A 57671-nucleotide genomic window follows, 5' to 3' on the forward strand; every position below is an offset into this window, starting at 1 on the left:
CCGAGGCTCACGTTTGCGGCGCTTTCCGGCAGTTCCTCGTCAAAGCAACGCTGGTAGAATTCGGCCACGGTCTGGCGTTCCAGCTCGTCACATTTATTGAGGAAGGAGAGGCGGAAGGCATAGCCGATGTCGCGGAAGATCTCGGCGTTCTGGGCCCAGTTGATCACGGTCCGGGGCGACATCACGGTGGAGAGATCGCCGTTCATGAAGGCGGTGCGGGTGAGCTCGGCGACGGTCACCATGCGGGCGATATCCTTGCGCCCCTTTTCGGTGTTGTAATGCGGCGCCTTGGACAGGACGATAGCGGTTTCCGCGTCATGGCTGAGGTAGTTCAGCGTGGCCACCAGCGACCAGCGGTCCATCTGGGCCTGGTTGATCTGCTGGGTGCCGTGATAGAGCCCGGTGGTATCGCCGAGACCAACCGTGTTGGCGGTGGCAAAGAGGCGGAAGAACGGGTTCGGGGTGATGATTTCGTTCTGGTCCAGCAGCGTCAGCTTGCCGTCATGTTCCAGCACGCGCTGGATCACGAACATCACATCGGCGCGACCGGCATCATATTCGTCAAACACGATCGCAACCGGGTTGCGCAGCGCCCAGGGCAGGATGCCTTCGTGGAACTCGGTCACCTGTTTGCCGTCGCGCAGTTTGATCGCATCCTTGCCGATGAGGTCAATCCGGCTGATGTGGCTGTCGAGGTTCACCCGCACGGAGGGCCAGTTCAGCCGCGCGGCGACCTGTTCGATGTGGGTGGATTTACCGGTGCCGTGATAGCCCTGGATCATGACGCGGCGATTGTGGCCAAAGCCGGCGAGAATCGCCAAAGTGGTGTCGGGGTCGAACTTATAGGTCGGGTCCAGCGCCGGAACCCGGTCGGTGCCCTCGGCAAAGCCCTTCACAGTCATGTCTGTGTCGATGCCAAAAACGTCGCGGACCGAAATTGTCTCGGTCGGTTTTGCGTTCATATCCAGCAGGGCGTCGGTCATGGGTGTTGTCCTTGTCTTGTCAGTCTCGGGCGCGGGCGATGTGGCACCTGGCAGGTGGCCCGTCGGTCAATCTCGGGTCGCGTCAAGCGGTAATCGCGGGATTGGTGCCTGAACTTCCGGGGAAGGGCAAGGGAAAGTCGCGTGTTGATACGTTGTGCGGCGGCGATGCTGGCATTTTGCCGGAAAACGGGCAGCGGGCCGCCGGATCCCGCTGGGCGGGCGAGCGAGAGCGTGATCGGGCGCCGCAAAGCGCCCGATACGTTGGTTCTGTCTTGCCTGGGTAATGTCTTGCGTCCAGGTGCTTCAGAAGGAGGCGTAGAACCCGGCCAGCAAGGTCTGGTTCCAGCGGTTGCCGTTCAGGCCCTGATGGCGGGTGTAGCTCAGGACGAACTGATGGCCGGATTTGGTCATCATGGTCGCGCCGATCGAGCCGACCACATAGGTGGGCTCGTCCACAAATGCATTCAGGCTGTTGGTGTATTCATGCTCAAGGCCAAGCGAGGCATTCCAGGCCCATTGCCCGGGGGCGGCCTTTTGTTGCAGCCCGAGGCTGGCCCAGAGCATGCCGTACTCTTCGCTGTCGCCGTTCACGCCGGCGGAGGTGGCGCCAAAGCTGTCGACGGTGGCTTCGATGGAATTGTGCTGGAAATTGGCACCCAGCACCGGCTGCAAGAGCCAGCCTTCGGGCACCGCCGCGATCTGGCTGCTGTCATAGGTGCCGACCAGCTCCATCTGGGTATAGAAACGATCATCGCCCTGCACATGCTGATAGCCGATGGCGGGAAGCTTGAGGTCGCTCTCGCCCCAGGAATATTCGGCCCGCGCGGCGATGCCCCAGCTGGGGCTGAACTTATGCAGCACATCGGCCCGGATCCCGTAGCCATCGCGCAGCACCGTGCTGGAGCCGACGGTTTCCACATCGAAACGCTCGGCAAAGGCGCCGATGCTCAGCATCGTGTCCGGGTTGGGAAAGGTCATATATTGCACCATACCGCTGGGGTTGGTGGCATCTTGTTCGACCAGGTTGGGCTGTCCGTTGGGCATGGCCAGGTTGCCGCTGAAGCGGAGGTAGGATTTGCCGTCGGGCAGGCCTTTCAGCGCCGAGAGGATCGCAACGGTGTCGGTGCTGCCGTCTTTGAACCCGGTGGTGGGGCCAAAGGGGGCGGTGGCGGCGGCGATGGTGCTGCGGGACAGGCCGATGCGGCCCTGGGTGGTGCCCCATTGCTCGTTTCGATAGAACGAGGCCAGCAATCCGGCCTGACCGAGGTTGATCTGCGCCAGCACGCCCGGCGGCAGTTGCGGCGCGCCCGGGGGCGGGCCGTCCTGCGCCATAACCTGTCCGGCCGTCAGGCCGCAGGTCAGCGCGGCGAGCATCAGGGGTGTTGAGAGTTTCATCGTGTCCCTCCTCCATGTTGGGTCTGTGTTGGATCTCTGTTGGGTGTCCGCATGGACGGGCGGCATAGCACCGCCGGCCTACCGCCCGAGGCGGGCGGTAGTTTTTTGTTTTTATTTTGTTATTTTACTTTATTGGCCCGGGGTCAGTCGGGCAGGGTCGGGGACCGGAAACCGCCAAAGGCGGCATCACAAAGCTTGGTAAAGGCCAATGGGGTGCGGTCTTCTTGTAGGGGGCCGATGATCTGCACCCCGGCGGGAAGACCGTTCAGCAGCTCCGGCAGCGGGCGCACGGTGGCGGGCAGATGCGCCAGCGTCGCCAGCCCCGGCCAGTAGAGGTTTTCCATATAGGGGCGGCTCTGCCCGCCGACCTCCAGCACCCGGTTCATCTGGGGGGCGGGGCCGTGGCCATCCTCGATCTGATGCGCAAAGGCGGTGCCCATGGCCACCGGGCAGAGCAGCACGTCATAATCGCGGAACCAGTCTCCCCAAGCGGCGATCAGATGCGCCTGACGTTCGGCCAGACCGGCGAAATCGGCCATGCTGGCGCGCACTGCCGACGCGACCTGCCGCGCCAGGCTACCCTCGGGATGGGTGGCGGCGGCGGCGTCAAAGGCCTGAAGCTCCGGCTCCGGCATGCCGCCGCCGATCACCGCAAAGAGCATGTCGATATAAAGCGCGGCGCTGCCCTCCATATGGGCGGGCGGGGCCGAGAGCTGGGTCACCTGTGCGCCCTCACGGGCCAGCGCCTGACCAAAGGATTGAAGGGCGGCGGCATAGGCGGGATCGACCGGGAAGCCCTCGGTCAGAACGGCCACGCGGAACTGCGAAAGGCTCTTGTGGCGCGGCGCGGGCAGCTGGAGCTGCCAGGCGCCCTGCGGTGCGGCGGTGAGCAGATCCAGCGCCAGTTCCAGATCCGCGGCGGAGCGCGCCAGCGGGCCACAGACCGCCAGCGGCGCGGGCGCCAGCGCGCCGGGCATCGGCGGAATATGACCCTGGCCGGGCACGATGCCATAGCTGGGCTTGTGCCCCCAGACGCCGCAATAATGCGAGGGGATGCGGATCGAGCCGCCGATATCGCTGCCCAGTTCCAGCGCGGTGAACCCGGCCGCCAGCGCCGCCGCAGAGCCGCCGGAGGAGCCGCCCACGGTGCGCTGCGGGTTCCAGGGGTTGCGGGTCAGCCCATAGATCGGGTTGTAGCTTTGGTGGTCGGAGGCGGCGACGGGCACATTGGTCTTGCCATAGATCACCGCCCCGGCCTTGCGCAGCAGGGCGACCGCAGCGGCATCGCGCGGGGCGCGGTATTGCGCCAGTTCGGGAATGCCGGCGGTGGCGTGGAAACCTTCGACCTCATAGGTATCCTTGATCGTCATCGGCAGGCCATTGAGCGGGCAGCTGGCATCCGCGCCGGCGGCACGGCGCGCATCGGCGGCGCGGGCGGCCTCCAGCGCGGCCTCGGGGTTGACCTCGACCACCGCGTTGATCTCGCCGTCCAGACGGGCCTGGCGGGCCAGTTGATGTTCCAGCAGCTCCACCGCGCTGATATCGCCAGCGCGCAGTGCTGTCAGGGTCTCGGAAGCGGTCCAGGAATGGGGCTCAGATCTGTCCATGTTTATGCCTTGCTCTTTGTCGATGTGGTGAATGCGGCCCGGATGCGGGGGGCGAGCGCCGGCCAAAGGCCGCGTGGCGCCAGCAGCAATACGATCACCGCAGCCGCCCCCATGACGATCCAGTATTGGCCACCGGAATAGCCCGCCGCTGTCATCGCCTCGCGGGCGCCGATCAGGATGATCGTACCAAGCGCCGGACCGGTCAGCGTGCCGAGCCCGCCGATGACGGTGACGAACATCATGGTGATCATCCAGTTGATCTGGAAGGCGTCCTGCGGCGTGATGTACAGCGAGGTGATGTAATACAGCCCCCCCGCCGCCGAGGTGCCGGCTGCGGTCAGGCAAAACAGGATGAGATGCAGCCGTTTGACATCCACCCCGGCACTGGCGGCGGCGGCCTCGTTTTCGCGCAGGGCCAGCGTGGCCAGCCCCAGCCGGGTCCGCAGGAAGACACGCAGCGCCACCACCAGCGCCACTGCGCCAAAGGCGGCAATGGCAAAGGCGGGGCGTTCCGGCTCGCCGCTCAGCATGGTGCCGCCGGGGCGCAGGGTCATGCCGCTGGTGCCGCCCAGCCACTGGGCCTTGGCGGTGAGCTGCATCAGGATCTCGGCGACGACCCACATGCCGACGGCGAAATAGGCCTGTTTGAGGTGAAACATCACCAGCCCGAGTGGGATCGCCAGCAGCCCGATCAGACAGGGCACCAGCGCCAGCACCAGCCACAGCGGGATCGCGGTGTGATTGGCGATGTAAAACAGCGTATAGGCGCCGAGCCCGACAAAGGCCTGATGACCCAGTGACATCTGACCGGAGAAGCCGGCAAGCAGGTTCCACATCTGCGCCAGCAGAAAGATCACCAGCACTTCACAGAGCAAAAACAGCAGACCGGAGTCTATGAACAGGGCGCCGAGGATGGCAGCCATCAGCCCAGCTGCCAGCACAAGCAGTTCCGAGATACGGATCATGAGAGCCTCCCCGAGATGGCGCGCAGCACCAGGATGACGAAAAAGACGAGATGCACGTAAAGGAGCCCGGCATTGCCGTCGAAACGGGCGCTGACCACCTGGGTCATGCCCAGCAACAACCCGGCCCCGAGCGCGCCGCGGATAGATCCGATGCCACCCAGCACCACCACCTCGAAGGCGATCAACAGATGCGCCACGCCGGAAAAGGGAGAGACGCTGGCGCGCATCGCCAGGAGCACCCCGGCCAGCGCCGCAAGCCCCGCCGAGAGGGCAGCCACCTGCGCATGAACGCGGCGGATACGAATGCCCATCAGCTCGGCGATTTCGGGCCGGTCCGAAAGCGCGCGCACCTGGCGGCCAAAGCGGGTGCGAAAGATCAACAGCGCCAGCCCGCCAAAGGACAGCAGCGCAATCCCCAGCGTCAGCAGCGGCAGCAGGCCAAGAGAGAGCCCCCCAAAGGTGACCCGGGCCTGGCCCAGCCCACCGATATCGAGACCGCGCAGATTGGCGCCGACGCTCTCCACCAGCGCGTTGCGCAGGATCACCGCCAGACCGAAGGTCACCAGCATCGCCACCATCGGATCGCGAAAGGCCATGGCGCGTTCCACCGCCAGCGCCTGCATCGCGACGCCGAGAGCGGCACAGCCCAGAAAGGCGCCCGCCAAGACCAGCGCCAAGGGCAGCGCGGGAAACAGTGAAATCATCCCGACGGCCAGAAAGGCTCCGATGGTGATCAGCTCGCCCTGGGCCAGGTTGACCACCCGCAGGATGCCAAAGCTCAGCGCCAGCCCGACGCCGATCATGCCGTAGAGCCCACCCAGGGTGAGCCCCTGAAACAGAAGTTCGATCATCATCATTGTTCTGTTGCCACTCCGAAATAGGCGGCCTTGAGCGCGGCCGCGGTGACGCCCTGTGCGGCGCTTTGATGGGACACGCGCCCCTCCAGCAGGCAGACCACCTGATCGGCGGCGGCGCAGGCGCGGCTGACGTCCTGATCCACGATCACCAGCGACACGCCTTGCGCCCGCACCTGCGCCAGCGCGGCATAGACCTCGCCCACCACAAGCGGCGACAGGCCGAGCGAAATTTCGTCGCAGAGCAGAATGTCGGGGTTTGCGCTCAAAGCGCGACCGATGGCGAGCATCTGCTGTTGTCCGCCCGACAGGGTGGAGGGGCGTTGCAGGCGTCGCTCTGCCAGCACCGGAAACAGCGTATAGACGGTGGCAAGATCCCAGGGGCCCTTGCGCGCGCTCTGACCGACCAGCAGGTTTTCTTCGACGGTGAGGCTGTCAAACAGCAGCCGTCCCTCGGGCACCAGCGCCAGACCGGCGGAGGATGCGGCGCGCGGGTTGCCCCGGGCCAGCGGTTTGCCGTCGAGGGTGATCTCTCCCTGCCAATTGGGCACCAGGCCACAGAGCAGCCGTAAGAGGGTGGATTTCCCGGCCCCGTTGGCGCCGACAAGCGCCAGCGACTGCCCCGGCTCCAGCGCCAGCGACACATCGCGCAGCGCCTGGAACTGATCGTGCCAGGCGGAGAGGCTGTCAATGCGCAGAGATATCGTCATCGGGCACTCCCATATAGATTTCCTGAAGGCTGCGGTCGGCCCAGACCTCGGCAAATGGGCCGTCATGGGTCTTGGCGCCCTTGTCCATCACCACCAGTCGTTCGCAGGTGCCACGCAGGGCGGCGGGGATATGTTCCACCCAGACGATGGCGCGCCCCGCTTGCAGGCGGCGCACCAGCGCCATGATGGTTTCGACCTCCGGTTCGGTCAGCCCGGCGGCGATTTCATCCAGCAGCAGCAGGCGCGGACGGGCGGCGACCGCCTTGGCCAGCTCCAGCCGCTTGCGGTCCAGCAGCCCCAGCGCCCCGGCGGGCACGTCCGGGCGGGCGTCCAGCCCCACCATGGCGAGCACCTCGCGGCACCAGTCCTCGGCTTCGCGCTGGGGCAGGCGGGCCCCAAAGAGCGATGGCAGCAGCACGTTTTCGCGCAGGCTGAGGCGGCCAAAGGTCTGCGGGATCTGCGCGGCGCGCGCGATGCCTGCCACCACCCGCGCATGGGCCGGGACGCGAGAAATATCGCGCCCCTCAAAGCTCACCCGCCCGGCGCTGACCTGCTGATCCCCGGACAAGAGCGACAAGAATGTGCTCTTGCCCGCGCCATTGGGGCCGATCAATCCGACGCTCTCGCCGATGCGCAGCTCCAGATCGACCATGTCGACGGCCTGGATGGATCCGAATGTCTTGGTCGCGCCCTGAACCCGCAGCAAGACCGGTTCAGTCGCGCCCATCAGGCGGCACCCATCGGGATCATTTCGCCGTCCAGCGGTACAGCTGGCATGCCGGCGTTATGCACCACTTGCAGCTCCAGCGGGTAGGCGCCGCCGAGGGCGCGCCATTGGCCACCGACGATGCCCGTCGTCGCCACGCTCTTGATCGGGCTCTGGGCGAAGTTCACCGGGCCGATCACGGTTTCGGTGTTCAGGCTGGCGATGCCATCGCGCAGGGAGTCGGGGTCCAAGGGATCGGCGCAATTGGCGATCGCCGCCAGACCGACCTCCCACAGCGCATGGCCATAGCCCAGCGGCTGGGTCCATTGCCGGCCGGTTTCGCTCTCCCAGTCGGCGGCGAGCTGCGCGGCGGATTGACCGGTGATCGAAGAGCCAAAGGGAAAGCGCGGGGTCCACCAGACCTCGGTGCTCAGCCCGTTGGCGCTGGCCCCGAGCGCGGCAAGCGGGCCGGGGAACAGGAAGGCCGCCGCAATGGCGCCGGCCTTGGGGGACAGCCCCGCCTGCGCCACCTGGTTCCAGAACGGGATGAAGTGGTTGGGATACATGAACCCCGACAGGATATCGGTATCTGCATCGCGGAACTGGGCGATGGCGCTGGAGAAATCATTGGTCGCTTCCTGGAACTTACCGGCGGTAACTTCACGATAGCCGCCAGCCTTCAGCGCGCCCGGCAGACCCATCTCGGGATGCATCAAGCCTTGCCCGCCGGGGTTGTCCAGATAGAGCGTGCCGACCGTCTTATTGGTGTCGAGCATGTCAAACATCTGCACGAAATTCGCCAGAACCGTGTCGGTGCCGGAGAAGAAGTGGAACGTATAGGGGAAGCCTTCGACCGGATTGCCGCCGCGCGGGAACATCCAGCCCTGCCAGGGCACCATGGTGGAAATCGTCGGCACCCGGCGGGCATCGGCCAGCTCGCCCACTGCAAGCGCTCCGGCGCCGTCCTGCACCAGGATCAGATTGCAGCGTTCCCGCAGCACCAGTTCCTGCGCCACGGTGGCAGAGCGGTTTACGTCCGATTGGTTGTCACGGATCACCAGCTCGACCTGATAGGTCTTGCCATTGTGGCTGAGCCCATTGGCGAGATGCTGTTTGATGCGCGCAAGGGTCCAGTCCTCGGTCTCGCCAAAGGCGGCGCGGATGCCGGACAAGGATCCAATATAACCGATCTTGATGGTGGATCCGGCGGCGCGGACAAGGTTGGGGGCAAACATCGTGCTCGCGGCGGCCGCGGCACCATATTGAAGAGCCGTCCGACGGGACAGGCCCCGGCGGGTATCGTTATTGGTCATGATCTTTCTCCCTACATGCGGCAGCTGCACCGGGGTGCTGGTTCCTGTCGAACTCTAATGTTACCGCTGGTAACAGCTATCCACACTAACGTTTGAGCGGTCAACAATTTTTAGAGCACGGGGCGCAACTGCGTTGATCTGACTGGTTGCCTGAGGCTGCGACATTGCATAGATCTGGGGCAATCAGGCGGCTCATGACGGGGCGCGCCCAGACAGGAGGTGGCAGCTCCCGCCGCGAAAAAGAAAAATGAAAACCAATAGTTATCATCACAACGACCTGGCCAAGGCGTTGACCCGGGCGGCGTTGGATCTGATGGAGGAGCGCAACGGGCCACATTTTTCACTGCGCGAGCTGGCCCGTATCGTCGGGGTGACACATCCGTCGGTCTATCGGCATTTCAAGGATAAATCGGAGCTGCTCAATCGGTTGATGGACCAGGGAATCGACCGGATGCGCACCTATCAGCTGGCAGAACAGGCCGAGGCCCCGGATACGCCACTGGAGCAATTGCAGGCGCTCTGCACCGCCTATGTGCGGTTTGCGCGCGAGAATGCCGGGTTCTTCTCGTTGTTGTTTGACAGCTTTCACCATGCCGACTGTGATGTCGGGAGCCGGAAACGGTTCAATTCCGAAACGCTGGGCGCGCTGTTTTCGGCCATCGAACGCTGCCAGGAGGCGGGGATCCTCATTCCCGGGGATCCGGGGCGGATCGCTGGCTATCTTATCCTCGCGCCGCATGGGCTGGCGTCCTATACCGCGCGGGGGCTGGGGTTTGACCCTGCCGTGAACGACCGGCTGACCCTGATGGGGGTTAAAGAGCTGGCCTTTGTCGGGATCGCGCCGCTGCTTTGCAACCCGCCGGACCGCAGCGTGATCTCGGAGCTGGTCTTTGGTGCCGGTAGTGGCGGGCTGGCGGATCCGGACCCGGCCGAAGGGGCCGACCAATAGGCCGGCCCGAACAGGGATCCAGACGCGGGGGTTAAAGCGCGGAGCGCAGGCGTTCCAGGCTGCGTTCATCCACGAAACGCGGGGTGGAGCGCATATAGTCGGCAAAGGACTGCCCATAGCCCTTGAGCAGCCAGCGTTCCTCGTTCAGCACAAACAGGAAATAGAGCGCAAACAGCACCCCTGCGAGCGCCACGGTGATCCAGGACCCGGTGGTGATGCCCAGACCGACGGTGGCCAGCACGGAGGTCACATATTGCGGGTTGCGGGAATATTCATACATGCCACTGGTGACCAGCCCGTCGCTTTCGCAATAGGTATTGTCGAGCCCGAGGAACTTGTAGCCCCAGAGGGTGATCCCGAAGGCCACCACCATCACCGGCAGCCCCACCACATAGCGCAGCGGATGCCCCCAGCCGTTGACGCCGATCTCGGCGACGGCAAACACCACGGTGGCGCCGCAGAAGAGGCGAAACAGCCCAAAGGCCAGATGGTGACGCCAGCCCTCGGCGGCGGGCCAGAGACCAAGATCGGGGCGCTTGAGGCTGAGGCTGAGATGTCCGGCCAGTGCAAGGGCGGCAAGGGCTGCGACAATCAGGGCAATATCATGGAAGGTCAGGATGAGGTCGTACATGGCGGCGTCGGATCCCTATTTTGAAAGGCATGGCACAAATCTGCGCGGCCGGGCCGGACCCGGCGCGGTTTTCGCCTAGCAAGTCAATGTAACAGGAACACGGCTGTTGCGGTTGCACCGGTGCAGAGCGGCCCGCCTGCGGGGCCGTTCCGGCGGTTGCGTCAGACGATCAGAATTGATCGCCCGGTGCCCAGGACATGGAATGGATCGCGTTCCAGTCCTCTGCGCCGTTTGACTGGGCGAACCACACTGTCAGGTTTTCCTCGGAGGAGAGCGCCCAGGTGGCCTCGCGAATGTCCGGCGGATCGTCCTGCCTGCGGGCATCGTCAAACAGATTGGTCAGCTCGACCCGGAATTCCGGCACCACCGGGCCGAGGCTGAACTGGTCTTCGGCTGTCGGTGCGCCCAATTTCTGGCGCACGTCAGCAAAGGATTTGCCAAGCAACTCCGAACCCTGGCTGCTGCTTTCCATAGTGGTGTCTCCTTTTGAGTTCCCCGGGGCGCACCCTGTGGCCGCAGAGGCGAATGCAGCCGCCAGCACAGCGGCCAAGAGGGAGGGGGCGATCCGGCTCACTTCACGCTCTTTACTGAAAATGTCGTGTCCGGGATCATCTTGTTCAATTCGTCCACGAGGTGTTTTGCGTGGCGTTTCTTGACCTGATTGCCGAGGTTCATGATGGATTTCTTATGCGCGTGAAAGGCATTGGAGGCCTTGTATTCATCGGGCTGGCCGATGGCATGGCCGAATTCATGCGCCGCCACATCCATCTTGACCCCGCCACCGGCGCCCTTGTCCTCGGGTTGCAGGTCTTCGGTGTCCAGGGTGATTTCCTGCTTGCTCCAGTTCACCTTGGAGGTATTTGAGCCGCCCTTGGGGATCTTGAGGGCGAAAACCGTCCAGTGCTTGCCCTTCTTGCGGGGATCGACGTCAAAGAAAACGGTGAAGGTCTTATCCTTGAAATATTTGGCGAAGTCCGAGGTGCCGGAGACCGCCAGCACGAATTTTCCGCCCCAGGCCTTGCGAATGATCTTTTCGGTTTCCTTGTGGAAATCCTTCTGTTCCTTGGAAGTCCATTTCTTCACCGCGCCCTTGGTCTTGAAGATGTAATGCCAATATTGCCGCACCCAGATCTTCTGGTTGGCGCCGGTGAGCTCAAAATCCATGCGCTTGGTCTTGCGGGTGTAATCCATCTTGGCGGGTTTTGCGGGGCCGCTGAGGGCCGCCTTGAGCGCGGCGAGGGTGTTTGGCCCGGCCAGCCCGTCCACCTTGAGTGGCGGGTGGCGTTTCTGGAAGTCCCGCACGGCAGCTTCGGTCAGCGGGCCGAAAATACCATCGACGGCCAGTTTGGGTTTTGCATTTGCTTTGTTCAGATCGGCCTGAAGGCGCTCGACGTCTTTGCCCTTCGACCCCTGCTTCAGTACTGCCACTGGAGTGATCCCTAGACGATGAATAAAAACATGTGATGCGCGAAAGTCGTTGCGAAACAGACCCGGAAACCGGACGACGCGCGCAGAGAAAACAACGGCCGGGTGGAGTAATAATAATACCCGGTCATGATCAAGCATGGCAGATTGTGATGATTTTTTCAAGTCAGGCGCAGCACTCTTGCGCCAGGCCCGCAGGTCCGCGCGCGGCGGTTCCCTGGGGGCCGAGACGCGGCAGCGGGCTGGCGGGCAAGAAAAAGCCGCCCGAACCATAGGGTTGGGCGGCGAGATCTGGCGCGGGTGCGCTTACTTGAAGCTGCGGCTGTCCTTGACTTGATCCCAGGCCCACATGACCTCTTGCAGCTGTTCTTCCTGGCTGCGGTCGCCGCCATTCATATCCGGGTGCAGCACCTTGATGAGCTTTTTGTAGGCTTTGCGAATCTCGGCCTTGGTCCAGTCGTCGCGGGCCTCCAGGATCTCCAGCGCGCGGCGCTCGGTGGGCGGCAGGCGACGGCCGGACTGCTGGCCGCTCTTGCCCGGGTTGCGGGTGGCGTTCTGGCCCAGCACCTGATGCGGATCCTCGATGCCCAGACGCGCCCAGGCGCGGGCCTCGGGGTCGGTCATCGGTTTGGTCTGGCGTTCCCAGACCTTGTCCTTGGAGGCCTGCGCGTTCAGTTCGGCCTCGGTGGTGCCTTCAAAGAAGTTCCACTTTTGGTTGTATTCGCGCACATGCTCCTGGCAAAACCAGAAGAAATCATCCAGAACATCCGGTGCCTTGGGGGCGCGGAATTTACCGGGCTCGTTGCAACCCTCGTGATCGCAGACGCGCACGGAGGTCTCTGAGGCCCCGGAGACGCTGCGCCGCCCACGCGGATTTTTCTTCTTCGCGGAGCGGACGGACATATCGAAACCAAAGGGATCGGACTTGGTCATGGGGGAGCACCTTCTAGACGCATCTGTTCGACTCGGAGGCAGCAGTTTAGTCTAACGGTCGAGAGATAAAAGGGGGGCGGGCGCAGTTTTATGGACAACGAGCGGACAACAGGCGGAGCGACGTAGATATGAGCGTAAGAGACGAGATCGAGAGGGCCTTGCAGGCGGCCTTTGCGCCGAGAGACTTGCAGGTGGTGGACGACAGTGACAGCCATCGCGGCCATGCCGGGCACGATGGCCGGGGCGAGAGCCATTTCAACGTGAGGATCCGGGCCGACGCCTTTGACGGGCTGTCGCGGGTGGCGCAACATCGGGCGGTGCACAAGGCGCTGGGCGATATCGTGCCACGCATTCACGCGCTGGCGCTGGATATCGGCGCCTAGGCGCTTTCGCAGGGCCGCGCTGGCCCTGCGTTCGGCCTGATCTAGTCGTCGCTCTTGCCGCGGCTGGCGCGTGCCTTGAGCGCGGCGGTGACGCCGGAGACCGGGCTCAGCTCCTCGACCCCGTCGTCAGAGACCATGCGGCGGGCCCCGGCGCCGGGGACCTGTATGGCATCCGGCGGCGCTTCGGGGTCGCCTGCGGTGGCGGTCAGCGGTGCCGGTTCCGGCGCGTGCCGCGCTGCGATGCTGGGCGTTTCCGGTTTTGCCTGCACCGGGGCCGCGGCTTCGACGGTTGCGCTTGTGGCCGCGTCTGGCGCGGCCGCGGCGGCAGGGGTTGGCTCTGTGTGGCCAGCGTTGGCAAGGGGGCGGCGAAACACCAGAAGGTTGCGCCAGCTGGTCTTGGTGCCCGTGAGGCCGGAGCGTTCCTCGGAGGGCAGCATCTCGGCGCGCTGGAATTCCCAGCCCTGGGCGGCCATCTCGTTCAGCACCGCCTCGATGCCATTGGCAAAGCGCGCTTCGGGCGTTTTCACGCCGCGCGCCTTCTTGCCTCGGTTGGGGGCGGGCACAACTTTATATTCGTAGCTTTGCATCACTGCGTCCTGTGTGATCCTAGGCGGCCCTCATACAATGTTGTGCCGCGCTGAGAAAGAGCGGATCGCCCTCAGTCCTCGCTGGCGGTGGCGGGGATTTGCCCAGCCGCGCGGGCCGTCAGGTTCAGGCACATCTGCGTGGCAAGCGCCATGTCCTGCACCGAGATCCACTCCAACGGGCCGTGAATGCACTGCATGCCGGTGAAGAGATTCGGCGTCGGCGTGCCGAATTCGGTCAGCCGGGAGCCATCGGTGCCACCCCGGATCGGCACCGAGAGCGGCTCGATCCCGAGATCACGGCAGGCGTCATTGGCCAGCTCCACCGGGGTCATGTCCTTTTCCAGCCAATAGCGCATGTTGCGATACTGGTGGCTGATCTCGCAGGTGATCACGGCGCGCGGCTCCGTTGCGGCCACGGTGTCGCAGACGCTGCGCAGAAGCGCGCCCTTGGCTTCCAGCCCCTCCATCTCGAAATCGCGCAGGATGAAGCGGATCTCCATCTCGGAGGAGCCGCCGATCATATCGGTGGCGTGGATGAAGCCTTCGCGGTCGTCGGTGGTTTCCGGCGTCATGGTGGCCTGCGGCAGGGTCTGGATGATCTTGGCGGCCAGGTGAATGGCGTTGACCATCTTCTCCTTGGCAAGGCCCGGGTGGATCGACACGCCGGAGATCTTCACGATGCCACGATCAGCAGAGAAGCTCTCGTATTCGATTTCGCCCAGCTCGCCGCCATCCAGCGTATAGGCGAAATCGGCCTTGAGATCCTGTTGCAGCTGGGGCTGCACGCCGCGCCCGATTTCCTCGTCCGGGGTGAAGGCGAGCCGCAACGGCGGGCGGGGGGCATCGGGGTTTTGCAGGAGATGCTCGGCCATGGTCATCAGGATCGCAACGCCCGCCTTGTCATCGGCGCCCAGAAGGGTGGTGCCGGAGGCGGTGATCAGGTCATGGCCGATCTTGGTGGACAGATAGGGGTGATCTTTGGGCGAGAGCACCAGTTCGGGATCGTCGGGAAAGGTGATATCGCCGCCGTTGTAGCCCTTGATCACGCGCGGCTTGACGCCGGTGGCGTTGAACTGCGGCGCGGTGTCCACATGGGCGAGGAAGCCCACGGTGGGAGCCTCCGTGGTGCCGGGAATGGTCGCCAGAACAACGCCATAGTCGGTGAGGGTGACATCCTGCGCGCCCATCGCGGTCAGCTCGTCGCGCAACAGGTTCAGCATGTCGAGCTGGCATGTGGTGCTGGGCGAGGTCGGCGAGTTTTCATCGCTCTGGCTGTCGATGGCGGCGTAGCGGGTGAGGCGGGTTTCTAGGGCATCCGTGAAAGGCGTTGTCATCAATAAGCTCCTGCTGTTGATGGCAAGATTGCGGAGCAGCGCGGGGAGGTCAAGCGCCCTTGCCGTGTGGCGCGCGCCGGGGCAGTGTGGTCGCATTGGATGGTGCGGATTTGGGCAGGCAATGGTGCGGGTTGAAGAGATTGTAGATCGCGAGAGTTTTGAGGCGTGGCTGGAGGAATTGCCAAAGGCGTGCCGAGCTCAAGCTTCCGTCGCCATCTCGACGCGTGCAGCGTTGAAAGCATTTCCCTTTTGGGTAGCAGAACTGGAGACTGATTGGGCCAGAGTGCACCAAGTTTCACCCTTCCCGATAGTTCGCTCTATTTTATTTGCTCAAGCCTTTTGCCATATTGGTTTCGTGGGAGAGAAGGTTTTTGAACAAGCTGCTGCTGGCATTGGAGCAGTTGCTGACCACGGAATGATTGGAGCGCACGCATACGAAGCAGCCTATATCGCTCAATGTGCTGTTAACGCGGCTGCCGAGCCGGAGAATTGGCACTATCTTGCCGCGAACGTTGCGAGCGCTGTAGGCGCATTGGGAACATACAATATTTTGTGGCGCGAAACACAATTGGATTGTTTTGCTAGGGTTGATACGTTTGAACAACGACTATGGTCCGAGCATCCACCAAGCGAGATTGCAACCGCCTGGACCACTGGGCGGACATGGATGCAAGCCCGACCCGGCTATGGCTTCTGGATCCGCTGGTATGAGGCCGCGCTTGCTGGTCGCCCGCTGACCGGAGATTGGCAGAGCCATTGGCAATTGATGTATGACGTCGCCCTGATTGATCCTGCGGATTGGGACAAGGGCGCGGAACATGTGGCAGGGGTGATTGACCTCATTTCCCAAAAACAGGCGTTGCAACGGGACTTCGCCCAGATCAAGCGCGCGTTGGAGCATGAGATTTTCAACGCTGAAACCCTTGGACAGCACCGCGACAACCTTCCCGATGATCTGCCGCCCTCGCGCGTCGTTCAGTATCGGGCGCAGTTGCGAGAGGTTCTGGAGGAGTTGGAGGCGGTTGAGGCCGCGTTGAAGCCTCCGGTCCCGGATGCGGAGGTTTTGGAAGAGGCGACAGGGCGGCTGCGTGCGGTCTGGGCTAAAATCAAACAATATCCGTTGGCCGCTGGGTTCGTTGTGTTGATGGGAGCAGGCGTAACCGGAGCGGTGGGCCAATTGGGGGTGCGCGGCATGGATTGGGTCATCGACGAAGGCGTCCCAGCACTCCTCCGCCAGATAAAAGACATCAAGCCAAAGTCCAGTCCCCTAACTCAGCCATCCAAAGAATGGGAAAAGCCGCCCGTTGATGTTTAGAAGTTAGGGCCGCGCCCGACCTCGGGTGGGTGCGAAGCGCCCTCCCAGGGGGGAGGTCGGGCGCGGCCCGGTCTGGCGACCGGGCGAGACGGAAACAAAAAAAAGGCGCCCCGGATAGAGCGCCTTTTGTAATCGTTGTGCTGTCCCGTCAGCCCAGTTTCTTGGCGACCAGCTCGTTGACCGCTTTGGGGTTGGCCTTGCCGCCGGTGGCTTTCATCACCTGACCGACGAACCAGCCCGCGAGTTTCGGGTTCTGTTTCGCCTTTTCCACCTGCGCCGGGTTGGCGGCGATGATCTCATCGAGCGCGGCCTCGATGGCGCCGGTGTCTGTCACCTGCTTCATGCCGCGGGCTTCGACGATTTCCGCTGGGTCGCCGCCTTCGGTATAGACGATCTCAAAGAGATCCTTGGCGATCTTGCCGGAGATGGCATCAGAGGCAATGAGGTCGATCACACCGCCGAGCTGCGCCGGGGTGACCGGGCTGTCGGTGATGTCGCGATCGTCCTTCTTGAGGCGACCGAAGAGCTCGTTGATGACCCAGTTCGCCGCCAGCTTGCCGTTGCGGCCCTTGGCCACCTCGTCAAAGTAATTGGCGCTCTCCAGATCTGCGGTCAGCACGGAGGCATCATAGTCGGTGAGGCCGAAATCTTTGATGAAGCGGGCTTTTTTCTCGTCCGGCAGCTCGGGCAGCTTGGATTTGATATCATCCACCCAGTCCTGTTCGATCTCCAGCGGCAGCAGGTCAGGATCGGGGAAGTAGCGGTAATCATGCGCCTCTTCCTTGGAGCGCATGGAACGGGTTTCGCCCTTGTCGGGATCATAGAGCCGGGTTTCCTGCTCGACCTCGCCGCCGCTCTCAACAATGGCGATCTGGCGACGGGCCTCGACCTCGATGGCCTGCTGGATAAAGCGCATGGAGTTCATGTTCTTGATCTCGCAGCGGGTGCCGAGATGGGAGAAATCCTGCGTTTCCTGATATTTCTCGTACTGACCGGCGCGGCAGATGGAGACGTTCACATCAGCGCGCAGGTTGCCGTTTTGCATGTTGCCGTCGCAGGTGCCCAGGTAGCGCATGATCTGGCGCAGCTTGGCGATATAGGCGGCGGCCTCTTCGGGGCCACGGATATCGGGGCGCGAGACGATCTCCATCAGGCAGACGCCGGTACGGTTGAGATCGACAAAGGACATGCTCGGGTCCATGTCGTGGATGGATTTGCCGGCGTCCTGCTCCATGTGGATACGTTCGATGCGCACCAGACGCGCGGTGCCGTCGCCGAGTTCCACCAGCACCTCGCCCTCGCCGACGATGGGGTGATAGAGCTGCGAGATCTGATAGCCCTGCGGCAGGTCGGGATAGAAATAGTTCTTGCGGTCAAAGGCGGACCAGAGGTTGATATCAGCCTTGAGGCCCAGCCCGGTGCGCACCGCCTGTTCGACGCAATAGTCGTTGATCACCGGCAGCATGCCGGGCATGGCCGCATCCACGAAGGCGACGTTGGAGTTCGGCTCAGCGCCGAATTGGGTCGATGCGCCGGAAAACAGCTTTGCCTTGGAGCTGACCTGGGCATGTACCTCCATGCCGATGACCAATTCCCAGTCATGCTTGGCGCCCGCGATTACCTTGGGCTTGGGGAGTTCATATGTCAGGTCGAGCATGGTTTTCCGCCGTATCCGATTGTCCTTGTTTGGCAAGCGTTCTAGGCGCGCGCGCGCTGAGGGGCAAGGGGCAATGCCTGTGGTGCGGCTGATCCGGCGCAAAACGCGGAAACAGGCGGCACGCTTTCCGGCGCCGCCTGCAAAACGGGAGAACGGGACCTCAGTTCACGTATTTGTTGACGATCACGTCATAGGTGCCGTCACTGCGCATCTCCGCCAGCGCCTGCGCCAGCTTGTCGGCCACGGCGGCATCAAATTCCGCATTTGCGGCCAACCACATATGGGAGCTGCGCACCGGGGCGCCGATAATGATCGTATTGGGGTCGATGCCGGCTTCCTTCACCGCGTGGAGCACACGCTGGTTGAAGGTATACCAGGCATCCACGCGACCGCCGGTGAGCAGCCGTGCGGCTGTGGCGGTGTCGGTTGTGGACTGCAAATCCGCGAAGCCAAGCTCCAGCAGGTATTTTTCCCGCGGGGTGCCCCCCAGCGTCGCAATGCGTTTCAGGCTGCGGGCGTCGTCGACGGAGTTCACGGCGCCAGAGGTGGTTGCAAAGACTTCATTGGCGACGATCATCTCGGCGATCCAGGTATAGGTCGTTTCGCGCGACGCGGTGCGTGATGTGGTGAACAGCAGCGCATTGGGCGTCGTCTGTGCCACGGCCTGCGCGCGTTTCCACGGCAGATACTCGATATCGATCGCGACGCCCGACCGTTTGGACATCTCTTCCAGCAATTCGTGAGAAATACCAGGCATGTCCTGATCGGATCCGAGCGTGAACGGCGGAAGAACCGCAGTATAGGCTTTGATCGCCTCCGCGCGCGCATTGTCCATGGTTGAGAGAAGGAAAGAAGCAGCCAGAGCGATGGCCCACTTTAGATTTTTGATCGACACTTGGGAAACCTCCAGTTTGCGGCGATGAACCAACCGGTTTAGGAGGCATTTGCCGCGACTGAGTACAATTTAACGGGTCTAGTGGCGTTTGTTTGTAAAGGCGCAGGGCTTAAGAAAAGGATAATGGCGCCGACAGGTGAAGGGTGCGCGTGTTCTTTGCTTGGCCTCGAGCTTCGCTGTCGCTAAGACAGTGCTCCGGCTTCCAGAGGGGGGAGCCGCGGCAACAACAGGAGCAGCACGTCTTGGACACGACCCTTCGAATTGCTCGAAAAATCTCTGACGAAATCGGATCTTCGGTCCAGCAGGTGAATTCAGCCGTTGCGCTGCTGGATGAGGGGGCGACGGTGCCCTTCATCGCGCGCTACCGGAAAGAAGCCACCGGCGGGCTGGATGATACCCAACTGCGCACCCTGAACGAGCGGTTGGACTACCTGCGCGAGATGGAAAAACGCCGGGCGGCGATCCTTGAGTCGATCAAATCGCAGGACAAGCTGACCGATGATCTGGCGGCGGCGATCACCAGGGCAGAAACCAAGGCCGAGCTGGAAGACATCTATCTGCCCTATAAGCCCAAGCGCCGCACAAAGGCGATGATCGCGCGGGAAAACGGGCTGGAGCCGCTGCTGGAGGCGATTCTCGCGGATCGCGCAGCGGATCCGGAGGCGCTGGCGGCGGGCTATCTTTCTGACGCGGTGACCGAGATCAAAGACGCGCTGAATGGTGCGCGCGACATCCTGACCGAACGTTTGACGGAAAACGCCGAACTTCTGGGGCGTCTGCGCGGCTATCTTCAGGCCGAGGCGGTGCTGACGGCCAAGGTGGTCCCGGGGCAGGAACAGGCAGGGGCGAAGTTTTCCGACTATTTCGAACATTCCGAGACCTGGAAAAACGTGCCCTCGCATCGGGCGCTGGCGATGTTGCGGGGCTCCAACGAGGGGGTGCTGACGCTGGATATCGCGCCTCCGGGGGAGGAGGGGGCGAGCCGCGCCGAAGAGATGGTCGCCGCCGTTCTGGAGGTGCGCGGCAATGGCGCGGGCGACAAATGGCTGCGCAAGGTGGCGGGCTGGTGCTGGCGGGGGAAGCTGTCGCTTTCGATGATGCTGGAGCTGATGGGCGACCTTAGGGCCCGCGCGCAGGAGGAGGCCATCCAGGTCTTTGCCCGCAACCTCAAGGATCTGCTCTTTGCAGCGCCGGCCGGTGCGCGACCGACGCTCGGGCTGGATCCGGGCATTCGCACCGGCGTTAAGGCGGCAGTGGTTGACGCGACCGGGAAATTGGTGGCCACCGAGACCCTCTACCCGTTTCAGCCAAAGAATGACCTGCGGGGCGCGCAGGTCTCGATCCTGAAGCTGATCGCCGAACATGGGGTCGAGCTGATCGCGATCGGCAATGGCACCGCCAGCCGCGAGACCGAACGTATGGTGGCCGAGGTCATCAAGAACCTGCCCGCCAAGGTCAAGGCGCCCACCAAGGTGGTGGTCTCCGAGGCGGGGGCCTCGGTCTATTCCGCCTCCGAACTGGCGGCGCGGGAATTCCCCGATCTGGACGTCAGCCTGCGCGGAGCGGTCTCCATCGCGCGGCGCCTGCAAGATCCGCTGGCCGAGCTGGTCAAGATCGAACCCAAAAGCATCGGCGTCGGCCAGTATCAGCACGATGTGGATCAGCACAAACTCTCGAAATCGCTGGAGGCGGTGATCGAGGATGTGGTGAACGCGGTGGGCGTGGACCTCAATATGGCCTCGGCCCCCTTGCTGGCGCATGTCTCGGGCCTCGGGCCGGGCCTGGCGGAAGCCATTGTGTCGCATCGCGACGTCAACGGCGCCTTTGCAAGCCGCAAGGAGCTGCTGAAGGTGGCGCGCCTCGGTCCCAAGGCCTTTGAGCAATGCGCCGGGTTCCTGCGCATCCAGGGCGGCACAGAACCGCTGGACGCCTCCGCCGTTCACCCCGAAAGCTACGCCGTGGCGCGCAAGATCGTGGCCGCCTGTGGCCGCGACATCCGCCAGATCATGGGCGATGGCGCGGCGCTGAAATCCCTGCGCGCCGAACACTTCGTCGAGGGCGAGGTCGGCCTGCCCACTGTGCGCGATATCTTTGCCGAGCTGGAAAAACCGGGCCGCGACCCGCGTCCGAGCTTTGTCACCGCCAGCTTCACCGATGGGGTGGAGCAGATCACCGATCTGAAGCCCGGCATGGTGCTGGAAGGCACGGTCACCAATGTCGCCGCCTTTGGCGCCTTTGTCGATATCGGGGTGCATCAGGACGGGCTGGTCCATGTCAGCCAATTGGCCGACAAATTCGTGAAAGACCCGCATGAGGTGGTGAAGACCGGCCAGGTGGTCAAGGTCACCGTGGTCGAGGTGGACGTGGCGCGCAAACGCATTGGCCTGACGATGAAAAAGGATGGCGGCGCCTCCGCCAAGGAGGACCGCAGGGCCCGCGACAGCCAGGCCGGCGCCGGTCCCCGGGGACGGGGACCACAGCCCCAGCGCGGCAAGATGTCCGCCGCACCAAAGAGCAAAGCCGGCAATGACACTGGCGCGCTGGGCGCGGCTCTCATGGATGCGTTCAAGAAAAAATGATCTGGGTCAGGCGCAGGGCTTAGGGCTCAGGCGCCTGTCCCTTCTTCTAACCAAAATATCCCGGGGGTGAGACCCCGAAAGGGGGCGAGGGGGCAGCGCCCCCTTTACCCTGCCATCACCTCGGGGCCTTCGGGGGTGAAGACCACGCGGCACCCCGCGTCGATTTCCTCGCGAAACAGATCGGCAATCGCGCGCAGCGCTTGCGAGCGGCCCCGTTCGGCGAAATGTCGGAGCGAGCGCACCGGGGCGTCATTGTCAAATCCGGCGGCGGCATGGGCCCATATCATCGGATTGAGCTCGCGCAGGTGGTTGCGGATCAGCCAATTGGCCGCCTCGGCCACCTCGGCGCGCACCTGACGCGCGTCTGGCATCGCCGCGTCGGCGGGTTTCAGCGCCACGCTGCAATAGGCGGACAACAGGTTCACCCGATCCTGGCTCGGCCTGCGCTCCACGATATCGGCAATCCCATCGAGGAAGAACTGCACATCCACCGTCAGGCAGGCGGCATCGCTGCGGGCGAGGGCGTCGAAATAGACCCAGGTATAGCCCGCCGCACCCCATTGGGGCTCAACCAGCGCGGCGACCCGGCGGGCCTCCAGATCCAGTGCGCTCAACCCGTGCTTGCCCTGTTCCACCAGATGGCTGCCAAGCGCGCGCATGTGGCGCGGGTTGAGCGGATCCAGTCGGATCAAAGCGCAGTAATCATCGGCGATCCGGCGCGGTGTCGCGGGTTCCTGCGCGCAATAGAGCGCGCAGCGCGCTGCGGTGACAAAGGGGCGCTGGGCGGCGGCCTCGGCCAGCGGGGCAAGGAGCACCTCGGCCCGCTTTTGATGCGCCGCCGCCCGCGCCTGCAATGGCGCTTGCTGGCGCGGCTGCGCGTCAGCGGTGCGGCGGCAGGCCCAGGCGATATCCAGATGCGCCAGCGCCACCAGCGTCGAGATCTCCACCCCGCGCCCGAGGTCCAGCCGGATACGCTCCAGCGCCATAATCCCGTCGAGGGTGATGCGATCCGTCAGCGGCAGCCCTTCGCTCAGCGCATGTTCCACGGCGTTCACAACATCAGCGCGCGCGCCATAGGCGATAAGATCGGCGATCGGCATGCCCTCGGGGGTTGCCGCTTGCGCGCCGTCTGCGGCGCGGATACGGGCTTCGACCTCGCGCCATCGGTCTTGTCTGGCCAGGAATTGCCCCTCGGCAATGGCGGCGTCTTCGGCCTCGTTTTCGGCGTTGCGGTCTGGCACCGGGATCGACAGCACCTGATCCAGCTGCACATCCATTGCGGGGCGCGCCGCCTTGACGCGCTGCGGCAGGTGCAGCCCGCGCGGGGACAGCAGCGCAGGCATGCGGGCTGTGACCAGGCGCAACGCCTTTTTCAAACCATGTGTTGCCGGCAGGGCGGAAAGAGGCATCGCGTTGTCCCAGGTCTTGTGGCGCAGTCTTGATAAGATCTGAGTGTCGGCAAGATTTGGGGCGGGGCCGGGGAGTTTGACAGGCCAATTGCGGCCCGCGCGGCGCAAAAACCGGCAAGAGCGCGGCATTTTGCCGAAACGCTCGCGAAACCGGCAGATCGCCGCTGATTGATGCCAATCAGAGAACGTTAAAATGCTGTCTTTTCACGGGGATGGCGCGGGTTTCCAGCGCCTGTTCAAAGGCCCGGTGGTTGGGGGTGACTTCCGGTGGCAGCCGGTGATGGGTGCCGGGTTTGGTGTGCACCGTGGCGCGGATTGAAAAATCCCAGCGGGTCAGCAGCACCACATGGTCGATTTCGCGCAGCGCGATATCGGCCTCGCTGCGCGCGGAACGCCAGCGCAGGGCGGTGTCATCCATTTCGAGCCAGGCCGCGGGATTGCGCCAGAGCTCCCATAGTGCGGGCAGCAGCGGCAGGGCAAGCAGTGCGACAATCCAGAGCCGCGCCTGAAACAGCGCCAAGAGCGCCAGCAGCACCAACAGCCAAAGCGCCACAAACAGCAACGCCTTGAGCGAGCGCGCATCCCGGTCAAAGCGGAATGCGCGCGGAACTGATGCGGTGAGTTCAGGCATCGAGAATGCGGCTGACCATCTCATTGGTGTCGCGGCTGAGCCCCTCGACCGATTTGATCCGCTGCAAGGCGGCGCGGATCAGGCCCTGGCGGGATGCGTCATAGCGTTTCCAGGTCTGGAAGGCGGTGCACATGCGGGCGGTGGTCTGCGGGTTCAGCGGATCAAGGGCGATCAGCTGTTCCGCGAGCAGATCATAGCCCGCGCCATCGGCCTGATGAAAACCGGCGTGGTTCATCGAGAGCGCCCCCATCACCGCGCGGAAGCGGTTGGGGTTCTTGATGGTAAAGAGCGCATGGCCGGTCAATTCCCGCGCCACGCTGGCGGCGCGTTCGGGCCGGGCGGTGGCCACTTGCAGCGCGAACCACTTGTCCATCACCAGCCGGTCTCCCTGCCATTGCTCAAAAAACGCGCGGCTCTGGGCCTCGCCCTTTCCGGCCTTCAGGAGACAGGCCAGCGCGCTGTTTTGCACCGTCATATTGTCGGCGTTTGCGAATTGCCTTGCTGCGGCCTCGCCGCCGTCAAGCCGGGTCAGAAGCCCGAGGATACGCCCGTTCAGTGCGCGCAGGCCCGCGTCCCTTGCATCGGGGCGGAAGGGGCCATCGACCTGGGTGGCGGCAAAGAGGCGCGGCAGGCTGTCGGCGAGGCTTTGTGCCAGGGTCTGGGAAAAGGTCTCCGCCGCGTCGAAAATCGCATCCGGGTCGGGGGTGATCCCCTGATCAAACAGCGCCTGGGCGATCTCGCTTTCGCTCGGCGGGGCCAGCACCAGGGCGCGGAAGGCGGGGTCCAATGTGTCGTCGCGCAGCAGGGTGCTCAGCGCCGCCAGGTAATCTGCACCGGGGCTGGCGCCTTCGGTCACCATGGCGATGCGCGCGGCCTTGGCCAGCTCGCGGCCTGCCTCCCAGCGGTTGAAGGGATCGGTGTCATGGGCCAACAGAAAGGCGCGCTCGGCGGCGCTGCTTTCGCGCTCCAGGATCACCGGCGCCGAGAAGTCGCGCAGGATCGAGGGGATCGGCCGGGCATTGAGCCCGTCAAAGGAGAAGCTCTGCTCGGCCTTTGTCATTTCCAGCACCTTTGTGGGCAGCACCTCGTCGCCATTGGGGTTGAGCAGACCGACGGCGATGGGGATCACCTTGGGGTCTTTTTCCGGCTGGCCGGGTGTCGGTGGGGTGCTCTGGCGGAAGGTCAGCGTGTAGGTGCCCTCTGCATAGCTTTCCTCAACCGAGAGGCGAGGCGTTCCGGCCTGGCTGTACCAGTTTTTGAACTGCGCCAGATCGCGGCCGGTGGAGTCCTCAAAGACCTTGATCCAGTCCTCGATGGTGCAGGCCTGACCGTCGTGGCGCTCAAAGTAGAGATCCAGTGCCTGGTAATACGCCGCGTCGCCCACAAGGCGTTTGAGCATGCCGATCACCTCGGCGCCCTTTTCATAGACGGTGGCGGTATAGAAGTTGTTGATCTCCTGAAACGCCTCGGGGCGCACCGGATGGGCAAGGGGGCCGTTGTCCTCGGGGAACTGGCGCGCGCGCAGATCAATCGCGTCGTCGATCCGTTTCACCGGCGCAGAGCGCATATCGGCGGTGAACTGGGCATCGCGGAACACTGTCAGCCCCTCTTTCAGGCAGAGCTGGAACCAGTCGCGGCAGGTGATCCGGTTGCCGGTCCAGTTGTGAAAATACTCATGGGCAATAATTGCCTCAATTCTCTCAAAATTTAAATCAGTTGAGGTCTCAGGGCTGGCGAGGACGCAAGAAGAGTTGAAAATGTTCAAGCCCTTGTTCTCCATCGCGCCCATGTTGAAGTCGTCCACGGCGACGATATTGAACACATCGAGGTCGTATTCACGGCCATAGGTGTCCTCGTCCCATTTCATCGACTTCTTCAGCGCCTCCATGCCAAAGGCGCATTTGTTTTCGTCGCCGGGGCGCACCCAGATGTTCAACTCCACCGCCTTGCCGGACATGGTGGTGAAGCTGTCGGGATGGTTCACCAGATCGCCCGCGACCAGTGCAAACAGATAGGCCGGTTTCGGCCAGGGGTCGTGCCATTCGGCAAAGCCCGCGCCGGAGGCCACCGGGTTGCCATTGGAGAGCAGCACCTTTTCAGTCCCCTCAATGCGCACGCTGAAGGTGCTCATGACGTCGGGGCGGTCGGGGTAATAGGTGATCTTGCGAAAGCCTTCGGCCTCGCATTGGGTGCAATACATGCCGTTGGACATATAAAGCCCCTCCAGCGCGGTGTTCGCCTTGGGGTTGATTTCAACCTCCGCCTCCCAGGTGAAGGGCTGGTCGGGAACGGCGCAGGTGAGGCCGTGATCGGTGAGCTCCGGCGTGACCTCCGTGCCATCAATGCGGGCCGAGATCAGCGAGAGCGCCTCGCCATGCAAAAAAAACCGGGGCGCGGCGACATCGGGTTTCGCGGCAAAGCGGATCCTGGACAGCACGCGGGTGGTTTCCGGCGCGAGGCGAAAGGTCAGCTCCACGCTTTCCACATCAAAGCCAAAGGGCGTGTAGTCCTTCAGATAGAAGGTCTCGGGCTGGGTGGCGGGGGCGGCATCTTTCATCGGGGGATCCTTCTGCTGTCGGGGCGGGCGCGGGGCGCTTTCCCCTAGAGGTATGCAAGCGCAGGCGGCGGGACAAGCATCCTTCTGGCGCGGGCGGGCCGCGCAGGCGCATCTTTTGGAAAAAATTGAAAATCCTGTACTGGAAAACACGCGCGGCCAAAGGGCTCGATTTGTTGCCGATCGGAAACTTTTGCCGTATCAGACGGCATGCAATCGTGCACCGCCAGGAGGAGCAGAATATGAGTCGGATCGAACGGAACGGGCTTCAGGTGGCTGCCCCCTTGGCGGCCTTTATCGAGGATGCGGCGCTGCCGGGCACTGGCGTCAGTGCCGATGCGTTTTGGACCGGGCTTGCCGGTCTGGTCGAGGGCATGGGCGATGAGAACCGCGCGCTTCTGGCCAAACGCGAAACGATCCAGGGGCAGATCGACGCCTGGCATCTGGAACGGCGCGGCCAGAGCCATGACGCGGCGGCCTATAAGGCGTTCTTGCAGGAGATCGGCTATCTGGTGCCCGAGGGCGATGATTTCGAGGTGGAGACCGCCAATGTCGACCCCGAGATCGCGCATCTGCCGGGACCGCAGCTGGTGGTGCCGATCACCAACGCCCGCTTTGCGCTGAACGCGGCGAATGCCCGCTGGGGCAGCCTTTATGATGCGCTTTATGGCACAGACGCCATGGGCGACCTGCCCGAGGGCAAGGGCTATGACGCGGCGCGCGGCGCGCGGGTGATCGCCTGGGGGCGTGGCTTCCTCGATGAGACCTTCCCGCTGGCGAGCGGCTCCTGGTCCGATATTTCCGGCCTGCGGGTTGAGGATGGCGCCCTGGTGCCGGCGCTGAAAGACGCCAGCCAGTTTGCGGGCTATGTCGGCGACACTGCTACTCCGACACGTATTGTTTTGAAAAACAACGGGCTGCACGCGATCCTTGAGATCGACGCGGCCGGCAACATCGGCAAGGATGACGCCGCAGGGATCAATGACATCACGCTGGAAAGCGCGCTGTCGACGATCATGGATTGCGAAGATTCCGTCGCCTGTGTGGACGCCGAAGACAAGGTTACCGCCTATTCCAACTGGCTGGGCCTGATGAAACGCGATCTGGCCGAGGAGGTCAGCAAGGGTGGCACAAGCTTTACCCGCGTTTTGAACGACGACATCGCCTATACCGCAGCGAATGGCGAGGCGGCGGTGCTCAAGGGGCGGTCCCTGCTCCTGGTGCGCAACGTCGGCCATCTGATGACCAACCCGGCCATTCTGGACAGCGCGGGCCGAGGCGGGCGAGGGGCTGCTGGATGCGATGATCACCGTTCTGATCGCCATGCATGACCTCAAATCCGAAGGCGGCAACTCGCTGCATGGCTCGGTCTATGTGGTGAAGCCGAAGATGCACGGGCCGGAAGAGGTCGCCTTTGCGGTGAAAATCTTTGACCATGTGGAAGACGCGCTGGGCCTGCCGCGCAACACCGTCAAGATCGGCATCATGGACGAGGAACGCCGCACATCGGTTAACCTCAAGGAATGTATCCGCGCCGCAAAATCCCGCGTTGCCTTTATCAACACCGGCTTCCTGGACCGCACCGGCGACGAGATCCACACCTCGATGGAAGCGGGGCCGATGCTGCCCAAGGGCGAGATGAAGGGCACCGCCTGGATCGCGTCTTATGAGGATCGCAACGTCGATATCGGGCTTGCCTGCGGGCTGAAGGGGCGCGCGCAGATCGGCAAGGGCATGTGGGCCATGCCCGACCGTATGGGCGAGATGCTGGCGGCCAAGATTGGCCATCCGCAATCCGGCGCGACCTGCGCCTGGGTGCCGTCGCCCACCGCCGCGACCCTGCACGCCACACACTATCACAAGATCGACGTGCTGGCTCGTCAGGACGAGCTCAAGGCCGGTGGCGCGCGCGGGACGCTTGACGATCTGCTGAGCATTCCGGTGATGGAGGGGCAGAACCTCTCGGAGGCGGAGATCGCCAATGAGATTGAAAACAACGCACAGGGCATCCTTGGCTATGTGGTGCGCTGGGTCGATCAGGGCGTGGGCTGCTCCAAGGTGCCGGACATCAATAATGTCGGTCTGATGGAAGACCGCGCCACCTGCCGCATCTCCAGCCAGGCGCTGGCCAATTGGCTGCATCATGGTGTGGTCTCGGAAGAGCAGGTCATGGCCGCGATGCAGAAAATGGCGGCTGTGGTGGATGGCCAGAACGCCGGTGATCCCGCCTATCGCCCGATGGCGCCGGGCTTTGACGGTGTCGCCTTTCAGGCGGCCTGCGATCTGGTCTTCAAGGGCCGGGTGCAGCCCTCGGGCTATACCGAGCCGGTGCTGCATGCCCGCCGCCTGGAGCTGAAAGCCCAGGGGTGATGCGCCCCGCTGTTGAGTGAGCGACAAGACCATTTGGCCGGGGTAAATGTCCCGGCCAATTTTTCACCGATAAGGCTTGGAACGCGGCTCCGTTTGCCTGATTTTTTCGCAGACCCCCTGTGCGTCAACGCACAGGCACCTGCGCCACCGCTTTGAATTGCGCGCACAGTCGTCGCGGCTTTAGTCTGCTGTATTGTCATTCGACATCTATCGCAGAGACCGGAGATCCAGATCGTGCGCCCCAAAATCGGTATTATCGGCAATTCCTACCTGATCAATGATGACTACCCGACCCATGCAGGTGGGACGATGAATTCTGATGCCGTATCGCGCGTGTCTGGCTGTTTGCCGCTGCTGATCCCGACCGATCCGCGGTTTGTCACCGTCGAAGAGCTGCTGGAGTGTTTCGACGGCTTCCTGCTGACCGGCGGGCGGCCCAATGTGCACCCGGAGGAATATGGCGAAGACCCCACCGAGGCCCATGGCGATTTTGACCGGGCGCGGGATGCAATCACCCTGCCATTGGTTCGCGCCTGCGTTGAGCGCGGCCAGCCCTTCATGGGCATCTGTCGCGGCTTTCAGGAGGTCAATGTGGCGATGGGTGGCACGCTCTACCCCGAGATCCGCGATCTGCCGGGGCGGATGAATCACCGCATGCCGCCGGATGGCACCATCGAGGAAAAATTCGCGCTGCGCCATCCGGTGACCCTGACCGAAGGCGGCGTCTTCCACCAGCTGCTGGGCGCCACCGAGGTGATGACCAACACGCTGCATGGTCAGGGCATCAAGTCGCCGGGCAGCCGGATTGTGATTGATGGACAGGCCGCGGACGGCACCCCGGAGGCGATCTATGTAAAGGACGCGCCCGGCTTTACGCTCTCGGTGCAATGGCATCCCGAGTATTGCGCCGACCAGGATCCGGTGTCGCGGCCGCTGTTTGAGGCCCTCGGCGCCGCGGCAAGAGCCTGGGCCGCCGGGGAGCGCGCAACCGCACTGCAACTCAGCGCCTGAGAGGCAGAGCAGGGGGCGCGCAGGTGCCGGGCCAAATGGACCCGCGCGCGCCCAATCATGGCGAATTCATTAGCTGATTTGTCGCATTTGACAAAAAAATCATCAGGGGCGCTTTTCATTCCCTGAAACTTCTGCTGATTTGTCGCGCGATTGCGCGCGAGGAACGGGCAGGGGGTGCGCCGCGTTTTGTGCCACCGCAACAGTCCTTGCCGCGATGCAGCAAAATTGCTTGCGTAATATTATTGCGCAACGTATGTGTAGTATTTGTGAAACGTGCGCGCACGGTCAGAAAAGCCGATGCAGACAGGGGGACGACGGGTGAAAATAGGGACACCAAAAGAGATAGCACCGGGAGAGGCACGCGTTGCGATGACGCCGGCCTCGGCTCGGGATCTTCAGAAACTGGGGTATGAGTGCTGTATCGAGACCGGAGCCGGTGAAAAGGCCGGGTTCTCGGATGCGGCCTATGAGGAGGCCGGTGTCGAGATCATCAAGACCGCCGCGAGCCTTTGGAAGGCGGCGGATATCATTGCCAAGGTGCGCCAGCCCTCGGAGGCGGAACTGAAGCGCCTGACCAATGACAAGACGCTGATCACCTTCTTCAACCCCGGCGGGAATGAAGAGGGGCTGGAGCTGGCCAAATCCAAGGGCGCCACGGTGGTCGCCATGGAAATGGTGCCGCGCATCAGCCGGGCGCAAAAGATGGACGCGCTCAGCTCCATGGCCAATATCGCCGGCTATCGCGCGGTGATCGAGGCGGGCAACAACTTTGGCCGTTTTTTCACCGGTCAGATCACGGCGGCGGGCAAGGTGCCCCCGGCCAAGGTTCTGGTGGTTGGCGCCGGTGTAGCCGGTCTTGCGGCGATCGGCACCTCGACCAGCCTTGGTGCGGTGACCTATGCCTTTGACGTGCGTCCCGAAGTGGCCGAACAGGTCGAGAGCATGGGCGCCGAGTTCGTCTATCTCGATTTCGAGGAAGAGCAGCAGGATGGCGCCGCGACCGGCGGCTATGCCTCTGTCTCCAGCCCGGAGTTCCGCGAAGCGCAGCTGGCTAAGTTCCGCGAACTGGCGCCCGAGGTGGATATCGTCATCACCACCGCGCTGATTCCCAACCGCGAAGCCCCCGAGCTCTGGACCGAGGACATGGTCGCGGCGATGAAGCCGGGTTCGGTGATTGTCGATCTGGCGGCGGAGAAGGGCGGCAACTGCAAGCTGACCGTCGCGGATGAGAGGATCGTCACAGAAAACGGTGTGATCATCATCGGCTATACCGATTTCCCCAGCCGGATGGCGGCGCAGTCCTCGACGCTCTATGCCACCAATATCCGCCATATGATGACCGACCTGACGCCGGAAAAAGACGGCCAGGTGGTGCACAACATGGAGGATGACGTCATTCGTGGCGCCACCGTGACCCATGCGGGCGAAATCACCTTCCCGCCGCCACCGCCTAAGGTGCAGGCGATCGCGGCGCAGAAGAAACCCGAACCCGCCAAGGAGCTGACAGCAGAGGAAAAACGCGCCGCGGAAGTGGCCGCCTTCAAGCAGCAGACCAAGACGCAGGTGACCCTGCTGACGGTCGGCGGGCTATTGTTGCTGGCCGTGGGGCTGGTGGCCCCGGCGAGCTTCATGCAGCATTTCATCGTCTTTGTGCTCTCGGTCTTTATCGGCTTCCAGGTGATCTGGAACGTCAGCCACAGCCTGCACACGCCGCTGATGGCGGTCACCAATGCGATCTCCTCGATCATCATCCTGGGCGCGCTGATGCAGATCGGCTCCGGCTCGTTCCTGGTGATCCTGCTGGCGGCGCTGTCGGTGTTCATGGCGGGGATCAATATCTTCGGCGGTTTCCTCGTGACACGGCGCATGCTCGCCATGTTCCAGAAATCCTAAAGGAGTAGGGACAGATGGACTTCGGATTTACGACGGCGGCCTATGTGGTCGCGGCGGTTCTCTTTATCCTCTCGCTGGGCGGGCTTTCGGGACAGGAAAGCGCCAAACGCGCGGTGTGGTACGGCATTGTCGGCATGGCGCTGGCGGTCTTTGCCACGCTGATCGGCCCCGGCTCCGGCCTGTGGCTCTTGTCGCTCCTGCTGATTGCGGGCGGTGGCATCATCGGCTGGTATGTCGCCAACAAGGTCGAGATGACCGAAATGCCGCAGCTGGTGGCAGCGATGCACTCGCTGGTCGGTCTCGCGGCGGTTTTTGTGGGCTTCAACGCCCATTTCACCATGAACTGGGTGGCCAGGGCACAGGCGCAGGCAGAACCCATCCACGGCACCTTCGCGGAGCTGATCGCGCATAAGACTGGCGTGGAGCTCAACATCCTCGCGGTGGAGCTGTTTCTGGGCATCTTCATCGGGGCGGTGACCTTCACCGGGTCCGTGATCGCCTATGGCAAGCTGGCGGGCAAGGTGAGCTCCAAGGCGGAAAAACTGCCCGGCGGCCATATGCTGAACGCGGGCGCGGCGGGGCTCTCGCTGATCTGCCTGATCTGGTACGTCAATTCGGGCGGCTTCTTTCCGCTGTTCCTGATGACGCTGGCGGCGCTGTTCATCGGCTACCACCTGATCATGGGCATCGGCGGCGCCGATATGCCGGTGGTGGTCTCCATGCTCAACAGCTACTCCGGCTGGGCGGCGGCGGCGATCGGCTTCAGCCTCGGCAATGACCTCCTCATCGTGGTCGGCGCGCTGGTGGGCTCCTCCGGTGCGATCCTCAGCTACATCATGTGCAAGGCGATGAACCGGTCCTTCGTCTCGGTGATCCTGGGCGGCTTTGGCGGCACCGCGGGCCCGGCGATGGAGGTCGAGGGCGAGCAAGTCGCGATCGACGCCGATGGTGTGGCCGCAGCCCTGGACGAGGCCGACAGCGTCATCATCATTCCCGGCTACGGCATGGCGGTGGCACAGGCGCAATCCAACGTTGCCGAACTCACCCGCCGTCTGCGCGCCAAGGGTAAGGAGGTGCGCTTTGCCATCCACCCGGTCGCGGGTCGTCTGCCGGGGCATATGAACGTGCTCCTGGCCGAAGCAAAAGTGCCCTATGACATCGTGATGGAGATGGACGAGATCAACGAGGACTTCCCGGAAACGGATATCGCCATCGTGATCGGCTCCAATGACATCGTGAACCCCGCCGCGCAGGAAGACCCCAACAGCCCCATCGCTGGCATGCCGGTGCTGGAATGCTGGAAGGCGAAACAGGTCTTTGTGTCCAAGCGTGGTCAGGGCACCGGCTATTCGGGCATCGAAAATCCGCTGTTTTACAAGGAAAACACCCGGATGTTCTACGGCGACGCCAAACAATCCCTTGGCACGCTGCTCAACCTGATCGACTGACCTGTCGCAACGAAAAACACCAAAAGGGCGCTCCAATGGGGCGCCCTTTTTCATTTCATCTTGCCCAAAATACCTTGGGGGGTGGCCCAAGGGGCCGGGGGCAGGGCCCCCTCCAACCGCTCCGCAAGAGAGACCGGCACGACAAGGCGTCACGGATTTTTTACTTAAATTGCGAGACTTAGCACCGTGTCTGGGGCGCTCATCGGTTCGCTCCTGACACAATGTATACCGTTGCATTCATCTAACATATTGTTTTAAAAGAAAATCTTTCAAATGCCTCAGGCCGACGATAGGGTATTCCCATTGTTCTTCGGAGACTGAGTCGTGCCGCCCATTGATGATCACCCTCTGCGCTATCACCTGGTGAACGAGCTGCACGCGCGCCCGTTTCCCACGATTGCCTCTCCGGCGACGGTGATTTACCTGGCCGTCAAACAGCCGCGCGAGGCGGTGCATCGGGATCGGCGCGCCGATCTGCAACATCTGGTGGATCTGCTGGACCGCTACGGCGCGGTGCATCCGCAACCGGGGGCGACCCATCACACCGCGCAGCTTGGCCGCTATACGCTCAAATGGGAGCAGCATACCGAGTTCGTCTCTTACACGCTGCATGGCGAGGGGGTCAGTGCCCGCGCCTTTGATCCGCAGGATTTCAACATCTTCCCCGAGGACTGGCTGGCGCGGGCGCCGGGGCAACGCATTACCTCGGCGATGATCCGGGTGGTGCCGCGCCCTGGGGTGGAGGAGATCAAAGCCCTGGCCAACGACTGGTTCGTCTCCGAGAGCCTGGCGCTGTCGCAGGTGCTGGATGACAGCGCCGTGGCGGCCTGTGATTTCCGCATTGATCCGGCGGGGCACATGCGGGTGGCGCTGTTTGTCAACCCGATCATCGGCGCGCAGCGCGTCGGCCGGGTGGTGCAGCGGCTGTGCGAAATCGAAACCTACCGCGCGATGTCCATGCTGGGCTTTTCCCGGGCGCGGGGGCTCACGCCGGCGATCGGAGCGCTGGATGTCTCGCTGAGCGAAATGATGGTGGAGATGACGGGCGGCGACCTTCCGGCGGAGCAAACGCTGGGTCAGCTTCTGACCATCTCGGCAGAGCTGGAAGCCATGGCGGCGCAATCGGCGTTTCGCTTCGGGGCGACCGGCGCCTATGAGGCGCTGGTAAACCAGCGTATCGGCCTTCTGCGCGAGGAGCGCTTTGAGGGATCCCAGACCATGGCGGAATTCATGCTGCGCCGGTTTGAGCCTGCGATGCGCACGGTCCATTCCACCGAGAAACGTCTGGCGGTGCTTGCCGACCGGGCGCGGCGGGCAGGGGAGCTGCTGCGAACCCGGGTCGATGTGGAGCGTTCAGCCCAGAACCAGGCCCTGCTGGAGAGCATGGATCGGCGCGCTGATTTGCAGCTGAGGTTGCAGCACACGGTGGAGGGGCTCTCGGTGGTGGCGATCAGCTACTACGCGGTATCACTGGCGAGCTATGCGCTCTATCCGCTGGGCAAGATGCTGGATCTGAGCAAGGGCATGCTGACGGCGATGATTACCCCGCTGGTGATCGGCGCGGTTTTCCTGGCGGTGCGACGCATTCGGAATAGCCTGCACTAGACTGACCCGCGTCTTTTGCCGGAACAAAAAAGGCCGCCTCATTGGGCGGCCTTTTCCATGTTCTCTTCTGCCTCAGCGGCCCCGGATGCGCGGGTCCAGCGCATCGCGCAAGCCGTCGCCGAGGTAGTTCACCGACAGCACCGTCAGCGAGATCATGATCCCGGGCCAGACCACGCGTTCGGGGAACAGGGTCATCCGGTCCACGGCGTCATTCAGCAGACGGCCCCAGGTGGGAAAGTCCGGCGGAAAGCCAAAGCCGAGGAAGGAGAGCGCCGATTCCGTGATGATCGCGGTGGCGATCCCCAATGTGGCCGAGACCATGATCGGCGACAGCACGTTGGGCAGGATGTGGCGGGTGATGATGCTGCCCGGCTTGGTGCCGATGGAGCGCGCCGCCAGAACGAATTCACGCTCCTTGATCGCCAGCACATCGCCGCGCACGATCCGCGCGGTCGGCATCCAGGAGGTGATCCCGATCAGGCAGACGATGAGCACGAACACACCGCCCTCGGGGCCGATCGCTTTGGAGAGCGCCTCGCGAAACAGCACCGCCGCAACCAGGATCATCGGCAGGAGCGGCAGCGCCAGGAACAGATCCGTCAGACGCATCAGCAGCCCGTCGAGCTTTTTGAAATAGCCCGCCAGGACGCCGATCAGGCTGCCGAGGAACAGCGCCAGCACCATCGCCGCCATCCCCACGGCCAGAGAGACCCGGCCGCCGAACATCAGCCGCGCCAGCGTGTCACGACCGAGGTTGTCGGTACCCAGCGGATAGACCCAGCTGACCTTGGCACCAGAATCCCAGAGCGCATGGTAGATCGGGCGCATATCGCGCAGCTTGATGAAATCGCGCCCGGTGGGCAGGAATTTGGCATCGTTCCAGTAAACGAAGGGTCCAACCACAACGCCAAGCACGATAATCAGGAACAGGCAGCCGCCAAACAGCGCGCCCCGGTGCGATTTGAACTGATCCCAGATGTCGCGCACTTGGCTGCGCGGCGGGGTTGAGAGCTCGTCCTGCACGCTGGAATGCTGCATGGCTTTGTCTTTTGCAGCGTCAGTCATAGCGAATCCTCGGGTCGAGAATGCCGTAGAGCACATCGGCAATCAGGTTGAACAGCACGATAAGCACGGCAAAGATAAAGGTCAGGCTCTGCACCATGGGCAGGTCATTGGCCTGGATGGCGCCGATCAACAACTGGCCGATGCCATTCACCTTGAACACTTGTTCGGTGATGATGGCGCCGCCAAAGATCGACGGAATCCCCAGCGCGATCACGGTGACCACGGGGATCATCGAGTTGCGCAGCACATGCACCATGACCACGACATATTCGCCGAGGCCCTTGGCGCGGGCGGTGCGAACATAGTCCTGATTGAGGTTGTCGAGCATCGAGGCGCGCATGAACCGGCTGAGCTGCGCGGTGATTTGCAGCGCCAGCACCATCACCGGCATGATCATTTGCTGAAGCTGCTTTACAAAGCTCTCCCAGCTGTCGACCACCAGTGTGGTGTCATAGATCGACGGGAACCAGCCCAGCTGCACCGAGAAGATCACGATCACCAGCACGCCAGAAAAGAACGGCGGCACGGAAAAGCCGACCATCGACACAAAGGTGCCGAGCTGGTCGAACCAGCTATATTGGCGATAGGCGGAATAGATGCCGATCGGCAGTGCGATCAGGATGGCAACGATATAAGCGGTGCCCACAACCCAGAGGGTCTGCGGCATGCGCTGCACGACGATATCCATCACCGGCGAGCGGGTCTGCCAGGAGATCACGCGAAGATCACCGGCGGAGAAAGATGTGCCGAAAATATGGTCGATCAGAACCTGCGGTTCGATCCAGAAGAACTGCACCAGCCATTTCCAGAACCGGATAGGGGCTGGCTCGCCAAGCCCGAGGGCCTCGCGCATCTTCTCTTTGACTTCGGGGGGGACGGTCAGGGGAACCTGCGCCATGGGGTCGCCGGGGGCGAGCTCCAGCAACAGGAAGATCACGAGACTGATAAACAGCAGCGTCGGCACTGCGAGGATCAGCCGTCGGATGGTAAAATTCAGCATCAGCCGGGCGCCTTTGCGATTTGGGTGTTGAAAGCTCCGCGGGAACTGCCCGATGCGGGCAGCCAGCGCGTTGTTCGGGTCTCATAGGTCATGTGAACCGGGACAACAATGCCAGAGCTGCGGATTGGGGGGCCAAAAACCATCAGGCCCCGGCGCAAAGCCCGGGGCCCTTTGGGGTAAGTCTGGCGTTTACTTGATACGATACCAGTCCGCTGCGTTCCACAGCTCGCTGTCCCAGACGTTCAGGTCAACACCGCCCAGGGTGTTGGAGACGCCGGACAGGCGGCCACGGTGAACAAGCGGGATCATACCACCTTTTTCATACACGATGGTGTTGAGCTTCTGACCGATTTCGATGCGTTTTGCGGCATCCGCGGTCTGGCTCAGCTCTGCATGCAGCGCGTCGAACTCTTCATCGCAGAAGCGGGAGATGTTCTCACCCTGCCACTGGGATGCCGGAGACGGGGCTTTGTCGCACAGACCGTTGCCAAAGTAGGACTGCGGGTCGGTGCCGTTGAAGGTGTTGGCGTACATTTCAACGTCGGCATAGAACTTCTGGAAGGTATCCGGGGAGCCCGGGTCGCCACCAAAGAACACGGAGCCGTTGACATTGCGCAGCTCGGTTTCAACACCGATCTGGCTCCACCACTGTTTGATCAGCGCCTGGAAGTCCTGACGCACGGCGTTGGTCGAGGTCTGATAGAGGATCTTCAGCGGCACACCGTCTTTTTCGCGGATGCCGTCGCCATCGGTGTCAACGATACCGGCCGCATCGAGCATGGCGTTGGCGCCTTCGATGTCCTGCACGTTACAGCCTTCGGGGTTGATGCCATAGGCTTCGGGAGCCGGAACCCAGGAGCAGGAGGGCTTGCCCGCCTTGCCATAGCCGATTTCGACCAGCAGCTCGCGGTCGATCGCCATGGAGAGCGCCTTGTAGACCGCCGGGTCAGACAAGAAGGGGTGCGGACGGATCACCGACCGCTCTTCCGGGCTGAGGTCGGGCGAGGGGTTGGTATTGTTGAGCATGATCCGCTCAAGCAGCGGGCCAAAGCCGGCAACGGCCTTGCCTTTACCGCCTGCTTCCATCTGCGCGATGACGTCGGGCGCCAGTTGCAGGTTCCAGGCGTAGTCAAATTCGCCGGTCTCCATCACGGCACGGCCGGCTGCGGTCGCGTCGCCGCCACCTTTCAGCAGAACCTTCGCGAAGGCGGGTTTCGCCGGGTCGCGGTAGTTCGGGTTGGCCGAGAGGGTGATCACGTCGTTGGGCTTGAACTCATCCACAACAAACGGGCCGGTGCCGATCGGGTTGAAGTTCGCCTCTGTACACTCAGGCGCCTTGGCACCGAGGCAGTCGGCGAATTGCGCGGCCTGAATGATCGGGCTTTCGCTGCCGACGAACGGGCCGTAGGGGTAGGGGGTTGCCTTGTCAAAGGTCACCACGACGGTTTGCTCGTCGGGGGTTTCAACGCTGGTCACGCCTTCGAATTTGGTAACCTGCGCGCAGCCGCCCTCGGGGTGGGTGCAGTAGTCATAGGTGAATTTGACGTCGGCAGAGGTCAGCGCGGTGCCGTCGGACCATTTGATGCCGGGCTTCAGCTTCCAGGTGATCTGGGTCAGGTCTTCGCTGACGCCACCGTTGCCGACGGTCGGGATTTCCTCGACCAGATACGGAACCATCTCGCCAGCCGGGTTAAAGCGGGCCAACGGCTCGATGACGAGGGACGCGGCTTCGCTGTCCTTGGTGCCGCCCGACAGGAACGGGGTCATGATGGACGGGGCCTGCCAATAAATGATGTTGACCTGGCCGTCCGAGCCACGCTCGGCAAAGGCAGCCGGGGCGAATGCGGCGCTTGCCACGGCCCCTAGCAGTAGGGATTTCAATTTCATTACACTCTCCTTGTCGGTTCCGACATCGTGTTTTTGTTGTGAAATTGCGCTGGATTAGACGTTCAGCGCAACGCCGCGGTCACGGCATTGGATTGTTTACACTTTTGACGTTAGACGGATTTCGTGGCGAAGCATATGCCTCGCGTGACACGGTGCGGTTTTGCCGAACCTTGTTTCCCGATCCCCTGTCGCCTTTAGCGCTCACTAGGGGCATCGAAGCAGAGTTTTCAGAAAATGCAAGGGGTGCGTGACGTAATTGCGACGCGTGGGTTTGACCCTGCCGCACGGTTGGGCTTAGATCGCGGGCAAACGGGCGTCTTCGGGATGCCGTCATAACAGATCTAGATAGACAGGATACGCGGATGCTGGACCAGCCCATCGCTCAGATTCATGGCCTTCGGGTGGAATTTCAAACCAAGGACGGGCCGGTGGTCGGTGTTGAAGATGTTTCGTTTGACGTAAGGTCCGGTGAAACATTGTGCATTGTGGGCGAGTCCGGATCGGGTAAATCTGTCTCGTCCCTGTCTTTGATGCGCCTCGTGGAATATGGCGGCGGTACCATCGCCGCGGGCGAGTTGCTGTTTGATCGCGGTGATCACAAGCCGGTCGATCTGGCCAAAGCCGAGGGCGATTTGATGCGCCAGATTCGCGGCAATCAGATCGGAATGATTTTTCAGGAACCGATGACCGCGCTCAATCCGGTGTTCACCGTGGGCCGCCAGCTGACCGAAGGTTTGCGAATCCACAAGGGAATGACCAAAAAACAGGCAGAAGCCCGAGCAATCGAGATTTTGCGCGAGGTGCGCATTCCAGAAGCGGAGCGGCGCATGTCGCAATACCCGCATGAGTTGTCCGGCGGTATGCGCCAGCGGGTGGTGATCGCCATGGCAATGGCTTGCGAGCCGCGCCTGCTGATCGCGGACGAGCCGACCACGGCGCTGGATGTGACCATCCAGGCAGAAATTCTCGCGCTGATGGACCGGCTGAAACGCGAAACCGGCACCGCGGTGATGTTCATCACCCATGACATGGCGGTGGTGGCGCAGATGGCCGACCGCGTGGTGGTGATGTATCGCGGCAATAAGGTCGAGGAGGGCACCGTCCACGAGATCTTTGAAGCGCCGAAACATGATTACACCAAGGCCCTGCTGGCGGCGGTGCCGAAACTGGGCGAAATGCGCGGCAAGGACTATCCCGAGCCGATGAAGCTGATGGGCGTCGAACAGGCCGAGATCAAACCGATCACAGGCAGTGACGAGGTGCTGCTCAACGTTGAGAACTTGGTCACCCGCTTCCCGGTCAAGGGCGGGCTGCTGCGCCGCACGGTGGCGCAGGTACATGCGGTGGAGGATGTCTCCTTCAAGGTGTTCAAGGGCCAGACGCTCAGCCTGGTGGGGGAATCCGGCTGTGGCAAATCCACCTGTGGCCGCTCGATCCTGCGGCTGGTGGAGCCGAATTCGGGCAAGGTGGAATTTGAGGGCCGCGATGTTCTGGGGCTCAATCAGCACGACCTGCACAAGGCGCGGCTGGATATGCAGATGATCTTTCAGGATCCCTTTGCCTCGCTCAATCCGCAGATGCAGCTGATGGAACAGGTCGCGGAGCCGATGCGGAACTACAAGATCGCCTCGGGCTCGGAAATTCAGGACCGTGTCGCGGCGCTGTTTGACCGGGTGCATCTGCCGCGCAGCTTCATGCGCCGCTTCCCGCACGAGATGTCGGGCGGCCAGCGCCAGCGGATCGCCATCGCGCGCGCGCTGGCGCTGAACCCGAAACTGATCGTCGCGGACGAGGCGGTCTCGGCGCTGGATGTGTCGGTGCAGGCGCAGGTGTTGAACCTGATGATGGAATTGCAGGCCGATCTGGGGCTGTCGTTCCTGTTCATCAGCCACGATATGGCCGTGGTGGAACGTGTCAGCCACCAGGTCGGGGTGATGTATCTGGGCCGTCTGGTCGAAATCGGCCCGCGCGCCCGGGTGTTTGAAAACCCGGCCCATGCCTATACCCAGGCGCTGATGAAAGCGGTGCCGATTGCCGATCCCAACAAGCGCAAGAGCGAGAAGGATCTGAACTTCAAACCGATCCCCTCGCCGATCCATGACACCAGCTACAAGCCGGAGCCCTCGCAGTATCTGGAGGTGGAGCCGGGCCATTTTGTTCTGACCACTGATTCCGGGTATTGAGCCATGGTGGAACGTCTGACCCCGCTGGAGCTCATGACCAAGCTGGTTTCCTTTCCCACCGTGAGCCGATCCACCAACCTGCCGCTGATTGACTGGGTGGCCGGGTATCTGGCCAGCCACGGCATTGAACATCACATCTGGGTTGATCCCGATCAGCCAGAAAAAGCTGGGCTTTTTGCGCAGGTCGGCCCCAATGTCGAGGGCGGTGTGGTGCTCTCGGGCCATACGGATGTGGTGCCGGTCGACGGGCAGGACTGGTCCTCGGATCCCTATGTGGTGGTCGAGCGCGACGGCAAGTATTTTGGCCGGGGCTGCGTCGATATGAAGGGCTTTGACGCGCTGGCGCTTTGGGCGCTGGTCGAGGGGCACTACGCGAGTCTCAAGCGGCCCTTGCAGCTTGCCTATACCTTTGACGAGGAAATCGGCTGCACCGGGGCGCCGCCGCTGATTTTGGAGATGCAGAAACACCTGCCGCAGGCGGAATCGGTTATCGTGGGCGAGCCCTCGATGCTGAAGGCGGTGACGGGGCATAAGGGCGGCTCGGCGCTGGCGACACATGTTGTGGGCCACGAGGTGCATTCCTCGCTGATGCACACCGGGGTTAGCGCGGTGATGCAGGCGGCGCGGCTGATTGACTGGGCCAACCAGCGCAACAGCGAGAACCGCGCCAAGACGCCGGGGGATATGGCGGCCCTGTTCACGCCGCCCTGGACAACCGTGCATGTGGGCATGGTGTCGGGCGGCACGGCGCATAATATCACGGCGGGCGATTGCAACTTCTGGATGGACTTCCGGGTGGTGCCCGGCGAGGCGCTGACCGACTGGGAAGCCGCCTATGAGGCCGAGGTGCGCCGCGTTGAGGCAGAAATGCAAGCGGTCCACCCCGAGGCGCGGATCGAGATCAGAAAAACCTTCAGCGTGCCCGCATTGGTGCCCGAAGAGGGCGGCGCGGCAGAGGCCTTGGTGCGCAGCCTGACCGGCGACAATGGCAGCCATGTGGTCAGCTATGGCACCGAGGCAGGGCATTTCCAGACCGCCGGCTATTCCGCCGTGGTCTGCGGGCCCGGCGATATTGCCCAGGCGCATCAGGCGGATGAGTTCATCACCGTCGCGCAGTTTGAGGCGGGCCATCAGCTTATGCGCGATCTGCTGGAACGGCTTGCCGCCTGAGGCCTGGCCGCGGGAGAGAGTGACGCTACGTTACAAGTGAACGTCGGATCAATTCGCAGGCGGTTCGCCGCTGCGAATTGTTTCAACTGTGCAGTTTCCCTTGTCTTCTGCTGTGGCTTGCGGCACTGATTTCGCTAACAGGTGAAGGAATTTCTCTATGCCCGTCAGAAACCGTTTTGCTGATCTTCTCCCTGAAATCACCGCGTGGCGGCATGATTTCCACCAACACCCGGAGCTGATGTATGATGTGCATCGCACCGCCGGGCTGGTGGAAGAGCGCCTCACCGGCTTTGGCTGCGACGAGGTGGTGCCCGGCATCGGCCGGACCGGCGTGGTCGGGGTGATCAAGGGGCGCAGCACAGCGTCGGGCCGCGTGATCGCGTTGCGCGCCGATATGGATGCGCTGCCGATCCATGAGGAAACCGGGCTGGACTATGCCTCCACCACTCCCGGCAAGATGCACGCCTGCGGCCATGATGGTCACACCGCCATGCTGCTGGGCGCGGCGAAATACCTGGCCGAGACCCGCAATTTCGATGGCACCGTGGTGCTGTTGTTCCAGCCCGCCGAAGAAGGCGGGGCCGGGGCCAAGGCCATGGTTGATGATGGCGTGATGGATCGCTGGGGCGTGCAAGAGGTCTATGGGCTGCACAACACGCCGGGGCTGCCGGTGGGTCATATCTCTACCCGCGTTGGCGGGTTTATGGCCTCGTCGGATGAGTTCGAAATCGAGGTGACCGGCAAGGGCGGTCATGCTGCCACGCCGCATGAGACCATCGACACCACGCTTGTGGCCTCGCAGATCGTGGTCTCGCTGCATTCCATCGTGTCGCGCAATATCGACCCGATCCACCGGGTGGTGCTGACCGTCGGCACCTTTGAAACCGATAGCACCGCATCAAATGTGATCGCCCACCGCGCCCTGCTCAAAGGCACCGTGCGCACGCTGGATACCGAAAATCGTAAACTCGCGGAGGAGCGCGTGCGCCGCGTCGCCGAGGATACCGCCTCTGCCTTTGGTGCCACGGCCAAGGTCACCTGGACCGCTGGCTATCCGGTCACGGTCAACACCGCCACCGAAGTCGCCCATGCGGTCGAGGCCGCGCGAGCGGTTTGCGATCATGTGGATCCCGAGGCGCCGCCGATCCTGCCGTCCGAGGATTTCGCCTATATGCTTGAATCCCGCCCCGGCGCCTATGTCTTTCTCGGCAATGGCGACACGGCGATATGCCATCACCCGGCCTATCAATTCGACGACAGTGCCATTCCCTATGGCTGTAGCTGGTTCGTTGAACTCTGCGAGCGCCGGATGCCGATGGACCTGTAATCAGGTCTGATCTTCAGACCCCTCCCTGCGGACCCGCGTGGGTCCGTTCGGGATTTCTAGACCCACCAAGGAGACCCCAAATGCCCGTCAAGAATCGTTTTGCAGAAATGCAGTCGGAAATTACCGAATGGCGACGTGACATCCATGAAAACCCCGAAATCCTGTTTGAAACCCACCGCACCTCGGCGCTGGTGGCGGAGAAGCTCAAGGGCTTTGGCTGCGACGAGGTGGTTACGGGCATTGGCCGCACCGGCGTGGTTGGCGTCATCAAGGGCAAATCCAACAGCTCCGGCAAGGTGATCGGGCTGCGCGCCGATATGGACGCGCTGCCGATCCACGAGGAAACCGGGCTGGAATACGCCTCCAAGACCGCCAACGCCATGCATGCCTGCGGCCATGACGGGCATACCGCCATGCTGCTGGGGGCGGCGAAATACCTCTCCGAGACGCGCAATTTCGACGGCACCGTTGTGGTGATCTTCCAGCCCGCCGAAGAAGGCGGCGGCGGCGGCAAGGAAATGTGCGACGATGGCATGATGGACCGTTGGGGCATCCAGGAAGTTTACGGCATGCACAATTGGCCGGGCCGCCCGGTGGGCAGCTTCTCCATCCGCTCCGGCGCCTTCTTTGCCGCGACCGACCAGTTCGACATAACCTTCACCGGCAAGGGCGGCCACGCGGCGAAACCGCATGAAACCGTGGACAGCACCGTGATGGCAGCGCAGGCGGTGCTGGCGCTGCAAACCATCGCGTCCCGCAACGCGGATCCGGTGCATCAGATCGTGGTCTCCGTGACCGCCTTCGAGACCTCCTCCAAGGCGTTCAACGTGATCCCCGAGCGCGTGCAGATCAAGGGCACCGTGCGCACCATGGCGACCGAGATGCGCGACCTTGCCGAAAAGCGGATCAAGGAGATCTGTTCCGGCATCGCCACGACCTTTGGCGGCGCGGTCGATGTGACCTACCATCGGGGCTATCCGGTGATGGTGAACCACGAGGAGCAGACCGAATTTGCTGCCAAAGTGGCGCGCGATATCTCGGGCCAATGCGACGAGGCACCGCTGGTCATGGGCGGCGAGGATTTCGCCTTTATGCTGGAAGAGCGCCCAGGCGCCTATATCCTTGTCGGCAATGGCGATACCGCTGCCGTGCACCATCCGAAATACAACTTCACCGATGATGCGATCCCGGCCGGGTGCAGCTGGTGGGCGGAGATCGTCGAACAGCGCATGCCTGCGGCCTGATCGGGCTCACGCTCATTTCTGAACATGCGAAAGGGGACGGCGCACTGTCGTCCCCTTTTCTATTTCGCGGCGTCTGTGGTGATCAGCGGCGATTACGCGTCAAAACTGCGTCCGACCACCGCGCAGCTGCCGGCACCCGCGGGCAGGTTGGCCTCGCAAAGGGTCACGGCCTCATGATCGGCGGCTTTCTGGTTGAAAAAACCCGAGGCTGCGCCGTTGTTCAGAACCGCGGCGGGCTGGTCACAGCTGACGTGCTCCGAGGAGGCAAACACCGGCAAGGCATAGGCGCCGTAGCCATCGCTATGGGCGGCCCAGTCGATCATATCCAGCTTGGCCTGTTCGCAAACCCCACTGGCAAGATGCAGCATGCGGGCCGGTTGCACGAGGATCTCGGTCTCCTGGGGGGCGGAGGTGGCGGCGTAAGATGCGCCGGTCACGCCGAGAAGAGCTGCGGTTGCAAGGGCGATGACTTTGGTCTTGCGAAACATCGGTATCTCCTTTTCGCTCTGATGTTTGCGATAACAAAGAGATAGGCACGATTAGAAATGCTGCACGCGCATCGGCCAAAAATGACCGATCGGTCAGGGCGGGATGTGACTGTTCAGCCTGATGTTTCTGTCTAGGGTGTTGTTTTTGATTGGAAAAATGAATGGGCCAAAATTGGCGCATTCAGCTGCGCAGCAGCTTTTTATAGATCGCAATGATCGCGGCGGCCTCGCCTTCCAGGCGGAAGTTCTGTTCCACATGGCTGCGGGCAGCGCGGGACATCTGGTGAAGCCCCGCCTCATCTGCGGTGAGCGCAATGATATCGGCGGTGATCTTGTCCAGCTCTTCGATATCACAGAGGGTGCCAGTCTCGCCCGGCACCACCAGCTCCTCGAATGCGCCGACCCTTGTGGCGACGGCGGGGGCACCGCAGGACATGGCCTCAAGCGGGGTGAGGCCGAAGCCCTCCCAGCGTTGCGGCGCCACATAAAGATCCAGCGCCTGGAAATGGCGCGGCACATCCTCCACCGGCACCTCGTCGCGGAACAGGATACGCTCGCTCAGGCCAGCGGCGGCGACCTCGTCTTTCAGCCCTTGCAGGAAGTCGGTGTTGTCGGCGGTGGCCCGCCCCATCATCAGCCCGCGCAGCCTGGGGTTGGCCTGACAGGCCGCAATCATCGCCTTGATATAAAGGTCGTTGCCCTTCTGGTGCCGGATGCGGCCAAAGCAGCCCACAAGCAGCCCGTCGGTTGGCAGATCCAGCTCGGCGCGCAGTGCGGCGCGGTCATTAACGGGTTGAAACAGATCGCAATTTACGCCGTGGCGGATCACGGTCGCGTCGCGCTCCAGATAGCTGGCGGATTTGGCGGAGGTGGCGATCGCCGCGTCCATGCGCCGGATCAGCCAGCGGGTAAAGCCGGTGTGGCGGCGTTGCGCGGCGGAGGTGAACAGAAGTTTCAGCCGCTTGCCCAGCAGGTATTTCATCGCCAGCCCGGCCACCATTTCATTGTTGCGCCGCGCATGCCAGACGCGCGCACCAGAGGGCCCCTTGCGCGACATGGTCCAGAGCGCGGCGGGTTTGACCTGCGGCACCTCGGCGGGCAGGTCCGGGGCAGCGGCACAGATGGCGATCTCGCGCGCCTGGATCGGCACCAGCCGGATCACCGTGGAGGTCACGCCGGAGTAGCGTTTCTTGAAATTCGGGGCGATCACGTCGATCTTGCTGAGGTCGATCTGGCTCATCTGCGCCCCTTATCTGTCCTGCGGCAGCAGGCCGAGCAAGGCCGCCACGGTTTTATCCATCTGATCCGACTGGCGCGCGATAAAGCCGCGCGCCTGCGTGCAGGCCGTGTCTAGGGCATGTGGATCACTGAGCCAAGTGCCCACCGCCGCCGCCAGCGTCTCGGCGCTGGTGATTTCCTTGGCGGCGCCGATTTCGATCAGCTCGGCAAAGGATTCGGCAAAGTTATAGGCGCCGGGGCCGGTCAGCACCGCGCCGCCCGCCTGCATCACTTCAAACGGGTTGTGGCCGCCGATCTCGGCCAGGGATCCGCCAAGAAAGACGCGCGAACAGAGCGCATACCAGATGCCGACCTCGCCCAGTGTATCCGCCAGATAGACCTGGGTGGTCGGCTCGGGCAGGGCGGCCCGGCTGCGCCGCGCTGCGGAAAGGCCCGCCTCGGCGATCAATGCCTCCACCGCGTCGCCCCGATCCGGGTGGCGCGGGGCCAGCAGCAGCAACAGGTGCGGGTGATCCGCCAGCAATGCCTTATGCGCCGCCAGCACGGTTTCCTCTTCGCCCGCATGGGTGGAGGAGGCCACCCAGACGGGCCGGTCGCCAACCGCGCGGCGCACCTGAACAAGGCTCTCGGCGTCAACCGGCAGCGGGTCGGACAGCGCCTTGAGGTTGCTGCCGGACTGCACCCGTTGGGGATCGGCCCCCATGGCGCGCAGGTTATCGGCGGTCTGGGCGTTCTGGGTCAGCATCAAGGCGAATTGGTCCAGCAGGAAACGCGCGGTGTGATGGCGTTTGATCCAGCTCTGCACCGATTTGGGCGAAAGCCGCGCGTTCAGCAGCACCAGCGGCACGCCTGCGCGACGGGCGCGGACCAGCATATTCGGCCAAAGCTCGCTTTCGACAAAGATGCCCAGATCGGGGCGCCAATGGTCCAGAAAACGATCCACGGCGGCGGGGCTGTCGAGTGGCGGGAACTGGTGGCGGCTGCGCGGTGGCAGCCGTTTGGCAATCAGATCCGCCGAGGTCGGCGTGCCGGAAGTGATCAGGAATTCCAGCTCCGGCGCGGCTTCGCCAGACGGCGGATGAGCGTCAGCACCGAAAGGCTCTCGCCGACCGAGGCGGCATGAAACCACACAAGCCGCCCCTTGGGGCGGGGCAGGCTGGCCCGGCCCAGGCGTTCGCGTATGCGTGCCTCCGCCACCCCGTGTTTGCGCAGTTTTTTCGCAACCGAGCGTAGGGCGACACCGGCCAGCAGGCCGCTGGCTCCACGATAGAGCTGATAGAGCAGGGTCGGGCGCGCCTGCGGTTGCTGCGTCATCGCGTCAGGCCTTACCCACCGGTATGGCTCATGTGGCGCGGCATCTGACCATCCACGGTTTGACGTGAATAATCAAAGTCATGGCCCTTGGGTTTGAGGTTGATGGCGGCGCGGATTGCCTCTTCCAGCGGGGCGTTTGAGTCGGGGTGGGCGCGCAGGGGCGCACGCAGGTCGGCCATGTCTTCCTGGCCGAGGCACATGTACAGCTCGCCGGTGCAGGTCAGCCGCACCCGGTTGCAGCTTTCGCAGAAATTATGGCTGAGCGGCGTGATAAAACCGATCTGCTGGCCGGTTTCCTCCAGCCGCACATAGCGGGCGGGGCCGCCGGTGCGCTCGGCCAGATCGGTGACCTGATAGCCCTCCTCATAGGCGCTGCGCACGTCCTTGAGCGACCAATACTGACCAATGCGGCTTTCATTGCCGATATCGCCCATCGGCATCACCTCGATCCAGGTGAGGTCGATCCCGCGCGCGGCGCACCATTGGGTGATGCTGAAAAGCTCATCCTCGTTGAAGCCCTTCAGGGCCACCGCGTTGATCTTGACCCGCAGCCCGGCCTTTTGCGCCGCATCAATGCCGCGCAGCACCTGCGGCAGGCGGCCCCAGCGGGTAACCTTGGCGAATTTTGCCTCGTCCAGCGTATCCAGCGAAACATTGACCCGCCGCACACCGGCATCAAACAGCGCCTGGGCGTGTTTTTCCAGCTGCGAGCCATTGGTGGTCAGCGTCAGCTCCTTGAGCGCGCCACTGTCCAGATGCCGGGTCATGGCGCGGAAAAACGTCATGATGTCGCGGCGTACCAGGGGCTCGCCCCCGGTGATGCGCAGTTTCTCCACCCCAAGCCCGATGAAGGTGGAGCACATGCGGTCCAGCTCTTCCAGCGTCAGAAGCTCTTTCTTGGGCAGGAAGGTCATGTTCTCGGACATGCAATAAACGCAGCGGAAATCGCAGCGGTCGGTGACCGAGACCCTCAGGTAGGTGATCGCGCGCGCGAAGGGATCAATAAGTGGTGCTGTCATGCCCCATAGGTAAGGCGACAGGCCGCCGAGGACAATAGGCTTGCGACAGCGGCGGGCCTGGGGCCTTTTGGGCGGCGTAATTTCCCATGCTGCGACTGCGGGTCGGCGGTTGCTGGCCGCCGAGGGCGCATTCAGACTGGCGTCTCGCAGATCAGGCGGCTAGGGTCGCGCCATGACTCGATGTGCCTTGAAAACTATTCCCTTTGTTGCCCTTGCGGCAACCGCGCTTGCCGCCTGCAACCCGATCGGGGGCGTGCATCTGAACTCTCAGGTGCTGGAGGGCAACGGCAGGGGCGTGGATGTGGATGCGCTGCGTCAGGCGCAGCAGCAACGGGCCGAGGCCGCGGCCGCCGAGCGGGCCAAGCAGCGCGAAGCGGAAGCCGCGTTGGCAAGCCGCGAAAATGACGCGCGGACGGTTCTGACCTCGCCGGGCGTGCAGGACGCACCGACATCAGGCGCGCCCATCGTGGCGCCCGCACCGGTGACGGCGGCTCCGGTGGCGCCGGCAAGGCCTGCCCAACCGGCCAGCCCCGCGCGGGTCGTAGCAACGGCGCCGGAGCCTGTGGTGCCCTCGGCGCAATCGTTTTCCGGGCAGAAGACAACCGTGGTTGGGCTGGGCGATCCGGGTCGCGATGGCCTGTGGATGGAAACGCCGCTGGTGTCCTCGCGCCGCAATGCGCGTCTGACCGCGCCAAATGGCAAATCCGTGGTGGTCACGCTGGAGCCGATCTCGGGCGATGCGGGGCAGGGCAGCCGCCTGTCGATCGGCGGCATGCGCGCGCTGGGTCTGCCGCTGACGGAACTGGTCGAGATCCGCGTCGGCCCGGTCTGAGCCGACGGTCACGTCATTTCAGGTATTTCGCGGCTTCCTTGCGGGCGAAGCCCTTCATATCCGCGCCATGCTGGTCGAGAAACGCACGGCTGCGCGCCGCATCATGTTTGCTGAGATCGCGCAGCCACCAGCCGATGGCCTTTTGAATGAACCAATTGCGATCCGCCACATAGCTGGCCGCCCAGCCCAGCCCACGCTCGCGGGCTTGCAGCTCGGCAGGTTTGGGATTGGCCAGCTTGGCCCAGGGCAGGGTGGCGACCAGCGCTGCGCGGCGGGTCCACAGATTATCGGAGCTGGTCCAGCCCTCAACCACATCGAGCCGCTCAGGCGCCGCTTGCAGGCGTTTGGCGATGGCCGAGGCCGCATGATCCGCGATCGCCCAGCTGTCAAAATCGGGCAGCCAGCTTTGCAGCAGATCCCAGACCGGCTGATCCGCCTTGATACGGGCCTGGGTCAGCAGTTTTGCCGCCAGGATGCGGGCCTCAAAGATATCGCTGGCCCAGAGCACCGCCGCCAACTCAACACGCTCCGGCAAATCAAGCGCCTGACGCCAGTCGCGCGAGAGGCTGTTCAGCACCTCGTTGCCGACGCCCAGCACCTCGCGGTTTTGTTTGTGGTAGGCGGCCATCTGTTCGGCGCGGCCGGGCTCGACATTGCTGCGCAGCGCGGCAAGTGCGTCTTCCGGGGTCATGGCTCCATGATCCCGGTGTCAAACCCGTCGATGGTGCTGCGGTTGCGTGTATCCCAATAGTCTGCAACGCCCTCCTCGCCGCGATCCTCGGCCCATTTGCGCAGCACCGGGCGCTCTTCCTTGAATTCCAGAAAGGGCACGGCATAGCCGCAGGAGGTCTGCACCAGATCGACCTGCATGTCATAGATTTGCCGCGCGCCGGGGTGGTCGGGGAACTCGGCCTTGAGCGCCGCCCAATCGGCATCGCGCGGATGCAGGGTGCGGGCGGTGCCATAGGCGCGCAGGATCAGCGGGCGCGTGGAAAAAGAGCACCACATCACCGTCATCCGGTTCACCCGCTGCAAATGCCCGGCGGTTTCATTGCCCGACCCGGTAAGGTTCAGCCAGATCAGCCGGTTGGGCGACAGGATGCGCAGGCTGTCCATGCCCTTGGGCGAGACATTGACGCGCCCCTCCGCCGCCGCCGTGCCGACAAAGAACATGGGCTGCTGGGCAACAAAGCTGCGGTGGCTCTCGTCAAAGGCGTCGAATTGCTTGGCCATGGGTTACTCCACCGTGACCGATTTCGCGAGATTGCGAGGCTGGTCCACATCGGTGCCTTTGGCGATCGCGGTGAAATAGGCGATCTGCTGGGCGGGAATGGCATAGAGGATCGGCGCCAGCGCATCGGGGACCTGCGGCATGATGATGACCTCGGCGGTGCCCTCCGCGGCTTCGGTCGCGCCCTCGGCATCGGTCACCAGCAGCACACGGCCACCGCGCGCCATGACCTCCTGCATGTTGGAGATGGTCTTTTCAAACAGCGCATCGCGCGGCGCCATCACGATCACCGGCACCTTGTCATCAATCAGCGCGATGGGGCCGTGTTTGAGCTCGCCGCTCGCATAGCCCTCGGCGTGGATATAGCTCAGCTCCTTGAGCTTCAGCGCGCCTTCCAGCGCCAGCGGATAGAGCTGCCCCCGGCCCAGAAAGATGATGTCGCGGGCGGTGGCCAGGTCACGGGCCGCGCGGGCGATCTGCGCCTCGGAGGCCAGCGATTGGTGGATCAGCCCGGGCAGGGCGCGCAGCCCGTCGGGCATGCCGGCGGGAAGCGGCAGGCCCCGGGCCTCGGCGGCCTTCAGCGCCATCAGGAGCAGCACGGTCAACTGGCAGGTGAACGCCTTGGTCGAGGCGACAGAGATTTCCGGCCCTGCGTGGATCGGCAGCACCACGTCGCTTTCCCGCGCGATGGAGCTTTCGGGGACATTGACAAGCCCGGCGATCACATCGGCCTTGCCCTGCATATAGCGCAGCGCTGCCAGCGTATCGGCGGTCTCGCCCGACTGGCTCACAAACAGCGCCAGCGTGCCGGGGCTGACCGGCGGTTCGCGGTAGCGGAATTCAGAGGCCACATCGACCTCGACCGGCAGGCGGGCGATGGTTTCAAACCAGTATTTCGCCACCATACAGGCATAATAGGCGGTGCCGCAGGCCACAAAGGAGAGCCGCTCGATCTTGCTGAAATCCAGCCCCTCGGGCAGGGTGATGGCGCCGGCGCTGTCCATATAGGCTTTCAGCGCCTTGTCCACCGCGACGGGCTGTTCGGCGATCTCCTTTGCCATGAAGTGTTTATGGCCATCCTTGTCAACGCGGGTGTTTTCCAGCCGGATCTGGCGTTTTTCGCGATTGGCGCGGTTGCCCCTGGCGTCGGTGATCTCAAGGCTGGTCCGGGTCAGAACGGCAAAATCACCCTCTTCCAGATAGGTGATCTGGTCGGTCATCGGCGCCAGCGCAATCGCATCGGAGCCCACGAACATCTCGCCCTCGCCGTGGCCGATGGCCAGCGGAGAGCCCTTGCGGGCGGCGATCATCAGATCCTCTTCGCCGTCAAACAGGAAGGCCAGTGCAAAGGCGCCCTCCAGCCGCGCCACGGTCTTGCGGGCGGCCTCAACGGGGGAGGCGCCGTCGCGCATATGGTATTCGCAGAGCAGGGCGACCGTTTCCGTGTCGGTTTCGGTGGTGAAGGAAATCCCATGCTCCGCCAGTTCGCTGCGCAGCTCCTTGAAGTTCTCGATGATGCCATTGTGCACCACCGCGACCCGTCCGGCCTGATGCGGATGCGCATTGGTGACCGTGGGCGCGCCATGGGTGGCCCAACGGGTGTGACCAATGCCGGACTTGCCCCGCAGCGGCTCATGCACCAGCGCGTCGGAAAGATTCACCAGCTTGCCCCCCGCGCGGCGGCGATCCAACTGGCCGTCATTCACGGTGGCAATCCCGGCGCTGTCATAGCCGCGATATTCCAGTCGTTTCAGCGCCTCCACCAGAATGGGGGAGACCTCATGGCTGCCCAGAACTCCAACGATACCGCACATGGGGTTATCCTTTGCTCATCCGGGCCTTTTTCGCGCGCAGCATGTCCATCAGCTTGCGCGCGTATCCCGGTTTGTTTGTTTGCTCGGCCCGCGCGATCGCAAGATCACCCGCGGCGACATTCTTGGTGATCACCGCGCCGGTGGCGGTCAGGGCCTCGTCGCCGATCGTCACCGGGGCCACCAGACAGGTGTTGGAACCGATAAAGGCGCGGGCGCCGATTTCGGTCCGGTGTTTCATCACCCCATCATAGTTGCAGGTGATGGTGCCTGCGCCGATATTCGTGGCCTCGCCGACCGAGGCATCGCCGATATAGCTCAGGTGGTTGACCTTGGCGCCCGCCGCGATCTCTGCGTTCTTGATCTCGACGAAGTTGCCGATATGGGTGTCTTCGGCGAGTTCCGCGCCGGGGCGCAGGCGGGCATAGGGGCCGACCTTGGCGCCGCGCGACACATGGCAGCCCTCAAGATGCGAAAACGCCCGGATCAGCGCGCCGCTTTCGACGGTGACGCCGGGGCCAAAGACCACATTGGGCTCGATCACCGTGTCGCGGCCGATATACGTGTCAAAGGCCAGATAGACCGTCTCCGGCGCCATCAGGGTAACGCCCAGCTCCAGCAGCTCGGCCCGGGCGCGGGCCTGAAACACCGCATCGGCCATGGCCAGGTCGGCGCGCGAGTTCACCCCGAGGGTCTCGCTCTCGGCGCAGGCGACGGCGGTCACCGTCAGCGCCTCGATGCGGGCCAGCTCCACCAGATCGGTCAGGTAATATTCGCCCGAGGCATTGTCATTGCCGACCTTGTCCAGCAGGCGAAACATCACCTCCGCGCCGCAAACCATCAGGCCGGAGTTGCAGAAGGTAATCGCGCGCTCGGCCTCGGTGGCGTCCTTGTATTCGACGATCTTTTCCAGGCTCTCGCCCTGCATCACCAGACGGCCATAGCGCGCGGGATCTGCCGCCTCAAAGCCGAGGATGACCAGATCGGCGCGGGCGCGGGCGGCGATCATCTGCTCCAGCGTGTCCGGCGACACAAAAGGCGTATCGCCATAAAGCACCACGATATCGCCCGCAAACCCCTCCAGCGCCGCTTGCGCCTGACGCACCGCGTGACCAGTGCCGAGCTGCTCTGTTTGCAGCACCACCTCGGCCTCCGGGTCGATCTCGGCCACTGCGGCGCGCACCTGTTCGGCCTCATGCCCGGCGACCACAACGGTGCGTTCGGGATCCAGCGCGCGGCCGGCTGCCATGGCATGCTCCAGCATGGAGGCCTGGGCGATCGGATGCAGAACCTTGGGCAGGTCAGAGTTCATCCGGGTGCCTTTGCCTGCGGCAAGGATGACAAGAGCGGTGCTCATGGGGTGTTTTCCCTTTGAGTTTTTGTTGTCTCCGTTTTATCCGCTAACAGGCGGGGCGCAAGATGCGTCCCCATAAACTTCGATTGCGACTTGCAACATGAGGCGGCGAAATTGCGCCGAAGGGGGATTTTTCATGCGCACGGTGATTTTTGACCTCGACGGCACGCTGGCCGATACCTCGGTCGATCTGCTGGCGGCGGCGAACCATTGTTTTCGGGTGATGGGGCTGGGCGATATGCTGACCCACCCGGAGGATGCCAAGATCGCCCTGCGCGGTGGCAAGCGCATGCTGACCGAGGGGCTGACCCGCGCCGGGCAATTCAAGGATAGCACGGTCGAGGAATATTATCCGGTTCTGCTGGCCGCCTATCGCGAGGGGCTGGATACCCATACCCGCATGTATCCCGGCGCGATGGAGGCGGTCGAGGCGCTCAAAACCGCAGGCTACGGCGTTGGCATCTGCACCAACAAGCCCGAGGGGCTGGCGGAGCTCCTGATGCAGCGGCTCGGGGTGCGGGATGCCTTTGCCTCTTTGGTGGGGGCGGACACGCTGGCGGTGCGCAAACCCGACCCGGCGCCGCTGTTCGAGGCCGCGCGCCGTGCAGGCGGTGCGCCGGAAAAATGCGTTTTGATCGGCGACAGCGATACCGACCGCACTACCTCGGCCAACGCCGGGGTGCCCTCGGTTCTGGTGACCTTTGGCCCCGCCGGGGACGATATGGCCGCGCTGAACCCGGAGGCCTTGCTGCATGATTATGCGGATCTGCCGGGGATCGTGGCCGGGCTGATCGGAACCAACCCGGCGCGCTGATCCTGCGCAGGCCTTAGGGCATCAACACCGCCGCGCGGTCAAAATGCACCTCGGCGGTGGAGAGGTCATCATAGACCAGCCGCACCCCGATGGACTGGACCGAGCCGAGCTCAAACCGGCGATAAGGGTCGCCGTCGCCGTCCAGGATCGCCCCGGGGGCGGCATCCTGCGCGTGGCAGTCCGGCATCGGCCAGATCTCATAGGGCCCATCGTTGAGCGACAGCTCCATCTGCGCCAGACCGCAGCGCCAGGACCACAGATGGGTCACATAGAGGAGGTCCTGCCCCTGGAATTCACGCACCGCCACCCAGCTGGATTGGGTGGCGCCAAGGATCGGTTTCACCTCGGTCGCGGTGAGAAACTTGCCGCTGGGGGTCTGCGGTTCGGCCTCCAGATGCGAGATATCCTGCGCCAGCGCCTGGCTGCCGAGCATGAGACCAAGCCCGAGGGTCAGGGATTTGAGAAGGGAACACATGTCACTGTCCTTTATTGTCACAATGGCCGCGAGGTTAGCAGGTCGTGAGGGCAGGGGCTGCGGGGAATTTCCGCCGGATCTTGGCCGTCGTGCCCCTTGACCTCCGGGAATGGGGGGAGCATGACTTTGCTTATGACAGAGCGATTTACCGGCAATTTCACCCAGCAGGACCCGATCCCGGAAGAGGCCATCGCCGCCGCCGTCGAGGTGATGCGGCACGGGCGTCTCCACCGCTATAACCTCGCGGGCGACGAGGCGGGCGAAACCGCGCTTCTGGAGCAGGAATTTGCCGCCTGGGTGGGGGCGAAATATTGCCTCGCGGTGGCCTCGGGCGGCTATGCGCTGGCCACCGCCCTGCGCGCCGTCGGGGTCGGGCCGGGTGACAAGGTGCTGACCAATGCCTTTACCCTGGCGCCGGTGCCGGGGGCGATTGCCTCGGTCGGGGCGGAGCCGGTGTTTGTGGGCGTCACCGAGGCGCTGACCATTGACCTGGAGGATCTGGAGGCCAAGCTGGCACAGGCGAAGGTTCTGATGCTCAGCCATATGCGCGGCCATCTCTGTGATATGGATCGGCTGATGCGGCTCTGCGATGCGGCGGGTGTCACCGTGATCGAGGATTGCGCCCATACCATGGGGGCGGCCTGGAACGGGGTGGCCTCGGGGCGGCATGGGCGGATCGGCTGCTACTCCTGTCAGACCTATAAGCACATGAACTCCGGCGAGGGCGGGCTGCTGATCACCGACGACGCCGAGGTGGCGGCGCGGGCGATCATGTTGTCGGGGTCTTATATGCTCTATTCCCGCCATCTCGCCGCGCCCGCGCCCGAGGTGTTTGAGCGGGTCAAATACGAAACGCCGAATATTTCCGGCCGTATGGACAATCTGCGGGCGGCGATCCTGCGGCCGCAATTGCGCGATCTCGACGCGCAGGTGGCGCGCTGGAATGAGCGCTATCATGTGCTGGAGGAAGGGCTGCGCGACACCCCCGGCCTGACACTGGTGGCGCGCCCGGAGGCGGAGCGCTACGTGGGCTCCTCGATCCAGTTTCTGTTGCTGGATTGGGCGCCGGAGGCGGTGCAGGCGGTGCTGGCGCGCTGCGCGGCACGCGGGGTGGAGCTCAAATGGTTCGGCGGGGCGGAGCCTGTGGCCTTTACCTCGCGCTATGACAGCTGGCGCTACGCGCCGGAGCAACACCTGCCTGAGAGCGACCGAATTCTTGCAGGGATCATTGATATGCGGGTTCCCTTGACCTTCAGCCTGGAGGATTGCGCGCTGATCGCCTGCATTATCCGCGCCGAAGTCAGCGCCGTCTGGCAGGGCGCTGCTTGAGGGGCAGAACCTCGTGTCTTGCCGAGATTTCCTGACCTACTCCTGACCTAGCGGTGTCGCACCCCGATGGGGCGCGACGCAGGTTTTGCGCTTTGCTTTGCAAATCGCGGTGGGCAAGGCCGCGCCTTTGGCGCGGCCTTGCCGGGCCCAACGGGACCGTCTGCATGTCTCATGCTGGCGGGACGGGCGGGAGAGCTTGCCTTGTGGTGCAACGCGCAGGGGCTTGACGCGCGGTGGTGGATCTGTCCATAAATGAACAAGTGTTCAAATAATGCGATTGGGTGGTGCAGGAGGAGATGCGCGGATGTTCAATGCAAGCATGACATTTGATCTCGGGGAGGATGTGAACGCGCTGCGCGATATGGTGCACCGCTGGGCGCAGGATCGGGTGAAGCCGATGGCGCAGGATATCGACCGGGACAATGAATTCCCTGCTGCGCTCTGGCAGGAAATGGGCGAGCTGGGCCTTTTGGGGATCACGGTGGACGAGGACTATGGCGGGGCGGGCATGTCCTACCTCGCGCATACCGTCGCGGTGGAGGAAATCGCGCGGGCCTCGGCCTCGGTGTCGCTGTCTTACGGGGCGCATTCCAACCTCTGCGTCAACCAGATCAAGCTGAACGGCTCCGCCGAGCAAAAGGCAAAATACCTGCCGCGTCTGGTTTCGGGCGAACATGTCGGCGCGCTGGCCATGTCCGAGGCGGGCGCGGGGTCGGATGTGGTCTCCATGTCCCTGCGCGCGGAAAAGCGCAATGACCGCTATGTGCTCAATGGCAACAAATACTGGATCACCAATGGGCCTGATGCCGATACTCTGGTGGTCTATGCCAAGACCGACCCGGAGGCGGGATCAAAGGGGATCACCGCCTTTCTGATCGAGAAAGAGTTCAAAGGGTTCTCGACCTCCAGGCATTTCGACAAGCTGGGCATGCGTGGGTCCAACACTGCCGAGCTGATCTTTGACGACTGCGAAGTGCCGTTTGAGAATATCCTCGGCGAGGAGGGCAAGGGCGTGCGCGTTCTTATGTCGGGGCTCGACTATGAACGGGTGGTGCTGGCAGGCATTGGCACCGGCATCATGGCCGCCTGTATGGACGAGATGATGCCCTATCTGGCGGAGCGCAAGCAGTTCGGACAGCCGATCGGGAATTTCCAGCTGATGCAGGCCAAGATCGCCGATATGTATACCGCGATGAACACCGCCCGGGCCTATGTCTATGAGGTCGCCAAGGCCTGCGACAAGGGCACGGTGACCCGTCAGGATGCGGCGGCTTGCTGCCTCTATGCCTCCGAGGTGGCGATGACGCAGGCGCATCAGGCGGTGCAGGCCTTTGGCGGCGCGGGCTACCTCAATGACAACCCGATCGGGCGGATCTTCCGCGATGCCAAGCTGATGGAAATCGGCGCTGGCACCTCCGAAATCCGGCGGATGCTGATCGGGCGGGAGTTGATGAGCCACATGGGATAGTGTCGCGCCCCGCTTGCGAGAGCGGGCGCACGAAAAAAAAGCGCCGCAGGTGGCGGCGCTTTTGGGGAGGTGAGAACCGCCCAGGCTGGAATGGTCCTGTCCGGGCGGTTGAATTGAAAGATTAGAAACGGTGCACGTAAGAGACGCCCACAGTGATCGGATCAATCTCGGCGGTGCCGATGGGGGCGCCGCCAAGGGTGGCGTCGGTGTCGATGTCCATATAGCGCACATTCACACGCAGCGCGCCGCGCTCGGAGATCTGCCAATCCGCACCAATTG

Annotated in this window: 47 protein-coding genes and 2 pseudogenes (1 of these 49 running past the window's edge); 17 read left to right on the plus strand and 32 right to left on the minus strand. The window is 63.2% G+C overall.

Annotation, left to right across the window (positions count from 1 at the left end):
- From cobS to HCZ87_RS02865, 8 genes are all read right to left on the minus strand, one after another.
- Nucleotides 1-983 (minus strand): cobaltochelatase subunit CobS (gene cobS, locus HCZ87_RS02830; RefSeq protein ID WP_167642261.1); only part of this gene is annotated, 983 nt, incomplete at its 3' end.
- A 303-nt stretch (nt 984-1286) separates the two neighbouring features.
- Complete coding sequence (locus tag HCZ87_RS02835) at nt 1287-2378, minus strand: autotransporter domain-containing protein (RefSeq protein ID WP_167642262.1); 1092 nt, start codon at nt 2376-2378, stop codon at nt 1287-1289.
- Nucleotides 2379-2521: 143 nt separating this feature from the next.
- Nucleotides 2522-3985 carry an amidase gene (locus tag HCZ87_RS02840; RefSeq protein ID WP_167642263.1) on the minus strand — a complete coding sequence of 488 codons (1464 nt, stop codon included), beginning with the start codon at nt 3983-3985 and terminating at the stop codon, nt 2522-2524.
- A gap of 2 nt (nt 3986-3987) precedes the next feature.
- Complete coding sequence (locus HCZ87_RS02845; protein WP_167642264.1) at nt 3988-4950, minus strand: branched-chain amino acid ABC transporter permease; 963 nt, start codon at nt 4948-4950, stop codon at nt 3988-3990.
- Nucleotides 4947-5804 (minus strand): branched-chain amino acid ABC transporter permease, encoded by an 858-nt coding sequence (locus tag HCZ87_RS02850; protein WP_217701933.1) that lies wholly within the window; start codon nt 5802-5804, stop codon nt 4947-4949. Before HCZ87_RS02850 ends, HCZ87_RS02845 begins: the two co-directional genes overlap by 4 nt.
- Nucleotides 5804-6514, minus strand: a complete 711-nt coding sequence (locus HCZ87_RS02855) for an ABC transporter ATP-binding protein (RefSeq protein ID WP_167642266.1) — start codon at nt 6512-6514, stop codon at nt 5804-5806. The genes HCZ87_RS02850 and HCZ87_RS02855 overlap by 1 nt, the downstream gene beginning before the upstream one ends.
- Nucleotides 6492-7241, minus strand: coding sequence for an ABC transporter ATP-binding protein (locus HCZ87_RS02860; RefSeq protein ID WP_167642267.1), 750 nt, complete (start codon nt 7239-7241; stop codon nt 6492-6494). The genes HCZ87_RS02855 and HCZ87_RS02860 overlap by 23 nt, the downstream gene beginning before the upstream one ends.
- Complete coding sequence (locus HCZ87_RS02865) at nt 7241-8533, minus strand: ABC transporter substrate-binding protein (RefSeq protein ID WP_217701934.1); 1293 nt, start codon at nt 8531-8533, stop codon at nt 7241-7243. The genes HCZ87_RS02860 and HCZ87_RS02865 overlap by 1 nt, the downstream gene beginning before the upstream one ends.
- Before the next feature lie 247 nt (nt 8534-8780).
- On the opposite strand from HCZ87_RS02865, the gene HCZ87_RS02870 reads away from it, so the two are divergent.
- The gene (locus tag HCZ87_RS02870; protein WP_167642268.1) at nt 8781-9482 is read left to right on the plus strand and encodes a TetR/AcrR family transcriptional regulator; all 702 of its coding nucleotides are present in this window, start codon (nt 8781-8783) and stop codon (nt 9480-9482) included.
- A 31-nt stretch (nt 9483-9513) separates the two neighbouring features.
- On the opposite strand, the gene HCZ87_RS02875 is transcribed toward HCZ87_RS02870, so the two are convergent.
- From HCZ87_RS02875 to HCZ87_RS02890, 4 genes are all read right to left on the minus strand, one after another.
- Nucleotides 9514-10113 carry an isoprenylcysteine carboxylmethyltransferase family protein gene (locus HCZ87_RS02875; protein ID WP_167642269.1) on the minus strand — a complete coding sequence of 200 codons (600 nt, stop codon included), beginning with the start codon at nt 10111-10113 and terminating at the stop codon, nt 9514-9516.
- 169 nt (nt 10114-10282) lie between these two features.
- Complete coding sequence (locus HCZ87_RS02880; RefSeq protein WP_167642270.1) at nt 10283-10585, minus strand: hypothetical protein; 303 nt, start codon at nt 10583-10585, stop codon at nt 10283-10285.
- A 98-nt stretch (nt 10586-10683) separates the two neighbouring features.
- A complete protein-coding gene (locus tag HCZ87_RS02885; protein WP_217701935.1) occupies nt 10684-11541 on the minus strand; it encodes a peptidoglycan-binding protein in 858 nt (285 codons plus the stop codon).
- A gap of 303 nt (nt 11542-11844) precedes the next feature.
- Nucleotides 11845-12471 carry a J domain-containing protein gene (locus HCZ87_RS02890; protein ID WP_167642272.1) on the minus strand — a complete coding sequence of 209 codons (627 nt, stop codon included), beginning with the start codon at nt 12469-12471 and terminating at the stop codon, nt 11845-11847.
- A gap of 128 nt (nt 12472-12599) precedes the next feature.
- Between HCZ87_RS02890 and HCZ87_RS02895 the strand changes: the two genes are divergently transcribed.
- A complete protein-coding gene (locus HCZ87_RS02895; RefSeq protein ID WP_167642273.1) occupies nt 12600-12854 on the plus strand; it encodes a BolA family transcriptional regulator in 255 nt (84 codons plus the stop codon).
- A gap of 41 nt (nt 12855-12895) precedes the next feature.
- Here HCZ87_RS02895 and HCZ87_RS02900 read toward each other — a convergent pair whose 3' ends face one another.
- Both HCZ87_RS02900 and pepT read right to left on the minus strand, forming a co-directional pair.
- The gene (locus HCZ87_RS02900; protein WP_167642274.1) at nt 12896-13441 is read right to left on the minus strand and encodes a DUF4177 domain-containing protein; all 546 of its coding nucleotides are present in this window, start codon (nt 13439-13441) and stop codon (nt 12896-12898) included.
- 71 nt (nt 13442-13512) lie between these two features.
- A complete protein-coding gene (gene pepT, locus HCZ87_RS02905; RefSeq protein WP_167642275.1) occupies nt 13513-14775 on the minus strand; it encodes a peptidase T in 1263 nt (420 codons plus the stop codon).
- A gap of 121 nt (nt 14776-14896) precedes the next feature.
- On the opposite strand from pepT, the gene HCZ87_RS02910 reads away from it, so the two are divergent.
- Nucleotides 14897-16090, plus strand: a complete 1194-nt coding sequence (locus HCZ87_RS02910; RefSeq protein ID WP_167642276.1) for a hypothetical protein — start codon at nt 14897-14899, stop codon at nt 16088-16090.
- A gap of 148 nt (nt 16091-16238) precedes the next feature.
- Here HCZ87_RS02910 and gatB read toward each other — a convergent pair whose 3' ends face one another.
- Together gatB and HCZ87_RS02920 are read right to left on the minus strand one after the other, a co-directional pair.
- Nucleotides 16239-17747, minus strand: coding sequence for an Asp-tRNA(Asn)/Glu-tRNA(Gln) amidotransferase subunit GatB (gene gatB / locus HCZ87_RS02915; protein ID WP_167642277.1), 1509 nt, complete (start codon nt 17745-17747; stop codon nt 16239-16241).
- Between the two features lie 160 nt (nt 17748-17907).
- Nucleotides 17908-18582, minus strand: coding sequence for an ABC transporter substrate-binding protein (locus HCZ87_RS02920; RefSeq protein WP_303048828.1), 675 nt, complete (start codon nt 18580-18582; stop codon nt 17908-17910).
- 302 nt (nt 18583-18884) lie between these two features.
- Here HCZ87_RS02920 and HCZ87_RS02925 point away from each other — a divergent pair, with 302 nt between their 5' ends.
- Nucleotides 18885-21221 carry a Tex family protein gene (locus tag HCZ87_RS02925; RefSeq protein ID WP_167642279.1) on the plus strand — a complete coding sequence of 779 codons (2337 nt, stop codon included), beginning with the start codon at nt 18885-18887 and terminating at the stop codon, nt 21219-21221.
- A gap of 104 nt (nt 21222-21325) precedes the next feature.
- Here HCZ87_RS02925 and HCZ87_RS02930 read toward each other — a convergent pair whose 3' ends face one another.
- The 3 genes from HCZ87_RS02930 to pepN form a co-directional block, all read right to left on the minus strand.
- Nucleotides 21326-22630 carry a hypothetical protein gene (locus HCZ87_RS02930; RefSeq protein ID WP_167642280.1) on the minus strand — a complete coding sequence of 435 codons (1305 nt, stop codon included), beginning with the start codon at nt 22628-22630 and terminating at the stop codon, nt 21326-21328.
- A gap of 178 nt (nt 22631-22808) precedes the next feature.
- The gene (locus HCZ87_RS02935; protein WP_167642281.1) at nt 22809-23261 is read right to left on the minus strand and encodes a hypothetical protein; all 453 of its coding nucleotides are present in this window, start codon (nt 23259-23261) and stop codon (nt 22809-22811) included.
- The gene (gene pepN, locus HCZ87_RS02940; protein ID WP_167642282.1) at nt 23254-25818 is read right to left on the minus strand and encodes an aminopeptidase N; all 2565 of its coding nucleotides are present in this window, start codon (nt 25816-25818) and stop codon (nt 23254-23256) included. The genes HCZ87_RS02935 and pepN overlap by 8 nt, the downstream gene beginning before the upstream one ends.
- Before the next feature lie 239 nt (nt 25819-26057).
- On the opposite strand from pepN, the pseudogene HCZ87_RS02945 reads away from it, so the two are divergent.
- The 5 genes and pseudogenes from HCZ87_RS02945 to HCZ87_RS02965 all read left to right on the plus strand — a co-directional run bounded on the left by HCZ87_RS02945 (nt 26058) and on the right by HCZ87_RS02965 (nt 34142).
- Nucleotides 26058-28185: pseudogene (locus HCZ87_RS02945) on the plus strand (malate synthase G).
- A 231-nt stretch (nt 28186-28416) separates the two neighbouring features.
- On the plus strand, nt 28417-29196 hold the full coding sequence (locus tag HCZ87_RS02950) for a gamma-glutamyl-gamma-aminobutyrate hydrolase family protein (protein WP_368484073.1): 780 nt from the start codon (nt 28417-28419) through the stop codon (nt 29194-29196).
- Nucleotides 29197-29514: 318 nt separating this feature from the next.
- A complete protein-coding gene (locus HCZ87_RS02955; protein ID WP_167642284.1) occupies nt 29515-31089 on the plus strand; it encodes a Re/Si-specific NAD(P)(+) transhydrogenase subunit alpha in 1575 nt (524 codons plus the stop codon).
- A 14-nt stretch (nt 31090-31103) separates the two neighbouring features.
- Nucleotides 31104-32537: an NAD(P)(+) transhydrogenase (Re/Si-specific) subunit beta gene (locus HCZ87_RS02960; RefSeq protein ID WP_167642285.1), complete on the plus strand. Its 1434-nt coding sequence runs from the start codon at nt 31104-31106 to the stop codon at nt 32535-32537.
- A 324-nt stretch (nt 32538-32861) separates the two neighbouring features.
- Nucleotides 32862-34142, plus strand: coding sequence for a DUF3422 domain-containing protein (locus HCZ87_RS02965; protein WP_167642286.1), 1281 nt, complete (start codon nt 32862-32864; stop codon nt 34140-34142).
- Between the two features lie 72 nt (nt 34143-34214).
- On the opposite strand, the gene HCZ87_RS02970 is transcribed toward HCZ87_RS02965, so the two are convergent.
- From HCZ87_RS02970 to HCZ87_RS02980, 3 genes are all read right to left on the minus strand, one after another.
- Nucleotides 34215-35207 (minus strand): ABC transporter permease, encoded by a 993-nt coding sequence (locus HCZ87_RS02970; protein WP_167642287.1) that lies wholly within the window; start codon nt 35205-35207, stop codon nt 34215-34217.
- Nucleotides 35200-36207 carry an ABC transporter permease gene (locus HCZ87_RS02975; protein WP_167642288.1) on the minus strand — a complete coding sequence of 336 codons (1008 nt, stop codon included), beginning with the start codon at nt 36205-36207 and terminating at the stop codon, nt 35200-35202. The genes HCZ87_RS02970 and HCZ87_RS02975 overlap by 8 nt, the downstream gene beginning before the upstream one ends.
- A gap of 189 nt (nt 36208-36396) precedes the next feature.
- Nucleotides 36397-38094, minus strand: a complete 1698-nt coding sequence (locus HCZ87_RS02980) for a peptide ABC transporter substrate-binding protein (RefSeq protein ID WP_167642289.1) — start codon at nt 38092-38094, stop codon at nt 36397-36399.
- A gap of 362 nt (nt 38095-38456) precedes the next feature.
- Here HCZ87_RS02980 and HCZ87_RS02985 point away from each other — a divergent pair, with 362 nt between their 5' ends.
- The 4 genes from HCZ87_RS02985 to HCZ87_RS03000 all read left to right on the plus strand — a co-directional run bounded on the left by HCZ87_RS02985 (nt 38457) and on the right by HCZ87_RS03000 (nt 44018).
- On the plus strand, nt 38457-40277 hold the full coding sequence (locus tag HCZ87_RS02985; protein WP_167642290.1) for an ABC transporter ATP-binding protein: 1821 nt from the start codon (nt 38457-38459) through the stop codon (nt 40275-40277).
- Between the two features lie 3 nt (nt 40278-40280).
- Nucleotides 40281-41447 (plus strand): acetylornithine deacetylase, encoded by a 1167-nt coding sequence (gene argE / locus HCZ87_RS02990; RefSeq protein ID WP_167642291.1) that lies wholly within the window; start codon nt 40281-40283, stop codon nt 41445-41447.
- Nucleotides 41448-41604: 157 nt separating this feature from the next.
- Entirely contained in the window at nt 41605-42774 is a 1170-nt protein-coding gene (locus tag HCZ87_RS02995; RefSeq protein ID WP_167642292.1) for a M20 aminoacylase family protein, read from the plus strand.
- An 80-nt stretch (nt 42775-42854) separates the two neighbouring features.
- Nucleotides 42855-44018 carry a M20 aminoacylase family protein gene (locus tag HCZ87_RS03000; protein WP_167642293.1) on the plus strand — a complete coding sequence of 388 codons (1164 nt, stop codon included), beginning with the start codon at nt 42855-42857 and terminating at the stop codon, nt 44016-44018.
- 92 nt (nt 44019-44110) lie between these two features.
- On the opposite strand, the gene HCZ87_RS03005 is transcribed toward HCZ87_RS03000, so the two are convergent.
- The 4 genes and pseudogenes from HCZ87_RS03005 to moaA all read right to left on the minus strand — a co-directional run bounded on the left by HCZ87_RS03005 (nt 44111) and on the right by moaA (nt 48078).
- Nucleotides 44111-44506, minus strand: a complete 396-nt coding sequence (locus HCZ87_RS03005) for a hypothetical protein (RefSeq protein ID WP_167642294.1) — start codon at nt 44504-44506, stop codon at nt 44111-44113.
- 181 nt (nt 44507-44687) lie between these two features.
- A complete protein-coding gene (locus HCZ87_RS03010; RefSeq protein ID WP_167642295.1) occupies nt 44688-45746 on the minus strand; it encodes a glycosyltransferase family 4 protein in 1059 nt (352 codons plus the stop codon).
- 9 nt (nt 45747-45755) lie between these two features.
- Nucleotides 45756-47059, minus strand: a pseudogene (locus HCZ87_RS03015) (3-deoxy-D-manno-octulosonic acid transferase).
- Between the two features lie 11 nt (nt 47060-47070).
- Complete coding sequence (moaA, locus tag HCZ87_RS03020) at nt 47071-48078, minus strand: GTP 3',8-cyclase MoaA (protein ID WP_167642296.1); 1008 nt, start codon at nt 48076-48078, stop codon at nt 47071-47073.
- Between the two features lie 187 nt (nt 48079-48265).
- On the opposite strand from moaA, the gene HCZ87_RS03025 reads away from it, so the two are divergent.
- A complete protein-coding gene (locus HCZ87_RS03025; protein ID WP_254868501.1) occupies nt 48266-48910 on the plus strand; it encodes a hypothetical protein in 645 nt (214 codons plus the stop codon).
- 13 nt (nt 48911-48923) lie between these two features.
- Here HCZ87_RS03025 and HCZ87_RS03030 read toward each other — a convergent pair whose 3' ends face one another.
- From HCZ87_RS03030 to glmU, 4 genes are read right to left on the minus strand one after another with little or no spacing between them, the layout of a single operon-like run.
- Nucleotides 48924-49601: a DNA alkylation repair protein gene (locus HCZ87_RS03030; protein WP_167642298.1), complete on the minus strand. Its 678-nt coding sequence runs from the start codon at nt 49599-49601 to the stop codon at nt 48924-48926.
- Nucleotides 49598-50143 carry a pyridoxamine 5'-phosphate oxidase family protein gene (locus HCZ87_RS03035; protein ID WP_167642299.1) on the minus strand — a complete coding sequence of 182 codons (546 nt, stop codon included), beginning with the start codon at nt 50141-50143 and terminating at the stop codon, nt 49598-49600. The genes HCZ87_RS03030 and HCZ87_RS03035 overlap by 4 nt, the downstream gene beginning before the upstream one ends.
- 3 nt (nt 50144-50146) lie before the next feature.
- Nucleotides 50147-51955, minus strand: a complete 1809-nt coding sequence (gene glmS / locus HCZ87_RS03040) for a glutamine--fructose-6-phosphate transaminase (isomerizing) (protein WP_167642300.1) — start codon at nt 51953-51955, stop codon at nt 50147-50149.
- 4 nt (nt 51956-51959) lie between these two features.
- Nucleotides 51960-53309, minus strand: coding sequence for a bifunctional UDP-N-acetylglucosamine diphosphorylase/glucosamine-1-phosphate N-acetyltransferase GlmU (gene glmU / locus HCZ87_RS03045; protein ID WP_167642301.1), 1350 nt, complete (start codon nt 53307-53309; stop codon nt 51960-51962).
- Between the two features lie 133 nt (nt 53310-53442).
- Here glmU and HCZ87_RS03050 point away from each other — a divergent pair, with 133 nt between their 5' ends.
- Complete coding sequence (locus tag HCZ87_RS03050) at nt 53443-54120, plus strand: HAD-IA family hydrolase (protein ID WP_167642302.1); 678 nt, start codon at nt 53443-53445, stop codon at nt 54118-54120.
- A 13-nt stretch (nt 54121-54133) separates the two neighbouring features.
- On the opposite strand, the gene HCZ87_RS03055 is transcribed toward HCZ87_RS03050, so the two are convergent.
- Entirely contained in the window at nt 54134-54595 is a 462-nt protein-coding gene (locus tag HCZ87_RS03055; protein ID WP_167642303.1) for a hypothetical protein, read from the minus strand.
- A 132-nt stretch (nt 54596-54727) separates the two neighbouring features.
- On the opposite strand from HCZ87_RS03055, the gene HCZ87_RS03060 reads away from it, so the two are divergent.
- Both HCZ87_RS03060 and HCZ87_RS03065 read left to right on the plus strand, forming a co-directional pair.
- Nucleotides 54728-55924, plus strand: a complete 1197-nt coding sequence (locus HCZ87_RS03060; RefSeq protein WP_167642310.1) for a DegT/DnrJ/EryC1/StrS aminotransferase family protein — start codon at nt 54728-54730, stop codon at nt 55922-55924.
- Between the two features lie 304 nt (nt 55925-56228).
- Complete coding sequence (locus tag HCZ87_RS03065) at nt 56229-57392, plus strand: isovaleryl-CoA dehydrogenase (protein WP_167642304.1); 1164 nt, start codon at nt 56229-56231, stop codon at nt 57390-57392.
- Between the two features lie 121 nt (nt 57393-57513).
- On the opposite strand, the gene HCZ87_RS03070 is transcribed toward HCZ87_RS03065, so the two are convergent.
- Nucleotides 57514-57671, minus strand: partial view of an OmpW family protein gene (locus HCZ87_RS03070; protein ID WP_167642305.1) — the 3' portion only. Its footprint extends 445 nt past the window's final position; the window shows 158 of its 603 coding nt (coding positions 446-603); the start codon falls outside the window, past its right edge; it ends in the stop codon at nt 57514-57516.

The organism is Phaeobacter sp. HF9A (genome assembly GCF_011806385.1).
Taxonomy (GTDB): domain Bacteria; phylum Pseudomonadota; class Alphaproteobacteria; order Rhodobacterales; family Rhodobacteraceae; genus Epibacterium.

Excerpts from the sequence above, each read along its gene's own strand:
- HCZ87_RS02835 (WP_167642262.1), bottom strand. The coding sequence starts at position 2,378 with ATGAAACTCTCAACACCCCTGATGCTCGCCGCGCTGACCTGCGGCCTG.
- HCZ87_RS02840 (WP_167642263.1), bottom strand. The coding sequence starts at position 3,985 with ATGGACAGATCTGAGCCCCATTCCTGGACCGCTTCCGAGACCCTGACA.
- HCZ87_RS02845 (WP_167642264.1), bottom strand. The coding sequence starts at position 4,950 with ATGATCCGTATCTCGGAACTGCTTGTGCTGGCAGCTGGGCTGATGGCT.
- HCZ87_RS02850 (WP_217701933.1), bottom strand. The coding sequence starts at position 5,804 with ATGATGATCGAACTTCTGTTTCAGGGGCTCACCCTGGGTGGGCTCTAC.
- HCZ87_RS02855 (WP_167642266.1), bottom strand. The coding sequence starts at position 6,514 with ATGACGATATCTCTGCGCATTGACAGCCTCTCCGCCTGGCACGATCAG.
- HCZ87_RS02860 (WP_167642267.1), bottom strand. The coding sequence starts at position 7,241 with ATGGGCGCGACTGAACCGGTCTTGCTGCGGGTTCAGGGCGCGACCAAG.
- HCZ87_RS02865 (WP_217701934.1), bottom strand. The coding sequence starts at position 8,533 with ATGACCAATAACGATACCCGCCGGGGCCTGTCCCGTCGGACGGCTCTT.
- HCZ87_RS02870 (WP_167642268.1), top strand. The coding sequence starts at position 8,781 with ATGAAAACCAATAGTTATCATCACAACGACCTGGCCAAGGCGTTGACC.
- HCZ87_RS02875 (WP_167642269.1), bottom strand. The coding sequence starts at position 10,113 with ATGTACGACCTCATCCTGACCTTCCATGATATTGCCCTGATTGTCGCA.
- HCZ87_RS02880 (WP_167642270.1), bottom strand. The coding sequence starts at position 10,585 with ATGGAAAGCAGCAGCCAGGGTTCGGAGTTGCTTGGCAAATCCTTTGCT.
- HCZ87_RS02890 (WP_167642272.1), bottom strand. The coding sequence starts at position 12,471 with ATGACCAAGTCCGATCCCTTTGGTTTCGATATGTCCGTCCGCTCCGCG.
- HCZ87_RS02895 (WP_167642273.1), top strand. The coding sequence starts at position 12,600 with ATGAGCGTAAGAGACGAGATCGAGAGGGCCTTGCAGGCGGCCTTTGCG.
- HCZ87_RS02900 (WP_167642274.1), bottom strand. The coding sequence starts at position 13,441 with ATGCAAAGCTACGAATATAAAGTTGTGCCCGCCCCCAACCGAGGCAAG.
- pepT (WP_167642275.1), bottom strand. The coding sequence starts at position 14,775 with ATGACAACGCCTTTCACGGATGCCCTAGAAACCCGCCTCACCCGCTAC.
- HCZ87_RS02910 (WP_167642276.1), top strand. The coding sequence starts at position 14,897 with ATGGTGCGGGTTGAAGAGATTGTAGATCGCGAGAGTTTTGAGGCGTGG.
- gatB (WP_167642277.1), bottom strand. The coding sequence starts at position 17,747 with ATGCTCGACCTGACATATGAACTCCCCAAGCCCAAGGTAATCGCGGGC.
- HCZ87_RS02920 (WP_303048828.1), bottom strand. The coding sequence starts at position 18,582 with ATGGACAATGCGCGCGCGGAGGCGATCAAAGCCTATACTGCGGTTCTT.
- HCZ87_RS02930 (WP_167642280.1), bottom strand. The coding sequence starts at position 22,630 with ATGCCTCTTTCCGCCCTGCCGGCAACACATGGTTTGAAAAAGGCGTTG.
- HCZ87_RS02935 (WP_167642281.1), bottom strand. The coding sequence starts at position 23,261 with ATGCCTGAACTCACCGCATCAGTTCCGCGCGCATTCCGCTTTGACCGG.
- pepN (WP_167642282.1), bottom strand. The coding sequence starts at position 25,818 with ATGAAAGATGCCGCCCCCGCCACCCAGCCCGAGACCTTCTATCTGAAG.
- HCZ87_RS02960 (WP_167642285.1), top strand. The coding sequence starts at position 31,104 with ATGGACTTCGGATTTACGACGGCGGCCTATGTGGTCGCGGCGGTTCTC.
- HCZ87_RS02970 (WP_167642287.1), bottom strand. The coding sequence starts at position 35,207 with ATGACTGACGCTGCAAAAGACAAAGCCATGCAGCATTCCAGCGTGCAG.
- HCZ87_RS02975 (WP_167642288.1), bottom strand. The coding sequence starts at position 36,207 with ATGCTGAATTTTACCATCCGACGGCTGATCCTCGCAGTGCCGACGCTG.
- HCZ87_RS02980 (WP_167642289.1), bottom strand. The coding sequence starts at position 38,094 with ATGAAATTGAAATCCCTACTGCTAGGGGCCGTGGCAAGCGCCGCATTC.
- HCZ87_RS02985 (WP_167642290.1), top strand. The coding sequence starts at position 38,457 with ATGCTGGACCAGCCCATCGCTCAGATTCATGGCCTTCGGGTGGAATTT.
- argE (WP_167642291.1), top strand. The coding sequence starts at position 40,281 with ATGGTGGAACGTCTGACCCCGCTGGAGCTCATGACCAAGCTGGTTTCC.
- HCZ87_RS02995 (WP_167642292.1), top strand. The coding sequence starts at position 41,605 with ATGCCCGTCAGAAACCGTTTTGCTGATCTTCTCCCTGAAATCACCGCG.
- HCZ87_RS03000 (WP_167642293.1), top strand. The coding sequence starts at position 42,855 with ATGCCCGTCAAGAATCGTTTTGCAGAAATGCAGTCGGAAATTACCGAA.
- HCZ87_RS03005 (WP_167642294.1), bottom strand. The coding sequence starts at position 44,506 with ATGTTTCGCAAGACCAAAGTCATCGCCCTTGCAACCGCAGCTCTTCTC.
- HCZ87_RS03010 (WP_167642295.1), bottom strand. The coding sequence starts at position 45,746 with ATGAGCCAGATCGACCTCAGCAAGATCGACGTGATCGCCCCGAATTTC.
- moaA (WP_167642296.1), bottom strand. The coding sequence starts at position 48,078 with ATGACAGCACCACTTATTGATCCCTTCGCGCGCGCGATCACCTACCTG.
- HCZ87_RS03030 (WP_167642298.1), bottom strand. The coding sequence starts at position 49,601 with ATGACCCCGGAAGACGCACTTGCCGCGCTGCGCAGCAATGTCGAGCCC.
- HCZ87_RS03035 (WP_167642299.1), bottom strand. The coding sequence starts at position 50,143 with ATGGCCAAGCAATTCGACGCCTTTGACGAGAGCCACCGCAGCTTTGTT.
- glmS (WP_167642300.1), bottom strand. The coding sequence starts at position 51,955 with ATGTGCGGTATCGTTGGAGTTCTGGGCAGCCATGAGGTCTCCCCCATT.
- glmU (WP_167642301.1), bottom strand. The coding sequence starts at position 53,309 with ATGAGCACCGCTCTTGTCATCCTTGCCGCAGGCAAAGGCACCCGGATG.
- HCZ87_RS03050 (WP_167642302.1), top strand. The coding sequence starts at position 53,443 with ATGCGCACGGTGATTTTTGACCTCGACGGCACGCTGGCCGATACCTCG.
- HCZ87_RS03055 (WP_167642303.1), bottom strand. The coding sequence starts at position 54,595 with ATGTGTTCCCTTCTCAAATCCCTGACCCTCGGGCTTGGTCTCATGCTC.
- HCZ87_RS03060 (WP_167642310.1), top strand. The coding sequence starts at position 54,728 with ATGACAGAGCGATTTACCGGCAATTTCACCCAGCAGGACCCGATCCCG.
- HCZ87_RS03065 (WP_167642304.1), top strand. The coding sequence starts at position 56,229 with ATGTTCAATGCAAGCATGACATTTGATCTCGGGGAGGATGTGAACGCG.